Here is a 57,671-nt window from a genome sequence, read left to right as displayed (position 1 = left end):
GGTTGGATTGAGTTATTATGTGTTAATCGATAATGGAGCGTTTAACTCTGCCAATGGCGTGTTTGCAGGAATTACGAATGCAACCGCGTGGACCTTCACAACGGTTGGAGTTGACAGCGCAGCGCCTACGCTAGTCTCTACATTACCGGTTATGGGCTCTTCAGGCGTGTCTACAACAGGAGAACTGAACCTGACATTCAGTGAACCAGTGTGGGCAGCGGCAGGGTATATCCATATCTTCAATAAAGACAAGTCCAACGAAGAACAAACCATTTCCGTCTTGTCTTCGTCCGTAACCGGATCGGGAACTTCGGCCGTGTCTGTCAAATTGCCATCCAGGCTAATATCCAACACAAACTATTACGTAACGATCGATAATGGCGCTTTCGTTGACATCGTGGGTAATAAGTACGCCGGTATTGGCAATGATTCGTCATGGGGTTTCAAAACTCAAGCTTCAGGGATCGCGCAGCCCTCGTTCAGCCCGGCCAGCGGTTCGATCAACGTTGCCTATACAAATCCGATTCTGACGATGCAATTTGCGACTCCGATCAACAAAGGGACAGGGAAAATCTACATCAAACGTTTGTCCGATAACGTAACGGTTCAATCGATTGACGTCGCCGCGGCTTGTGGCAGTATCTTGTGCGTAGATGTAACCGGGAGTAACGCGACTCTGAAATTGTCTTCCCTTGCTTTGAATACGACCTACTACGTTCTCATTGACGCTGGGGTTTTTAAGTCTGGACCGGAAGAATATGACGGCATTCGTGACGTGTCCACCTGGAGTTTTACGACGAGCGGTGCGAGTAAACCCGCGGTTTCTTCCTTCTCTCCGGGCAACGGCGGCGTGCAGGCGTCGGTAAACGGTAATTTGCAAATCAAATTCAATCAGATCGTGTTTCCGGACAGCGGTTCAATTACAATCCGCAATGCCGATGGAAGCTTGTTTTGCACGATTCCGGTCACTTCATCGAATGTAACGGGTGGCGGAACGGACACCATAACCATTTCACCATGCACTTCATTTATCAACAATAACTCGTATTACGTGCAAATTAATAGTACGGCTTTTCGTAATGCGGCGAATGAATACTATGCAGGGATTTCGAGCCCGGGAATCTGGCAATTCAGGGTTACGAAGGATATGTCGCTTCTGGACATCGTTTCTACAAATCCGGTCAGCGGGTCAACGGGAATTCGTACGACGGGGCTTATACTTAGTGCGGAATTCAACAAACCGGTCTTGGTCGATTCATCTGAAGTAGCCATGTTGTATTTGTCGGCTAGCACTACCGATCCGGGAATTCCGCTGAATATGGCGATCGATTCTACGAATGCAAAGAAAGTTCTGTTGACGCCGACAGCGACGCTCAAACCCAGCACCAAATATTCGGTTTGGCTCCCGCCTGATGCGATCACGGATTCTGTCGGCAATTCATTTCAAGGCATTCTTAATGATTACCGCTGGACTTTCACGACCCTAGCCAGCAACAATAATGCGCCTGTGTACGCATCCGGCGTCTTAAATGGCAGCTCGATCGTTCTCAATTACGATCAAGAGCTTGATGGCAATTTCGTGCCTCTTCCGGCGACTTACTATGTGACAGTTAATGGAGTCGCCAGAGCTGTTACAGCTGTAAGCGTATCAGGCAATCAGGTGACGCTCACGCTCGCATCCGCGGTATCCAGCGGACAGGCGGTTAAAGTGTCTTATACCAGCGGAGCCCTTCGCAATCTGGCAGGCAAACTCGCCGCAGATCTCTCGGGCAAAGATATTGCACTTGCTTCGGATACAACGCTGCCGCGGCCTGTAAGCGGCTCTGCTTCCGGAACTGTCGTCACCGTGAATTTCAACAAGACATTAGCCGCTTTATCCAATTCCTCCGTGGCTTCGGCGCAGTTTATTGTGAAGAGAAGCGGTACCGCCATGTATCCGACAACGGTATCGGTGGGCGGGTCATCGGTTACACTGAACCTTCCAGTATCGGTGGCGAGTACGGAGAGCGTAACTGTCTCGTATACGCCTGGCGGATCTCCGCTTCAAGATACCGTTGGAAACAATGTGGCTGCGTTCGCGGATTATAACGTTGGGAATTCCTCAGACACGACGTCTCCGCTGCTTTCCGCAGCCTATGTGTCCGGGAATAAAATCAGTTTGGTTTATAACGAATTACTTAGAACCAGCCCGTTGCCTCTGACATCCAGCTTCGCAATATGGAGTGGAACCTCGTCGTTATCGGTCGTTTCGACATCCGTATCCGGGAATATCGTGGAACTGACGCTTTCTCAGATCGTCTCTTCCGGTTCTCCTATAACGTTGACGTACATTCCCGGTTCGTCTCCGATCGCGGATGTGCAAGGCAATTTGGCCCCGGCGATCAATGCCTACTCCATTACGAATGCCAATTCGAGTTCGGGCCAACTGCAATCCGCATCGGTACAAGGCAGCATGCTTACGTTGACGTTCAATGCAACGTTGAATGCTTCTTCGATTCCGGCTGCTGCGCAATTTTATGTCAAGGTAAACGGAAGTTATGCAGCCATAACGGGAGTATCCGTCTCCGGATCGCAGGTGTTCTTGACGCTGGCATCCACGCCGGGATCGGGGCAAGGGATCACGGTGACTTATTTCGCGACAGGTACGGCGCTAAAGGATGTTAACGGGCAATCCATCTCTGCGTTCAGTGATTACCCTGTCGGTACAGGTTCATCCTGGAGCGGCCCATTGCCGGGTTATCTGGAGACAGACGGCAATAATGCACTCAAACTGAACAGTCAGGGTTATACGAAAGTGCTTGGTCAAAGTATTGGTGGCAAGACCGTAAACCGGTATCTGGTGGATGGAGAAAAGCTGATTGCCAGTTATTCATTTATGAAAACGTACGGCTCCCAACCGGGTTTTACGGAGATTTCGATCGTGGTGCCTTCTACAGAACAAGCCGCTGTCGTCATGGTGCCGGTCACGGCTTTCCTGGATGCGCAGAACCGGATTTCCAACGCCACCTTCAGGATTGATTACGGCAATATGAAATTCATATATCCCTTGTCTGCCGTCAAACTATCGCAAGAAATAGGGCAGATGGGCGCGAGTGCGTCGAGCGCCTTCTTGCAATTCAATATGGAGAAATTGACGACTTCTTCGCCGCTCTCGTCGGCAATTATGAGCCGTAATCTAGCCATGTTGTCCACGCCGGCCGATTTCTCGATCATGTTGGTCAGCGGCAGTCAGACCAAGGAGTTGAAAGACTACGACCTATATGTGAAGCGTGCTTTCGTCATTCCTAGCAATCTGTCGCAAAATCCCGAACAGATGTCGGTTGTCCGGTATGACGAGCAAATGAAGGACATCGCGTACGTTCCGACAGAGGTCGTATCGACTACCGCGGGAGCGACGGTTTATTTTAAACGCAAAGGCAGCAGTGGTTACACCGTCGTGCGTCAATCTCCCACCTCATACAATGACACGGCGACCCACTGGGCCAAGGATGATATTGCGTTGTTAGCCTCTAAATTTATCATTGATGGTTCGACGACAGGGGCGTTCTCTCCCGAGGCGAAAATTACGAGAGCAGACTTTGCCAAATTCATCGTCAGGGGATTGGGGATTACCGGGGATAGCTCCGCCGCTGCGAGATTCGGAGATGTTAAGGTTAGCGACTCCAATGCACCCTATATCGGCGCAGCAAGCAAAGCGGGGATTGTCTCCGGAGGAACGGACGGCAATTTCCGGCCGTATGCTACCATTACAAGGGAAGATATGGCTGCAATGATGCAACGGGCCATGAGTTACGCAGGGACTCAGGGGTCCGGGGCCACAACGTCATTGTCACGTTTCGCTGACCGAGGGAGAATAAGCGCGTATGCCTCAACGGCAATCGCGATGTGTGTCGATGCGGGTATTATCAGCGGGATGACAGAAAACCAATTCAGTCCGAAAGAAAATGCAACTCGTGCCCAAGCAGCGTCGATGATCAAACGTTTCTTGGAGTACGTGGAGTTTTTGCCTTGATGAATCGTCAGATGCTGACGGAGTATGCTTTGCGATTGCCCGGCGTCACTTTGCGATATCCTTTCGATCCGCAATTGCCTGTCCTATTCGTGGGCAGCAAAATGTTCGCCCTGCTGGGGTGGACCGGCGATCGGGAAAGCGTGAACCTGAAGGCCGATCCGGAGGAGGCATGGTTGCTTCGGCAGCAATATCCTCGCTCCGTGTTGCCGGGCTACCATATGAACAAGAAGCATTGGAACACCGTGGTTCTTGACGGTACCGTGCCGGACGGGGAAATTCTGGTGATGCTCGAGCAATCCTATCGGCTGGTGAAGGCGAAGCTGACTCGGAAGGAGCGCGAGGAGATCGCGGGTGGGTAAATCGTTAGGGGATCCCTTGAGTGGGGTCCTTTTTTGTTGCCGTCCGCCATGGGCGATTTAGTAGACATGGTAGGTCATTTCGTCGGCTTCGAAGGGGATACGAGTGAAATCGTGGATGTGGTACGCTATTTCGTTGGGTAGAAGGAGATCTCGACGTTATAGTGGATGTGGTGCGCTAGTTCGTCGGTTCGATGCGGATACGGCGATTTAGTGGACGAATACGCGATTTCGAGCAACAACGAATCTCTAGCCTAGCTTTATCCGTCCGAGATTCCAAACGGAATCTCGGATTTTTTATTAATATTTTCTTATCAATCACAATCTTCTATCGGCTGTAACTTTTTCGTTTTCCAGTAGTCTATTAATCTAGGAATCTTCTGCGAGTGCCTGTTCACTTAAGGCGGCTCGCTCCTAAATTCATATGACTTACAGGAGAATGAAATGCGCCATATTATGAAACCTGCCAAGCGCCGCGTGACTTCGAACACCGCCGCGCCCATTGCTGCAACGTCCCAGCCTTCCCGGAGCAAAATCGCTCCCAAGATCGTCCTTCCCCTCGTCGCGGGAATGCTCGTGTTCTCCGTGCCGATGCAAGCGCCGGCCTACCTGATCCCCGCGGCCCATGCCGCCGAATCCGCCGCCGTGACCTACCAGCTCGTCAAAACCTCCGAGTCCATGGTGACCTCGGGCGTGAAGCAGCTCACCTACAACTGGGTACCCTCCAAATCTACATACAATACCGAAGTCATGCACGTCGTGCAAATCGACCTGAACAACCCATACGTCTCCCTGAACGTCATGGGCGGCAAGAACGGCAGCATCACGCAGCGCCAGTCCGTCACCGCCATGGCGAAGGAAACGAAAGCCGTCGCGGGCATCAACGCCGACATCTTCAACACGACGGGCGACGGCGCGCCGATCGGGGCAGAGGTCTCCAACGGGCAACTGCTCGTAAGCACGTCTCAGATTAACGGTCTCTATGCGTTCGCCATCACGAGCGACCGCAAACCTCTGATCGACAATTTTACCTTCGAAGGCACGGTAACCGCTTCGGACACGGCCGCAACGTTCCCGCTGGCCGGCGTCAACAAATCGCTGTATTGGGCGGACCCGAACAAGACGAACAGCCACGTCGACGCCTTATACATCTACACGAGCGCATGGACGGCTCCGGAACGGCCGGCCGGCACCGGCACGAAGCCGACCGAGGCGCTTGTCGTGGACGGCGTCGTCCAGGAAATCGCCATCGACAAAGAAATCACCACCCCCGTGCCTCCCAATGGCTACGTCCTGAGGGGCCATGGCAAAGCCGCCAAGTTCATCACGGACAACCTGATCGTGGGCAGCCACGTCGCCTCAAACTACCAACTGAAATCTCTCACGACGCAACAGACGTATGATCCCGCCTCCTTCCAGATGCTGGTAGGCGGTCATACGATTCTGCTGGACCAAGGCCAAGCAGCCGCCTTCTCGCGGGATATCTCCGGCGTAAGCGGATCGGCCGACCGCGCCCGTACGGCGGTAGGTTACTCCCAGGACGGGAGCACCGTCTATCTGGTTACCGTCGAAGAGAACGGAGGGCGTGACGGCGTCGACCTGAAGGAACTGCAGCAGATGCTCCTCAAGCTCGGCGCCTGGAAAGCGGTCAACCTCGACGGCGGCGGCTCGACCACCATGGTGACCCGCCCGCTGGGCGACACGAACGTAACGCTGGCGCACCCCACTTTCTACGGCACGACCCAGCGTCTTGTCGCCAACGGGATCGGCGTCTACACGAACGCGCCTCAAGGCGAGCTCCAAGGCATCGTCGCCAGCGGCGCCAATACGTTGTTCATTGGGCAGGAGACCTCCTACGCGCTGAAGGGCTACGATACCTACTACAACCCGGTCGACCCGTCCGGCATGCAGCCGGTATGGAGCATCAGCGCCCCTGTCGGCACGTTCAAGGACGGAACGCTGACCGCGAACAAACCCGGCAAAGCGACGGTCACGGTCAAAGCCGGCAACGCCTCGGATACGCTGAACGTGGAAGTCGTCGGCCAGGACCAGATCGAGCGCCTCGTCGTGAATCCGAACACGACCGTGCTACGGCCGGGAGCTGTCATTTCGGTGCCGGTCAAAGCCCGCTTGAAGGACGGACGAGAGCTGTCCGTGCCGGCCTCCTCGGTCAATTGGGAGTTCAAAGGCTTCAAGGCGACAGCCGATGCGGGCAAGCTGACCGTCGAAAGCGTGGAAGAAGGCGTGCAGGCCGGATTCGCCATCGCGCGGTATGACGGCTTCGGTACGGCGGCGATCCTGGGACCCGGCAGCGAGAAATCGCTCGAGACGTTCGAGAAACCGAGCTACGCGATCACCTTCAGCGGGTTGCCGGCGGAAACGGCGGGCACCGTCGAAATGCTGACCGACGTCCCCGGCAAGGAGGGATCCCAGGTGCTGGGCCTGACCTACGATTTCACGAACGGCACCGGCAGCCGGTTCGCCTACGCGAACCTGAACGCGGCGGGCGGAGGCGTCCCGGTCGGGGGAACGCCCAGCGCAATGACGCTTGATATGCTGGGCGATTCCAGCATGAACTATGCCCGGGCAGAGTTCATTGACAGCGACGGCAAGAAGGTTCTCGTCGACATCGCCAAGAAGATCGACTGGTCGGGCTGGAAGACGATCCGCGTCGACCTGGCGGCCGCCGGCCTCAAAGGCCCGGCCAAGCTGACCAAGCTCTACGTCGTCAACCTGGAACAGGATCAGGATGAGAGAGCGTTGGAAGGCGAAGTCGCCTTCGACAACCTTGCGCTGCAATATCCGCCGAAGCCGTTCGCCGCGGTGAAGCCGACGATCGTGATGAAGGTGGGCAAATCGACCGCCGCCATCGACGGCAAATCTACCAAACTGCCCGCCGCTCCTTTTCTGCTGAACGACGTGAACTATTTGCCGCTCCGGTTCGTGAGCGAAACGCTGGGCGCCGAAATCGCTTGGGACAACAAGGCCAAGCGGGTGACCGTGCTCCGCGGGGATTCGATGCTGGAGCTTTGGGTTGGACGCAGCGAAGTGACGGTGAACGGCGTACGCCAGCCCGTACTCGCCGCGCCGATCCTGAAGAACAACAGCGTCTACGTGCCGGTCCGCGTCGTGACCGAACAATTGGGGCAGAAGGTCGAATGGGACGGCAAGACCAAGACGATTACAATTCGCTAATCTTACATCGAAAGTCCTATCGCCACCTCGACGAATATTAGAAATATGATATGATGGATACAGGCTGTCAGGGGAGTCGTGAACGTGGATTATCGTGTGGACCAAATCGACAAAGTGATCCAAAACGCCATTTCCGTGATGGAAGACAGCAAGGTTCAGGTGTTCGAAATCGCCGAGTCGGCCCGCAGGGAGCTCCTTAACCTTCATAAGGAGCTGGAGAAGGTTCTGGCGGAGACGACCGAGGCGATCGACAAAGTGGACCGGCTGGAGCGGGAATACCGGCAAGCTCGGATCCGCCTCACGGAAGTGAGCCGCGATTTCGTCCGATACACCGAGATGGACATCAAATCCGCGTACGAGAAGGCGACCCAGATTCAGCTGGATCTCATGGTTTACCGGGAGAAGGAAGGTTACTTGCGGGCCAGGCGCAACGAGCTTCAGAGCCGGGTCAAGTCCGTCGAGATGTCCATCGAGCGGGCGGAGACGATCGGCCTGCAGATGAACGTCGTCCTGGATTACCTCTCCGGCGATTTGAACCAGATCACCCGGATTCTCGAGTCCGCGAAGAACCGCCAGCTCATTGGCTTGAAGATCATTCTGGCCCAGGAAGACGAACGCAAGCGGATCGCCAGGGAAATTCACGACGGTCCCGCCCAATCGCTCGCCAACCTGGTGCTGCGGACGGAAATCGCGGAACGGATGCTCGACACGAACGACCTGGAGCTGATCCGAAGCGAGCTGATCGACTTGAGGACGCAGGTCCGCCAAGGGCTCGGGGAAATCCGCAAAATCATCTTCAATCTCAGGCCGATGACCTTGGACGACTTGGGACTCGTGCCGACGCTTCGCAAATTCGTGCAGGATTTCGAGGAGAAAACGAAGATCCGCGCCGTCTTCGAAACGGCGGGCAAGGAGAAGCGGCTGTCGTCCGCCATGGAAGCGGCCATGTACCGCCTTGTGCAGGAAGCGTTCAACAATGCCCTGAAGCATGCCGAACCGAGTTTCGTATCGCTCGATATGACATTCCTGGAAGATACCATAGAGCTGACCATCGGGGATAACGGAAAAGGATTTTCCGTGCAGCAGGCGGAGGAACGGGCGAGGAGCCACGCGCATTTCGGCCTCGTCGGGATGCGGGAACGCGTGGAGCTGCTGCAAGGCAAAATCGAGTTCGAATCGAGCGTGGGACAAGGCACCAAAATCAGAATACAAGTTCCCATAAACGCGGAGCCAGGAAAGGAGTTAGGCGCACATGGAAAGTAAGACGGCGGTTCGCAAGATCAAGGTGCTCCTCGCCGACGATCATCAGCTGTTCCGGGAAGGGCTGAAGCGGATCCTGAACATGGAGACGGATCTCGAGGTGATCGGGGAATGCGGCGACGGCATCCAGGTGCTGGAGTTCTGCAACCGGTTCAAGCCTGACGTCGTGCTGCTCGACATCAATATGCCGATCGAGAACGGGGTCATCGCCACCGAGCGTCTCCGGGACATTTTCCCGGATATCAAAGTCATCATCCTCTCCATTCACGATGATGAGAGCTACGTTTTCGAAACGTTGCGCAAGGGAGCATCGGGTTACCTGCTCAAGGACATGGAAGCGGAATCGCTCATCAACGCGATCCGGACCGTCGCGGAGGGACATGCCTACATCCACCCCAAGGTGACGGGCAAGCTCATCAACCAGCTTCGCCGCATGACGTATTTGGACGAGATCGGGGCGACTTCCGGAGCGGCAGCGAGCCGCGAGACGGTGACGAAGTTCGTTCCGAAGGGCAACAATCCGCTCACCCGCAGGGAAGCGGAAGTCCTGAAGCTCATGGCTGAGGGCAAGAGCAACAAGACGATCGGCGAAAACCTGTTTATCAGCGAGAAAACGGTCAAAAACCACGTCAGCAGCATCCTTCAGAAGATGGAAGTGGACGACCGCACGCAAGCCGTGATCAACTCCATCAAGTACGGCTGGGTGACACTCTAATCTGCAGCATACATAGTGACAACATCTTCATGACGATCGAAACCAGACGGTTCCTCTCCGCGCCCGAGCGGTTAGGGGCCGTTTTTGTTTTACCTGATAGGATTAATAAGTATTCGGGGTGTGTGCGAAGGTTCTTAGGATATGCCGATTCGAAAAATGATGCTTACACGTTTTGCAATGCCTTATTTCGCATCCAAGTCGCGATCCGGTAGAAACAGAATAACGCTGTTAGGCAGCGTTACTGCTTTCGCATCTGCCTGAACGCAGAAGAAAAGCGTTGGCGGGTAGCGTTATTTATCGGCGTACCGGCTGTACGTTAACCGCATAAAGGAAGTATTTAGAAGGGACCGCGAGACGCGGTTTTTTTGACCTGATTTATAAGTTTTCGGTGAGAGTGGTACCGGGGAAGCGAGAGGGAAGCCGTTTACAGTATTGGCGCTCTCGTTCATACTCTGTTCATCTTGCGAAGCGGATCGTTGAATCGTACGCATTCGGCTTTCGCGCAGTCAACGCGATTATAGGGAAAACTGCCCTCTATTTTTGCGTATGGGCCAAACGTGAGCGATTAGAAGGAAAACCTCCCTCTAATTCCGGCTATATCCCCTCAATTGACGTTTATCACCGATATTAATGGGAGGTTTTCCCTGTAAATAGCCATAATTTGCGAAAGGATCGGAATTAGTGGGAGGTTTTCCATCTAAAACTGACCGGCGGGGCGAATCCGGCATACCGTTTCGAGAAACTGCCATATCCGCACGGGATCCCAACAAAAGTCTACTTTATTTTCATAATAACTACGTGATTTTATACATGTAATAAGTAATCGAGAAGACCATCCATCCGATAACCGCGCGTATACCGTCATCAATTCGAAGTATTTGTAAAGGGAATATAAAGAATCTATTAACTTTGATAAACCTCCTTGTTGGCGACACATGAGAAAAATATAATGTAATGGTACATTTTTCATATGGTTTCGACATCATATGATCGATTTCGCAGGAATAATGGACTAGTCACAGAGGAGGAAATCAATTGTCATTGCACCAATCAGCCAAGAAATGGATCAGCCTTATCGTTGTACTGGCTTTATCCCTGTCGATCCTGTCTACGGCATGGGCATCGTCTTCGCCAGCCGCTGCCGACGATCTGAAGGGGCATTGGGCGGAGACGCAAATGCGCGACTGGATCAACAAGGGCTTGCTCAAGGGAGATAACGGTTCGTATTATCCCAACCGTCCGATCACCCGCGCGGAACTCATCACATTGATCAATAACGCTCTTAAGCTCACGGAGAAAACAGAGATTCAATTTCAGGATCTTAAATCGACCCATTGGGCTTATGCGCAAGTAGCCATAGCCGTCAAAGCGGGATATGCAGGCGGCTATTCCGATCATACGATTCGCCCGGACCAAGCCATTACGAGAGAAGAATCGGCCGTGATGGTTGCGAAAGCTCTCCAATTGGCGGCTGGAAGCAGCGATCAATTGGCTCCATTTAAAGACCTCGCATCCGTCGCCGAGTGGAGTAAACCGGCTGTTGCCGCTCTCGTGAGTCATTCCATCATCCGGGGCGACACAAACGGCAACTTGGCTCCGAAAGCCAAGCTGACCAGAGCCGAAGCGGTAACGATGCTGAATCAGGCTACTACCGTTGTCGGTACGGCTACGGTTTACAGCAAAGCAGGCGTATATGGCCCGGAAACGGGTACGGAGACCCTACATGGAGACGTGGTCGTCAGTTCCCCCGACGTCACTTTGCGCAATCTTGTCATCGAAGGAAATCTGACTTTAACGGAAGGTGTCGGAGAAGGGGAAGCGTATTTCAAAAAAGTAACGGTAAAAGGGACAACCAAAATTCAGGGCGGCGGTCAGAATTCCGTCCATTTCGAGGATTCCGTACTCGTAAGGATTATCGTCGATAAAAGAACCGGTACCGTCAGGGTAGTGGCGTTCGGGGATTCCTCGATCGATACCGTTGTCGTGAACACGCCGGTGAAGCTTGAAGAAGCGGGGATCACCGACAGCGGGTTCAAAAACGTTGAATTGTCCAGCGGATTGCCGTCTGGCTCCCAGGTTCAATTGCAGGGCCAGTTCGAAAATGTGGCGGTGTTGTCTTCCGACATCAAGGTCAGCATTCCGAGCGGTTCCGTGAAACAGTTCAATGTAGGGACGGGTGCCGCAGATACGGAGATCGACCTTGGCGGGAATGCTTCCATCGCGAGACTGGTATTGGACGCGGTCGCCAAGCTGCTGGGTCCAGGCACCATTGATAGAGCAACTGTCAACGGCGGTGCGCAGGGGTCGACTTTCGAGACTCGTCCGAAAACCGTTGACGGTCCTGGTAAGGAGCCTGCAATAGAACCGGTTCGCAGCACTCCGAACAGCAATCCGGACAGCGGCAATCCTGGCGGTGGCAGCAATAATAATCAGACGTGCACGGGAACGGCCGAAGCGTGCAGGGACGCTCATCTTGCAGGCTTGTCTTTCAATATGTCCACCCTGAACCAGCTTGACGCGAACTACTATACGACCGGACAAACCGGCTTCGCCCCGGACGTGTTCGCTTACAGCGCGATAACCCCCGGCGATCTGCAAGCTCCGGAGCAAGCATCGGTATCCGTTACGAAATCGGTATACTCCAAGGTATATTTCGTTATCATGGGTAACAACGGGGAATTTATCAGATCTGACAATATGGTCTCCGATCAGGCATTTATCGATCTCACGGTGAAACCGGGAGAAGACAAAATCGTTTACATTAACGTACGGAGCGGGGACGGGCTTTCGACCAAGGAATACCGCATCTATATCCAGCATCCGCGAACGCTGCAGGAAGCGGTGAAAATCGGCAGTACGACGACCTACAGCGTGCAAAATGGAACGACGGTGACATCAAGCGTGTATCATCTGGAAATCGGTACGATCGCAGGTGATCGAATTCGTAGTTCGGATAAGGTAACCGTTACCCAATCGGGGAATCAGACCGTCGTCAATTTTACCGGAGGATATAGCCAGCTGCCGGGCGGATTTTTGGCAGAGAGCGGGACCTTGCATATTAAAATCACGAGAAACGGACAAGATTTGGCGGAGGGAGATTATCCGTACGATCTCTCCGATGTCCCGACGCTAACGCCTGATCTCGGCGTTAACGTTCGCGCTCTGACGAAACAAGAGTTGAAAGACGCATTTCGGAATAGCCCGGGTTCTCCGGAACCTTACAGCTACGCATATCGCGTATACTTGGATGTGAATAAGCTGCAAAGCATTCTGCCTGCTGCCCAGTATTTTGCTTTAAAAACGGAGTTCATGGGCGGTCAACTATCTTCCTTGCCCGGCGGGTTGTCCAGAGAAGGGTGGAAAGTGAAATTGAGCCCGAACGGTTATCCGGGTTATGTGATGACAAACGCAACTTCCATTAATTCGTCTCGCGGCATCGATCAGCCCGTCATGTCCTGGTTTTTCACGACAACCGACAAACAAGTCAATGACGCGTTCGTTCGTGTAGCATTCTATAATGCCAACATGGAAGTGATCGGGCAAACCGTACTCGTGTTACAGTTTGACGACAGTCATGTAGCGGACGGATACATCCCGCAACACAACTGGGTTCCAGCCCAACCATAATCGTATCATGACTCCCGGCAGCTTGTCGGGAGTCTTTCATATGCGTCATACAATAATTTCAGCAAGATTTAACAATGTTTAAAGAAGTCTAAAAGTTTTACAAAAGAATGTTTGAACTTCTTGTTGGAACTTCCAGGTAAAAATATAATGATCGGGAATCGTCCTATCGCCGCCGTCCTCGGCCCGACCTAAGTCTAGTTCGAATCCCGCCGAAGGGTGGTTATGGCATGGGAACTTTTGGCTATATGATGGTTAGCGGGTAGGAGTTACGACAGGCAGTTTATAGATTCATAGGAGAGGAAAATGGCATGATCAAGCTAACCCAGTTTTCGATGAAGAACGTGGCCGCCATTATGATCCTGATGGTGCTGCTGTTCGTGGGGGGCGTCTACTCCGCGGGTACGCTGAAAGTGGAGAGCATGCCCGACATCTCGTTCCCGGTCGTTATGGTCAGCACTTCCTACAAGGCGCCGCCCAAGGACGTGCTGGAGCAGGTCACCAAGCCGCTTGAGAAATCGCTGGCGAACCTGAAAGGGTTAAAGAATCTGACCTCCACCTCCAGCGACAACTTCTCCTCCATCGTCGTCCAGCTTACGCAGGGCAGCGATCCGGAGGACGCCAAGAAAGACATCGAGAGCCAAATCGCCAATGTCAAGCTGCCGGACAGCGCGGATAAGCCCCGCGTCTCGACGTTCGGCTTCGCTTCCCAGCCGGTCTACTATACGGCGGTGTACGGCGAAGACGGCATGAATCAGGCGGAGCTCGACAAAATTTACAAAGACGTCATCGAGCCCGGACTTCAATCCATTAACGGCATCGACCATCTCGATTCGATCGGCAACCAAGAGTCGACGCTTAAAATCCGCCTGGATGCGGGGGCGCTCGTGAATGAAGGGCTGTCGCCGTCGCAGGTCGTGTCCGAAATCCAGGCCGCCCTTACGTCCAGTCCCGCCGGTTCGGTCGAATTCGGCGGCAACGATGAGATGGTTCGGGTCACCGGGGAGATGAACGCCCTCTACGACCTGGATCGAATGCTCATCGGGACGCCGCGCGGCGAATCGGTCGAGCTTAGGCAAATCGCCAAGGTGGAGTCCATCAGCGAATCGGCCTTCTACGCTCGGCTCGACGGAAGACCGGCGATCGCCATCCATCTGTACAAAACGAAGGAAACGAACGCGGTCGAGTTCGGCGACAAGGTGAAGCAAATGCTGGACCAATGGGACCGGACGCTGCCTGGCGTGAGCTTCCACGACGTGTTCACCGACTCGAAGGCGATCAAGCAATCGGTTAACGGGATGGTGAAGGAAGGCGTCATGGGCGCCGCTCTCGCCTCGCTGATGATCCTTCTGTTCCTGCGCAATGTGCGCATGACGCTGATCGTCCTCGTCTCCATCCCGTTGTCCATTTTGCTGACGCTCATGCTCATGGCTCCTCTCGGCATTACGCTGAACATCATGACGCTGGGCGGGCTCGCCATCGCGGTGGGGCGCGTCGTGGACGACAGCATCGTCGTCATCGAGAACGTCTACAGCCAGCTGGCCAGGGCGCAGGAGCGCAAGGAATCGGTCATCGTGCTGGCGACCAAGCAAGTTTCTTCCGCGATCACTTCCTCGACGCTGACGACCGTTGGCGTATTCGGTCCGATCGCCTTCGTCAGCGGCACCATCGGCGAGGTATTCCGGCCGTTCGCCCTGACGCTCGTCTGCGCCCTGATGGCATCGCTTGTCGTCGCTTTGACGGTCATCCCGATGCTGGCGAAGCTGCTCGTGATGCGGAGCCGCAAAATTCCGCATCACGACGAGAATCATATCGGCCCCGTAGCGGCGCGTTATAAGAAAATCCTGACGGCGACGCTGAACCACCGGATCAAGACGCTGCTGCTTGCGGGCTTGCTGTTCGTCGCGTCCATCGTGCTGACCGTCCCTTTCCTCGCGAAGGAATTCATGCCGGCCAGCGAAGCCGACAAGCAGATCTATTACTCCATTGACATGCCGAAGGAAACCTCCAAAGCGACCATGGACGAGAAAATGAAGGAAATCGAAGAGCTGTTCATGAAAGCGAAGGATGCGGGCATGAACGCGCAGTTTACGTACGTGGAATCGCTGGTCGGGTACGATTTTTCCGAGACGCCCGTGCCGTACCGCTCCACGATGTTCACCGAGGTGAACGCCGAGTCCGACGCGAACGCGGTTCTGAAGAAATACAAGGACACGATCCTGACCCTGCTGCCCAAGGGATCCAAGGTCGACGGATCGCTCATTTCCTTCGGCGGCGACGGCAGCTCCGGATCGAATTTCTCGTATGCGCTCAAAGGGGATGACTTGCTTCTGCTTAAGCAAGCCGCCTCCATCGTTCGGGCAGAGATGGAGAAGTTTCCGGAACTCAGCGAAATCAAGGATTCGCTGGGCGAATCGAAGATGGAAGTCGAAGTGTTGGTCGACCAGGTCAAAGCCCGGCAGTACGGCATGAGCACGGGGCAGGTTCTCGGTTCCGTCGCGGCGTGGATCGGCAAACAGGACCTCGGCGATATCAAGTTCGACAACGTCATGTACAAGACGACGGTCGAGATGGACCCGGCCTTCAAGGATTCGATCGGCAAGCTGGAGAACATCCCGCTTTCCACGCCGACGGGGGAGCAAATCCGGTTAGCCGATATCGCGGACGTGCGTCACATCGAATCCCCGGTCTCGATCGCCCGGGAGAAGGAGCAGCAGGTCGTCAACGTAACCGCCAAAATCGAGGGCCGGGACAAAGGCGGGATCAGCGCCAAAGTTTCCGCCGCTCTGGATCAGCTGGATCTGCCGTCCGGCGTCAGCCGGGAGGTCGCGGGCGTATCCGATGACATCGACAGCGGCTTCAGCCAAATGTTCATGGCGATGGGCGCCTCCATCCTGATCGTCTACCTGGTCATGGTGCTGGCATTCGGCAACGCCGGCGCGCCGTTCGCGATCCTGTTCTCGTTGCCGTTGGCCGTCATCGGCGGGCTGTTCGGCCTGCTGATAACCGGGGAGTCGATCAACGTGACCTCCCTGATCGGATTCCTGATGCTGATCGGGATCGTCGTGACGAACGCCATCGTGCTCATCGACCGCGTGCAGCAACTTAGGGAAGAGGGTTACTCCGTTCGCGACGCGCTCGTGGAAGCCGGCATGAGCCGGCTGCGCCCGATCATCATGACGGCGGGGGCCACGATATTCGCCCTCATGCCGCTCGCATTCGGGATGTCGGAGGGCACGTTGATTTCCAAAGGTTTGGCCGTCGTCGTGATCGGCGGGCTCATCACGTCCACGCTGCTTACGCTCGTGGTTGTGCCGATTATTTATGAAACCATCCATGCGTTCAAATCGTGGGTCGGCCGGTTGTTCCGCAGGGAGTGGAAGCAGCAGGCCACCGAGGCGAAACCGATCGTCAGCTAGGCCAGTTCGAAAGGAGAACAACGAATGAGCAACCGGAAACATCCTGTTAAGAAATTATTCGGAGCGGCTCTCGCGCTGTCGCTCGTCGCCGCGCTAATCGCGGGCTGCTCGGCCGGGGCGGCCAAGGATCAGGGGGCGGAGCCGACGGACAGCGCCCAGCCCTCCCCAACGGTGAAAACCGTCAAAGTGGCGGAAATCGGCAAAGTGCAAATCTCCGAGCCGCGCGAGCAAGTCGCGGATGTCCTCGCCTCGGCGCAGGTGTACGTCGTCGCCAAGGCGGGGGCCGACGTGCGCGAGATCGTGAAGCAGCGCGGAGCCAAAGTCGCGAAAGGCGACGTCCTCGTCATCCTCGACGACACGGACGCCCGGCTGCAGCAGGAACAGGCGCGGCTTTCCCGCGAGAGCGCGGCGCAAGCGCTCGAATCGGGCCGCAAGCAGTGGCAGCTGAACGTGAAGAAGCTGGAGCAGTCGCTCACGGAAGCGACCAAAGCTTACAACAAAGCGAAGAACGACTACGACCAGGGGCTGATCGGCAAAACGGAGCTGGATCAAGCGGAGAACGCGTACACGAACGTGAAGAACGAGCTCGCATTGCTGAAGGAAACGTCCGTATCCAATTTGGAGATGCAGCTCAAGTCTTCGGAGCTGTCCGTGGAAATCGCGGATCGCGCGCGGGCGAACCTGGAAATCAAAGCCCCGATCGCGGGCGTGCTTACCGAGCTTTCCGTGCAGCAAGGCATGACGGTCAGCCCGGGAACCGGCATCGGCCAGATTCAGCAGACCGATCCGATCAAGATCAAGGCGCTTCTGACGGCGCAGGCCGCCGAACTGATCAGAGGCAAGAAGCAGCTGCAATTCTACGTGCCGGGCGACAAGAAAATGTTCACGGGAACCGTTGCTTATTTGGCCGATGTAATCGATACGCAGACGAACGCCTACGAATTGAACTTATCCGTAAGCAATCCGGACTTGGCGCTGAAGCCGGGGATGAAGGTGCAGGTACGTCTGACCGACGCGTCGGAGGAGACGGTCGTGGCCGTCCCGACGCTCAGCATCGTGCGGGAGGGGGCCGACAACTTCGTCTATGTGCTGAACGGCGACAAAGCCGAGAAGCGCAGGATCGAGCTGGGCCGGCTGAACGAGCTGAACCAGGAGGTGCTCTCCGGCGTGAAGGCCGGGGAGAAGCTGATCGTATCCGGGCAGCACCAGCTGACGGACGGAGAGAAGGTTAACGTCGCGAAATAAGGTTTGTTGGAACGATGCACCGAAAGATCGGATATCCTTAGCGGCCTTAATAGATCGAGTTACGGAGGTACGACATGCACATGCATACGAAGTGGAGAAAAACGATTCCCGCCTTGCTGCTCGCCGCTTCCCTGACGGTATCGGCGGCGCCTCTCGCGGCGTCCGCCCGGCAGGAGTTGGCTTCCGCGGCCCAGAGTCAGGGCTATTCGGCGAAGCCGATGAAGCTGGCGGGCACCGTGCGGGCGGAGCTGAAGAGCGCGTTCGTCGAGCGGGGGGCGGACGGGTCGACGATCGGCGTCGTGATCTGGCTGCAGAACGACGGCGCCAAGGTAACGAGGGTTCCGGACTATGAGCTCCGGATCGTGACCGGCGACGGGGTTTCGTACACGTTGACGCCGAGCGCCTCCAATCCGCGGGCCATACAGGCCAAAGGAAAAGCGGAGCTGGGCTACATGCTGAACGTGGAGCGGACCGACGGCTTGGAGCCGGAGAAGCTCGCGTGGGTGAGCGTGGACGAATACGTGTACCCGCGCAAGGAAACGACGCTGCTGACCATGAATATCGCGGGCAAGGTGTGGCAGAACGCGGATCCGGACGGCGGTTCGGCCGGGGCGGTGAAATGGGGACAGCCGTTTCGGCTGGACATGTTCTCGCCGAACGTCACCTACACGCCGGTCAGCATGCAGAAGCAGGCGACGGCGCAAGGCGGCATCGTCACCGTCGTGACGGTGAAGGCGACGAACGCGGGGAAGGAGAAAGCGTATCTCCCCGACATCGCGGTCAGCGGCTCGGACGGTTCGAAGCTCTACGCCGGCGAGAGGGCGGGCGGCACAACGGCGACGCTGGCCGCGGGAGAAAGCCGGAACATCCGGTTCGCGATTCCGACCGCGGCGGGCGTCAATCTGCGCGAATTCGTCGTGACGACGCCCGAGCGTTTCGCGGCGGCCGGCGGCAGCGCCCTGGTCTTTCACGTAGGGCACGTGCGGATCGGCTTGCCGGATAACGGCTTTTCCCTGGCCGGATTGAGCGAATATGCTTACGGCACGCCGATCGCGCTCGACCCGCTCAATGAACTGGTCGACAAGGACGTCCGGGTGTCGCTCGTCGAGCTGCACATGCACGATAACCAGGGCGACGGCTACAAAACCGCGATCGCCAAGTTCAAGCTGCAGAATACCGGCAAAGAGCCGGCTCCTCTGCCGGCGTTCCAGGCGGACTTGACCAGCGCGGAAGGTTACACGTATTCCGGCGTCCGGCAGAATACGGTCGCGCAGCAGCTGATGCCCGGCCTTAGCCACATCGTCAGCTACTCGTTTAACGTTCCGAAGACGGAGAACGCGGAGAAATATGCTTTGCGCTTACTGGAAGGCGGCACAACGGAGTCTCCGTACAGCTCGCCGATCGCCGACGCCGTTGCCGTCAAGGTGCAGAGCGAAGCCGCCGATTCCGATGTATGGGACCTGTATCCCTTTCAGGTGAAGATGAAGTATTGGTGGCTCAGCGCCGTCTACGAGACGGTTCCGAACATTTCGTACTCCTATAAGTTGAAATTGAATCTTGATATCCAAGGGACGGACGACGTCGTCGTGGACGCCAACTTCTCCAAGCTGAAATTCGAGATCGTAGACGCCTTCGGCAAGATGCTCGGCTCCGAGACGGTTCCGCTGGCAGGCACAGGCCGGTTGGTCAGCGGTTACCAGACGATCAATTTCACGAACATCCGGACCGAGCAGCAAGAATATCCGTTGTCCATCCAAGTATTCGAAGTCATCGACACGCCGAATGGAGAAGCCAAGCGGTTGATCAAGACGTTCGATCAAATTTGAGGGATGCGAACATTGCGCGGAGAGAACCGTTGGGGGAGACTCCGGCGGTTCTTTGGCTGTACGCCCAGCATGGACGTCATCTTTAGGGTGAAAGTCCCGGACGGAGGCTAGCCGCCTCCTCCTGCTCGATTGGGAAAATCGGGGGCTCCCCACTTTTGGGAGATGATTTCCTTCTTGTCCGTCAAGTGCCGGAACGCCCTTTTCGCTTGCGGCATATGATGCGGTAAGTGCGATCGAAGGAAGCGCGCCGCTGGCGTTTCGGTTCGGTCGTCGCAAGGAGGTGGCCGCCGTGATTCCCGATTTGCTGTGGATTATCGGCTTCTACGTGGCGGCAGCGGCAATGGCGCATGGGGTGATCGGACGCGGGGCCGATGCGCGCAAGCGTCATTATGTATTGGTCGCGGGCAACCACCAGATGGAAATCGAAGGGTACGTGCGGGCGTTGCAGACGTTTTCCCGGCGTACGGGGACGGATATCGGCATAACGGTCGTGCTCGAGAATTCGTCGGATGACACCGGTCCCATTTTGGAGAGATTCGCCAAAGTGAGCGACGCGATCGGGTGGATTCGGAGCGGCCCGGACGAAGCGCAGGAAACGCGGGAACGGATGATGAAGCGGCTGGAAACGCAAGGAGCGGCCGCGGCACCCCAGCAGGTCGTCTGGGTGGAGCTCGGGAAGCGGGAGGATTTGAGCAGGCTGCCGCTGTGACCGTATGATAAGGAACGGGCAACAAGCAGATGTTCTTCGTGCCACACGAATTGGGTTCTGGCTTAAGCTGTTTTGTTCTGAACAGTTTCCGTGGTGTATGACATGGAAGCAGGGCGGAACCGTTCGACGAGAAAAATGAAGATTGAGGAATCGGCCGATAAGTCGTACAATAATCGTAATCTGATTGTTCCGGGTGAAGCACACTCGCAGTCGTCCATGGAGACGAGCGGGTGTGTTTTTTTGTGTTTGATGAGGGGGCGCGGCGGATGAAGGCGACGATCTATTCAACAGATGGGGAGAGCCGTTGGAAGGTGCGGCTGTCGGTCTGCCGGGAGGTGGATCGGCTTTACTGGACAGACTTGGCGTTCCGTCGAGGAGCCGCCGAAGGTTGGGGGGCAGCCGGTATGGAAACCGCTCAACCGTCCGAGCTCTTATGGTTGAAGGAGCTTTTGCCCCTGGGAATCGCGGAGCGGGCAGTTGATCGGTTGAGGTCGGCAGCGGGAAAGCAAGGAGGCGCCATGAAGCGGGAAGATCTGGCGGAGGCGGCGCGATGGGCAGCGTCTCGGGCAGGCGAGAAGGGGATGGGAGCCGGACTGCGGGACGCGGAGCAGGGGTTCGAAAATGGTACCTTGTCTGAAGCGGGTATTGATGCGGGCGTTGAAAACGGCGTTGAAGTTGTCGTGGTCAGCTCCGCATTCTCTTTTGAAAGAGGCCGCGCCTTGGCGATCCGGGCAAGGGAAGCGGAGCGGCGCCTTCGCGGCCGATGCTTCTTGCTGCCCGAAGCGATGGCGGCTCTGGGAAGCGAAGCGGAGGAGCTTCTGCCCGCGTTGCAGCTGGCCTCGTTGCTCGGGGGCGTGGAGCTTGTAGCCACCGTGGCGCCTAGAGCGGCAGCGTCGGCCTCGCTGCGTTGCCGACGCTGCGGAAGCGGCGAGGAGCAGCTGCGACGGACGCCTTGCGCTTCATGCGGGCGGCAGAGATGCGCCTATTGCGAGGCATGCATCGCGATGGGAAGAAGCCGTGAATGCGGGCTTCTCGTCATCGGGAGGGCTGCCCATGCTCCCGATCTTTCCGTGGGCAATGCGGCGGTATCGGCTGAAGCGCTCATCAGCCGGTGGGGACTGAGTCCCGCGCAAAGCGAGGCAGCTTCGCAGGCGATGGAATTCCTGACTCGGACGCCGCAGGAAGCTGGCGATTCGTTAAGACACTCCTCCCGGCTGCTCTTCTCCCTTTCCCGGTTTATCCCGTTTCTAACTCTTCGCAAAGAACGGAACGCCTTTTTGCTATGGGCCGTCACGGGCGCCGGCAAGACCGAGATGATGTTCCCCTTGCTGGAAGCGGTGCTTTCCGCCGGCGGCAGCGCAGCGGTGGCGACTCCGCGACGCGACGTCGTGCTCGAACTGGCTCCCCGTTTGGCGAAAGCTTTCCCGCATGTTCGCCAAGTCGTCCTGTACGGAGGAAGCGCGGACCGGTTCGAGAACGGCGCTCTTACACTGGCGACAACGCACCAGCTGATTCGATTCCGTCACGCATTCGATTTGGTTGTCGTCGATGAGGTAGATGCCTTTCCCTACCACAACGATCCTGCGCTGCATTATGCGGCAGCTCAAGCCAGGTCCCGCGGCGGCGTCACCGTATTGCTCAGCGCTACGCCGCCCGCGGATATGCAGCGGCAGGCACGGCGGGGGCGACTGCCGCACGCGAGGGTTTCCGTCCGCTTCCATCGCCGCCCGCTGCCCGTGCCCAGGCGACTCGCCATTCCGGCTGCGTCGCGATGGATCTGCCGCCGTCGGAAGCTGCCCTCGTCTCTCTATGAAGCGATTCGTACTTCCCTGGAGCGGGGCGCGCAAGTCTTCCTGTTCGTTCCTTTTATCCGGCAAGTGGAACCGCTCGTCGGTTTGCTTCGCGAATATGCCGCCGAGTTCGGGATTGTGCCGGAACGCGTGGAAGGGACTTCCTCGCAGGATCCGGACCGCGGTCCCAAAGTATCCGCCTTTCGCGAACGGACGGTCCGCCTGCTGGTGACGACGACGATCCTGGAACGGGGCGTTACCATCCCGAAGAGCGACGTTTTCGTGCTGGACGCGGACAAGCCGCTTTTCGACGCCGCCTCATTGGTCCAAATGGCGGGAAGGGCGGGCCGCTCCGCCGAGGATCCGAAGGGGCTCGTCTATTTTGCGGCGTCCGCCTGGACATCCTCGCAGCGGGAAGCCTGCCGGCAAATCCGGGAGATGAACACGTATGCCCGAAGGAACGGTTATTTATTAGGTTGAGCCTCGTCTACCCCTCACAGTTGCGGAGGTCGGATATAATGTCCTTTTCCATCAGCCGGTGGCTGAGGCCCTCGCGGCCCGAGTGTCCGATCTGCGGGAAAACACCCGTTTCCTCGTCTCAGCAACAACTACTGCCGGTTCGCCACCCGAAGCCCAGGTCCATTTTGAGCAGGGTATGCCCTCAATGCCTCAAAGGCCTGCCCTGGATCGGATCCCCGGTTTGCCGGATCTGCGGCCGGCCGGAAGTTTGTCCGGATTGTCCCAAGCGCGGGGAACGCCATTTCGTCTTCTGCAGGAGCGCCGTACGATATGACAATCGGATGAAGGACCTTCTGGCTCTCTACAAGTACCGGGGGAGCGAGAAGCTCGAACCGCTGATGGCAGCGATTGTGGCATCGGCCTACGAGAGGATAAACAAGGAGTTGGCCCCCCGCGAAATCCGTCCGTACTTTCATCTGGCGACCTCTGTCCCGCTCGCGCGGGAAAGGCTGGAGGAGCGGGGATTCAACCAAGCGGAACGGATGGCTTGCACGTTAGCGAGTTGGTACGGGCTGACCTATCGGCCGATGCTCCAGAGAAACCGGCATACCGAGAAGCAAAGCCTCAAAAACCGCCGAAGCCGCCTCGCCGACATGAAAGGGAATTTTACCGCCCTCCCTTCCGTGAAGATGAACCTCGACCACCGTTCTCCAAAACCGATTCGAATCCTGCTCATCGACGATATTTATACGACCGGGAGTACCGTGAACGAGTGTGCGGGAGCTTTGCGCGCGGCATTCACGGAATCGAAGGAGACCGATGCTAACGGCGTGGAAATCTATGGACTGCTGTGGGCGAGGTCGTAGACGGAAATTCACGCATGATTTTTTTCACAGAATTTAGTATGATAGTGGTATATTGTATCGAAGCATGTCGTACCTGAGGAGGAAGCCTCATGAGTCTGTCCTACTGCCCGCGCTGTTCCCGGCTTTTCGCGCGCGGAATCCGGGATGTCTGCAACAATTGCGTGCAGGAAATCGAGCAAGAATACCAGCAGGTGGTCGAATATTTGAGAGAGCATAAAGGCTCTACCATACACGAAGTGTCGGAAGCGACGGAAGTTTCGGTGAAACAGATCGCCAAGTTCATCCGCGAAGGCCGGATCTCCACCGCCAACCTGCCCAATTTGACCGTGCCCTGCGAAGTTTGCGGTTTGCCGATTCGAGAGGGAAACATGTGCGACTCCTGCCGCGCCAAGCTGCAGCGGGATATGAGGAATCTCCAATCCGGAAGCCGCAAGGGCTCTAGCGACGGATCTTCCCATGAACACAGATCGAACAGCGCATTCCAAATCCGCGACCGTTCTTGACGTTCCGCTAAACAATTCATACGACTCCGCCGATAATAGGAATAGTGATTATCGGCTTTTTTATTTTTCGGGGTGATCAATCGTGAAAATTAACGATACCAGACGGATCGGCATGGCGAATCCTTACCTTTCGAACAGCAACCAACGCACGGAGGCCAAAGGACACAAATGGAAGAACGACGAGGTCCAATTCTCCGCAGAAGCGATGGAGATGCTGTCCAAGACGCGTACGAACGGCCCGGAGAGGGAGAAACGCGTCCAAGAGTTGAAGGATGCCGTCTCCACCGGCAATTATCATGTGGATACCGATAAGTTGGCAGATAAAATTCTTCCGTTCGTATACCCGGTTACTAACAAATAACGAGGTGAGCTTCCGTGGGTTTCCAGGGGTTGATTGACGCGCTGAACAACTTGTCCGACTTGCATGAAGAATTGCTCCAGCTTGCCCGGGACAAACAGAAGTTCGTCATTGAGAATCGCGTCGACCTGTTGATGACCGTAACCGCCAAGGAAACAAAGGCGATTGCCGTCTTGGAGCGGATGAACGGAGACGTCGAGAGGCTGTCCGGCGCTTGCTGGGCGGAGCTCGGTCTCTCTCCCAAGCCTTCCTCCACGCTGGCTGATTTGATTCAGGCGATCCACCGAGCGGATTTCAAGCGGTCGCTGACTGAGGCAGCCGAACGGCTGCGGAGGCAAATCGGGCAGCTGAAAGAGTGGAACGAGCGCAATCAAATGTTGGTGCGCCAATCGCTCGATTACATCGCGTTGCAAATCGATTTGTTTACCGCTCCCGACGACAATGTAACGTATTCCTCGCCTGTCAAGTCGGCTCCCGCAGGAACGCCTCGCCGAACTTTCGACACCCGAGCGTAACCACTTCCGCCAAAGGGATGTGTTTGAATTGAGATCGACCTTTCACTCTATTGAAACGGCTAAGCGCGCTTTGTTCACGCAGCAAGCCGCCATTCAAACGACAGGCCATAATATCGCGAACGCGAATACTCCGGGTTACTCCCGCCAGATCGTCAACATGCAGGCTACTCGCCCTATAGAAGCGATCGGGATGTCGCATTCCACGGCTCCGGGACAGCTCGGCACCGGCGTGGAATTTACATCCATCACTCGGATCCGCGAGCAATTTCTCGACAGTCAGTACCGAAACCAGAACATGGACCAGGGCAAGTGGTCCATTCAGGCGGATACATTGGACAAACTGGAGTCGATTTTCAACGAGCCGAACGAGACGGGCATCCGAACGCTGTTCGATAACTATTGGAAAGCCTGGTCCGATCTGGCCAAAGACCCTGAGAACGTAACCGGCCGCAAGGTGCTTCGCGAGAATGCGGTGGCGCTTGCCGATTCGATTAACCTGGCGAGCAAGCAGTTGTCTGATCTCAGTGGAGACCTAACCGACAATATTTCGGTAAAAGTCAACCAGATCAACACGCTTATGGGCAATATCGCGAATCTCAACCAAGAAATCGCGCGAATTTCCGCATATGGCGACGACCCCAACGATCTGAAGGATCAACGGGATTTGCTTACGGATCAATTATCGAAGATCGTCAACATTACCGTAACCGATACGCCTCAGGGCTACAATATTAGCATGGGCGGTACATCCCTTGTGACAGGCCAGGATTTTACCGCGGTTGATGCTGCAGGACTCCAAGGCGCTTTCGGAACGGATTTGACAAGCGGCGAAATCTATGGAATGATCCAATCTCGCGATCGGTATGTGAAAGACTATCAGACACAGCTCGACACGTTGGCCAACAGCCTGGCGAACGGGGAATTCCAGGTGACATTACCGGCCGGAACCGTGTTGCCCGACGGAATTACGCTCGATGGCGTTACTTACACCGGGAGCGCTCGAACTCTATCCACGCCACTAACGGTAACCGTTCACGGCGTGAATGAACTGCATCGCATGGGCTACCCGTTGCAGAACCCGCCGGCGCCAGGCGTAGACTTCTTCGTTTCGAGCGACGGCGGTCCGATTACCGCCGCTGCTTTGCGGCTGAATCCGGTCATCGCGAATTCCCCGGATGCGATCGCGACTTCTATGCGCACTGCCGGCACGCCGGAAAAGGTCGTTCCCGGCAACAATACGCTTGCGCTGCTGATGGCCAATCTGAAAGATACGAAGATTAATTTTGTCAGTCCGGATGGTTCTACGCCGCTGATTGCGAGCGGCACGATTGATGATTATTACAGGGCTTTGATCGGTCAATTGGGGGTGCAGTCCGAAGACGCCCACCGCCAAGTCGACAATCAGGACGCGCTGCTCGCGCAAATTGACGAGCGGCGGCAATCCGTCAGCGGGGTATCGCTGGACGAAGAGATGTCCGATTTGATCAAATTCCAACACGCCTATAACGCCGCAGCCCGCTGCATGACGACGTTCGACGAAATGCTCGATCGGATCATCAACAGCATGGGTACCGTCGGAAGGTAAGCCCATTCCATAACGACGAGGTGATCCGCTATGCCGACCCGCGTAACGCAAGGCATGATGCACAGCCAAATGATCCGCAGCCTCAACCGCAATTTCGAACGGATGAGCGGTTTGCAGGAGCAGCTCACGACAGGGAGGAAGATCAACAGGCCTTCCGACGATCCCGTAGGCATTACTTACGCGCTCCGTTACCGGAGCGAGTTGTCCATGAACGAACAATACCAGCGCAACATCACGGAGGCCACGTCTTCCGTCGATCATCTGGACACGGTTCTGGACCAGGTCAACGATTTGTTCAAGCGGGCCAAAGAACTGACCGTTCAGGGCATCAGCGATACGAGCCCTGCGGAAGCTCGCAAGGCCATCAGTCAAGAAATGGACGGAATTTATCGCCAGTTGGTCACACTGGGCAATGATCAGGTCAACGGCAAATTTATATTCAACGGGCAGATGACAACGACGTCACCATACGATCTCGCAACGGCCGGGACCATCGATACGGACGATGCGGGTATCATCCTGCCGCTGGCGCCCGGCGTCGAAATCGCCACGAACGTAACGGGAAATGCCGTATTCGGCACCTCTTCCGATGCCGATAATCTGTTTAAGATCGTCAAACAGATTCGGGACGCCATGGATACCAACGATCCGAACACCGCCCGAACCGCAATGGGGTTGCTGGATCAACGGCTGAATAAATTTCTGGGCGTCAGGGCGGAAGTCGGGGCGCGCGCGAACCGGATCGAGCTGCTCGACAACCGGAACCAAGCCTTAAGCGATACGCTGAACGGTCTCAGCGGCAAGACCGAGGATGCGGATATCGCGGAGACGATCATGAACTTGAAGCGGGACGAGAACGTGTACCAAGCCTCGCTCTCCACGGGAGCCAGAATTATTCAGCCGAGCTTGGTGGACTTCCTCAGATAACGCGATTTCCCGCGTGAGGCGGTGAGAAGCAGTTGGAGTTACTTCGCTTGAACATTCGGACCACATCGGCCCGAATCGGTATCGAGAGCCCGCGCGGCCAGTTCGACATGCAGTCCAAGCCGGGGCAGCTGCAAATCTCGTCGCCGCGGGCGGATATGCAAATCCGGCAGCCTCGCGGAGAGCTGCTGATCGATTCATCCGCAGCCTGGCTGGCGCTGGGGCTCGGAGGACCGTTGGAAACGGGGAATCTTAAGACGGGCCAGGCAAACGAGCGAACGCAGGAAGCGATCGTGCGTATTGTGGAGAAGGGCAACCGGATGGCCCGAATCACGAGCAAGGCAGACGCGGTTGCGGAGTTGGCCGCGGACGCCTTGATTCAGGATTCCGAAGGAATCCGGGTTACCGGTCCTGCTTCCAACATGAACGTGAAGATGCAATATATCGCGCATCCTGCGGAAATCGAGACGACCCCTCATCATCCGGATATTCAATTCCACGTATCGAAGCCGGATATTCAATATACGCCTGGCAAGGTACGCATCTATATGGAGCAAATGAATTCCATCCGGATGTGGGCGAGCAACAAGTACGACCTGTATGCTTGAATTCCTTGTCCACGAACGTTACGCTTAGAGCTATGAACGCACACATGCGGGAGTAGCTTGTTTTTTATTACGGACCCTCCAGGAGGTTTCCCATGTTCGTTTCGCTATACGGAAAAACGATTGCCATGAGAGGTACGATTTTGGGATTTTCCGAGCTTGAATCCTTTGTTTTGATTCCTGTGGATGAGTCGAATCCCGATTCGCCTTTCGCATACTTGCAGAGCGAGGAGGATTCGCAAATCGGATTTCTCGTTGCGGATCCTTTCCGTTTTGACGCATCCTATCAATTCGAATTGTCCGAGCAAGACAAGGAAGAGCTGGAGGCGGCGGACCCCGGGCAATTGGTCGTATTGGCGATCGTCACGATCGCCGATCCGTTCGACCGTTCCACCATGAACCTGCTCGCTCCGCTGCTGATCAATACGCATAAGTTGATCGGAAAACAAATCGTCCTGCCTCCGGAAACCTCCTATTCCACGAAAACCCGGTTTCTCGTCGCTTCTCTCTCTGGGGAAGGAGAAGAAGCGTCATGTTGATCCTGTCTCGGAAAAAAGGCCAATCGATCATCATCGATGAAAATATCGAAATCGTCGTCGTAAGCGTAGAAGGCGAACAGGTGAAAATCGGGATCAACGCTCCTCCGCAAGTCAAGATCTTTCGAAGCGAAGTATTGGAATCGATCCGGGAGAGCAATAAGGCAGCCATCGCGAGCCCGCAACAACTCTCCGCCATCAAGGGTCTCGCCTCCATCGTTGACAAAAAAAATAAACCGATGGAATAAATTTTTAGAAAAAGCTCTAAAATGATGTCGCACCTTGCCGATATATGTATTGAGAGCTCACACGGAAGTGGGCCGTCCTATTCCAAGGAGGAGTATCGCAATGATTATCAACCACAATCTGAACGCGATGAACGCACATCGCAACTTGCTGCTGAACAACATCGCTCAGGGCAAATCCAGCGAGAAGTTGGCTTCCGGTTTCAAAGTAAACCGTGCGGCTGACGACGCGGCAGGTCTCTCGATCTCCGAGAAAATGCGTACGCAAATCCGGTCTTTGAACCAAGCGCAAGCCAACGCGCAAGACGGCATCTCGCTGGTTCAAACGGCGGAAGGCGCGATGAGCGAAATTTCCGACATGCTGTCCCGCATGAAAGAACTTGCGGTTAAAGCATCGAACGGAACGTACAACGCTTCCGACCTGGAAGCCATCGACGCCGAGTTCAAAGCGCTCAGCACGGCTATCGACAGCATCGCGAAGAGCACGACGTTCAACGGCATCACCGTATTGAACGGAACCGGCGCCGTCAGCATCCAAATCGGCGACACGACTTCCGTTCAGAACACCGTTACGGTCACGCTCTCGAACGTAGAGCTGTCCTCGCTGAGCATCAGCGGCCAATCGCTGGGTTCCGCTGCCGGTGCGTCCGCCGCTCTCGGAAGAATCGACACCGACATCGGCAGAATCAACAAAGCCCGTTCCGCATTCGGCGCTGTCCAGAACCAGTTGGAGCACACCTTCAACAACCTGGGTACGACGGCGGAGAACCTGCAAGCTGCGGAGTCCCGTATCCGCGACACCGACATGGCCAAAGAAATGATGAACTACACGAAGCTGTCGATTCTGCAAAACGCTGCAACGTCGATGTTGGCGCAAGCCAACCAAGCGCCGCAAAGCGTACTGCAACTTCTCCGTTAATCAGGCGGGGACAGCTGAGGAACAGAGCCCATTACCGAGTAATGGGCTCTTTTCCATTGAGGAGCTGCATGACATGAAGATAAGCGTATGCATGATCGTGAAAGATGAAGAAATGAATCTCCCCAGAGCTTTGCAGAGCGTTCCCAAGGAATATGAAGTGATTGTTGCCGATACCGGATCGACAGACCGGACGATGGAAGTCGCGGCCCGATTCGGCGCTAAAATCGTTTCGATGGATTGGGAAGACGATTTCGCCATAGCAAGGAATATTGCCGCTTCCCATGCAACAGGCGATTATATTCTGTCTCTCGATGCGGATGAAGAATTGCCCGATGATACGGACGCGCATCTCCGGCGCTTTACCGGACAATTCCCGCGTAAGGCCGGCTGCGTTACCATCCTGAACCGTATGGGCAATGAAGTGAAGAAGCATCGCATGGTCCGTTTTTATCCGAACTTGCCGGATTTCTCCTATCACGGTTTTGTCCATGAACAAGTCTATGAAAACGGTGAACCCGCGGCGTTTGAATCGATACCGCTCCATATTTCCCATTATGGTTATGAGCCCGATGAGTATCTGAACAAACAAAAAGCCGAACGTTATAGACCAATGTATGAGAAGCATCTTGCGGCCCACCCCAACGACGGCTATATGCTGTATCAGTTCGGGAAGTTATATTATGGGTTGAGTGAATACGAAATGGCCGAGCGGTATTTGCGGGCAAGCCTCGTGCAAGGGCAGATCAACCGTCTCTATTTTCCGGTCCTGCTCGTTATGTTGGGATATGTCTTGAAAGAGCAGAATCGGCATGCGGAGGCGGAAGGTTTGCTGAGACCTTATCTGCCGGTATTTTCCGATTTCCCTGATCTTCCTTTTCTACTCGGTCTACTGGCCATGGACAACGGAAATCTTTCAGACGTGGAAACTTATTTTACGGATGCGCTGAAAATAGGGGATACCGAAAAGTACTCCTCCGTGTATGGAGTCGGCACGTTCTTGGCTGCTTATAATCTGGGTGTCTATTACGAGGTAACGGGAAACAGGGATCTTGCCGAGCAATGTTATCGTTTCGCCGGACAATACGACTATGAGCCGGCTTTACGCCGATTAAAATAAAAAAAAACCTTTAAATTTAGTGGAATATTTTCGATAAATAGAGTAGGACGAAACCTTTCGGGAGGGTAACTATGGTCACGAGGATCTCGGGCATCAACTCCGGTCTGGATATCGATAAAATGGTCAGCGATCTGATGAAAGCAGAACGGATGCCGCTCGACAAGCTGAAACAGAAGAAAACGACCTTGACATGGACCACCGATCTATATCGGGAAATCAATACGAAGCTGTCGAGCTTCAAGAACGTATTGGATACGATGCGGCTGTCCGGGGACTGGAAGCAATACAAAGGCACGTCCTCCAACGAAGACGCGGTCACGATTTCCGCCGATTCGACGGCCAGCGCCATTACGCACAGCGTTACGGTAACGGGGCTTGCTTCCGGAGCGAACTTAAGCAGTTCGGCGGGTGTTACCGACAATTCGCTTGTCGGCGGAACGGCTCCGAATACGGCCATCACAGCCGGCGTTAACGATCAATTAAACGTTACTTTAGGCGGTGTCACCAAGAAGATCACGTTGACGGCCAACGCTTCGTACACCAACGCTTCGCTTGTTACGGAACTGCAGACCCAAATCGACAACGCTTTCGGTGCAAATAAGATTCAAGTTTCGCTGAACGGGTCCAATCTGGAATTGAAATCCGTCGGAACCGCCGGAAACGAGCCGCAGGTCATAATGGGCTCCATTGCGGGCAACAACGGCCTGACCGACCTTGGATTTACGGATGGCCAATCGAATAAAATCAATGTTAATGCACAATTGGGAACCATAGCCTCTAAATTCACGGCGGGTACGCTGACCTTCGGCGATTTTAAGATCAATGGGGTAAGCATTTCCTATACCAGCACCGATACGCTTTCCTCGATCATGACCAAAGTCAACAATTCCGCGGCCGGTGTCAACATGTCGTATGACGATGTGACCGACAAGATCGTATTTACGACCAAGGGAACGGGCCAATCCGCTCAAGTCAGCTTGCAGAACGGTTCGGCGGGCAATTTTCTGACCGCCATGAGGCTGTCGACGACGCCTGTCACGGGAACGGACGCCAATGTGACGATCGATGGCGTGCAGTCCTACCGCAGCAGCAATACGTTCACCACCGGAGGCGTGACCTACACGCTTAAGCAGACGACGGCGTCGCCGGTGACTGTTGGGGTTAACGTAGATATCGACAGCACGGTTGATAAGATCAAGAATTTCGTCGCCAAATACAACGAGACGATCGAATTGATGAACAAGAGGGTCAAGGAAACGAAGTTTCGCGATTACGCTCCCCTAACGGACGATCAGAAGAAAGCAATGGAAGAGGACGATATAAAGTTATGGGAGGATAAGGCCAAGAGCGGTCTTCTTCGCAACGACGATATCGTCAAATCCACGATCAACGATTTGCGCACCTTGGTCAGCACGTCCGTCGGTTCGGCGTCGTCCACGTACAATGCCTTGTATAAAATCGGCATCACAACCGTGCCGTACAATTCGAGTGCGCCTCAAGATGCGGGTAAGCTGGTGCTGGACGAAAGCGCGCTTCGGACCGCATTGTCGCAAGATCCTTCCAACGTGACGGCCGTGTTCTCGAGCCAGCCGGACGGGATCTCGCAGAAAATGTACGATCGCGTGACCAAGACGATCACCGATCTGGTCAAGAAAGCTGGTGGCGCAGGAACGGTTGTCGACAGTGTGACAACCGACCTGGGTAATAAAATCCATACGATCGATTCCCAGATTTCCGATTTCGACGTCCGTCTTGCCAAGAAAGAGGACTACTATTACAAAATGTTTGCCGCCATGGACCAGGCCGTCGGCAAGAGCAATGCCCAGCTGTCGTGGATGATGCAACAATTCAAATAAGATGGACAAGAGGTGAAGACAAGTTATGGAACTTAGAAGCGTAACGGGGTTGTCAGCGTTGCAGACGTTGCCGGCAGCACAACCCTCTCCGGTTGATCCTGCGCAACCCGCGGGGGCTCCTGTACAGCATTCTCTCCCTTCAGCAAGCGACTTGCTGCACAAAGAGAAATACGATCTCAGTTTGTCCGAGCAAGCCGTGCGCAAAGCGATCGAAAAAGCCAATAAGGCCATGGAGGGCATTGATCGCCGTTTCGAGTACAGCGTCCATGAGAAGACAGGCGAAGTCGTCGTCAAAGTCATCAACAAGGACACCAACGAAGTCGTTCGAGAAATTCCGAATGAGAAATTTCTCGATCTGATGGCGAAGCTGCAGGAGTTGGTCGGTCTCAATATCGACGAAAAGAGGTAGTTCCCTTGAACCAGCAAGCCCATGAAACTTATCTCAGAATGCAAGTCAACACGGCTGCGCCTTGGGAGCTTACGACTCTACTTTATAACGGCTGCATCAAATTCATGAAGCAGGCGTTGGAAGGCATTCACAACAAAGATTTTGAGATGAAAAATATTAACATTAAGAAAGCAACCAATATTATCAACGAATTGCAGTACACCTTGGACAAGAAGTATGAGGTTTCAAATTCTTTATCCTCCATATACGATTACTTGCTGCAAAAGCTTTTTGTGGCGAACATGAAGCTGGACGCGGCAAGCCTTGCGGAGTGCATCGAACTCATGACCGACTTGAAAGACGCTTGGGTACAGTCGATGAAGCAATTGCCGGCGTCCGCCAAGGTGCGGTCATGAGTTTGTCCGCGGAAGCCCCGTTGCAGGAAGCCCTGCATGAGCTTATCGAAGTGACTCGGAACATCTTGGAGCTGGATTTCGAAGAAGAGGCGAATTTCGAGGTGTTAGGACAGCTGCAGCAGCAGCAAGTTCGAATCAGAGCGAAGATCGAGGGGCTTTGGGGGCTCGCTGATCAGGAAAATCAGGTTATCCGGGAGTTGCTCCAAACCGGATATGATACGGAGCTTGAGGTTAACCGCAAACTGAATTCGCTCCGTCAGGAAGCTTCGACGCAACTGTCCAAATTTCAAGGCGCAAGTCGAATGAAGAACGCTTACTATCAATCGTATACGCAGTCGGAAGGATATTTCGTCGACCGCAAGAAATGAGGGTCAGGCTCATGCCTGACCCTTCAGCAATTGTTCGACCACATTGATCTGAACGTAGGGGTAAAAACGGTCCCGGTATTGCCGGGCGATTTCTTTTTTCTCTTCCGTTGCTGGGCTATGTTTTAAATATCGAATATACCAGTGCGATTCATGCGAGCATAATTCGATGGCCGAACGGAGGAATTGTAAGCCCTCGGCGGTCTCTCCTTGGTACAGGTAGAGCAATGCGAGGTGGTAATATCCCGGCCCGCTTAATTGCTTCTGATCCAACAGCAGGGAATAGTAATCGACCGCCAACTGCAGATGGTTATTCTGGTAGAAGTAATCCCCCAGAATGTTGGCCAGAATGAAATAATATTGCGGATATTGCTGGATCAACCAATCGTAGCTGTCGTAGTACCCCATCTTGAATAAATCGATCAGCAGCGTGGAGATGTAATTAACATCGAATGGCAGATCGACCCCTACCTCTTCCGGATGAAACAGAGTCGCAAACATGCTTTGCAGCAGTTCCAGGGAAGGATCCGACTCGTCTTGCGACGGGGAGAGGTAAGAAGAGAAGTCCTCCCTCTTCCAGACAATGGCGGCAAGGAAGATGAGCTTGTTCAGCGGTCCCGTCGAGCTGCCGCTTCCGGCTTCCGGCAGATGCCGTTCGAAACGGTCGGGCTCGTTAAAAACGAGGGCGTACAGCAATTGCTGCTGAGCCAGCATTTCGATATTTTGTTTTACGCACGCCTGATGGAAATGTTCGCATAATTCCTTGTTGCCCAGAAGCAAACTCACATGAAGCAATTTCACCAGGTGGTCAGCTCGGCCGAAATCGAAGATTTTGCCGAGGAAATTCAGAACCGAGGCGACAGATTCGTTCGGAACCAAAATGTTCAAAAGCTGAAACAGAACCAAATGGTCATTCACATTCATGGTAACGAGTTTGCTCAAATAATAAACCGTTTTTTGAAAATCATGCGCTTTCTGATGGAGCTTCGCCAGATTCATCAGAGGAATATGACTGCCCAAGCTGGGCGTGATCAGCCAGAAGCGTTTGTCTTTGCCTGCCGGAGCGTCCGCCTTGGTTAGCGCGGTCGTATACAGCTCGATCGCCTCTTCCTCGAAGCCTAAATTCACGTAAACCGACGCTTTCATGCTGTAGTAATCGGGATATTGCGGCCATCTCTTCAAGTTATCTTCAATGTATTGCAGCGCTTCCTTATAACGTTTCATCTCGATCAAGACGAGCACGATTTGATAGCGGCAATACGGGAAGATGGTCATCGATTCCGTTTTTTTGGTCAGCGCTCTTTCATAATAGTAAAGCGCTTTTTTGTAGTCCTTGAGAATGGCATGTTCATTGCCGAGCGTGAAGTAGTCATATTCCTCAAGTCCTTTGAGATCCTTGAAGATGTTCAGGTTCCGCGAGGATTTTTCTTTTTCCTTCCTTACTGTGTCCAGGTAGCCTGTGTGAAAGATCGACAACGGATAGGAGCGAAGCGGGAGCTCTCCGTCTCGATATACGACTTGTTCGTGAATGGGTCGGTCGAAATAAACGGTCGGAAGATTGGAAAACAGACGTATCGCCGAGGATTCGATGAATTTGCCGGAAGTGACGGATTCGACGCAGTTGTAAATCGGAACGCTGATCCCCAGCGGCTGCCCGGCGTCCAGGCCTGTCAAAAACGAGCGGAGGTCGTTCTTTTCGGACGGGTCCAAGTATTCATCGGCATCGAGAACCAAAATCCATTTGGAGGTGGCCCTGCGCACGGCTTCGTTCTTGGCGACGGCGAAATCGTTAATCCACGTAAAGTCGTAAACATGGTCCGTATAACGGCCGGCAATCTCTTTGGTGCCGTCCGTAGACCCCGTATCGACGACGATGATCTCGTCTACGAAGCCTTGTACGCTGTCCAAGCAGCGCGCGAGCACCTTTTCCTCGTTTCTCACGATCATGCACAGGGAAAGCAGCTTGTCCATATATCCTCCTTTAGATGGGCAACAACGGGAAATGGCGCAAACCCGGGAATCTCCCCGTAAGTTCCCGGACGAGCCGGGCCGTTTCCGGATTCGGAACTTCGGTGTGCTCAAAGAATAACGTGTATAACTCAATTCGGTCCGGGAGCAGTTCGATCGCGCGTTTTAAGAATTCCCGTCCTTCTTCAATCTCGTTCTGGGCAAAATACAGCCGGGCAAGATTCTCGTAGCCTTTCCCGCTCAGTTCGTCTGTCCGCAGGAGTAAGGAGTAGTAATCCAATGCAAGCTCGAATTGCTGCTCTTCGAAAAAGGCGTCTCCCAAAAGTTGTGCGAGCGTCATGGAATGATGCTCGTTAAGCTGTATCATGCGATCGAATTCCTCGTAGCGTCCGGCTCGGAACATTCGCATGCATATTTCCGATGTTTGACGAGGGTCGTCGTCCGAAGGCACTCCTTCGGCAAGGACGGAATCGATTCCGCCGAAGGTCCGGCCCAGTTCGACTAGACCGGCTTGGAAGCAGGCGGTCGCAATCATCTCGGTTTGATGTGATTCCGGATTCGGGTAAATCGTCCGCAACAAAGATGAGATGCGCTCAATCGGTTCCGAACGGATAAGCTTCAGCAGATGTACCAGTACCGCCTGATGATTGGGATTGGCGAAAGCCAATTTGGTCAGGCAGGCAACGGCTTGTGTAACATCAAAGCGCCGAAGATGCAGTACCGCAAGTTGCTGCAAGGGGAGTGTGCTGCCGTGATTCGGGCTGATCAGCCAGCTTTGGCGGTCAACAGTCTGCCCAGCTACGCGCAGGCAGAGCTGCAGCTCTCGGATGGCCTGCTCGTCGTAGCCCAGCTGGGCGAGAAGATAGCCTTTGAGCCAGTAGTAATCGCAAGCCTGAGGCCAGCGGACAATTGCTTGTGCAATGGTTTCATAGGCTTCGGCATACCGTTTAAGCTTGATCAGGCATTGAACCGCGTTTGCTATGCACAAGGGGAGCCAGCTCTTATCCCGCTGTGAGGGTTGGTTGGCTTCCTCGTAACAACGGATAGCCTCGGCGTAACGGTCCTGGGAGAAGTGTTCGTTTCCCAGCAGGAAAGAGTCGTAGGGAGAGAAGTCACCCCGGGAGCGCAACTGGTTTAATATCGCTTGGTTCCGCTCGTTCTTCCGTTTGGCGTTGATCGTTTCGGTCGTATAACCGGTGTGATAAATCGGCAGCGAATAGTCGAGTTGCTTCAGTTGCCCCGTGGTGGAAATCAGCTGCTCGTGTATCGGCCTTACGAAACGGAGGTCCGGATCACGGGTGAAGATGCGCATCGCTGTGGACTCGGAGATTTTGCCAGACCCCTCCGTTCCTACGAAATTGTAGATCGGAACAATGACGCCGGTGGGAGAGGAATTGTCCTGAGCCCGCAGGAACCGTTTCAACTCCTCCAGATTCTCCACATCGAGATATTCGTCGGCATCGAGCATGAGGATCCAAACAGCGGCGGAACGGGCAATCGCCGCGTTCCGAGCCTCAGCGAAGTCATTCGACCACATATGATCATAGACTTGAGGGGTGAAGCGGGAGGCAACAGCCTTCGTATCGTCCGTAGAACCGGTATCTACGATGACGATTTCGTCCACGAAGGGAGCTACGCTAGACAAGCATCGCTCCAGAATTTCTCCTTCGTTACGGACGATCATGCACAAACCGAGAAAAGGTTGCATATGGTCCCCTTATTCATATATTTCCATGCGAATTAGCTACACTTATGCTCGTTTCGTGTCGATAAATGTTATAAGTAGTATAACAGAATATACCGGACCGGAATATGGGGGAGATCCCGTGTTAACCAGCATCGTGATCGCAACTTTCAATAAATTGGATTATACCCGACAATGCATCGAGAGCATTCGTGAGTATACGGAACCTGGAAGCTACGAAATCATCGTGGTCGACAATAACTCCACGGACGACACCAAAGCGTGGTTGCGGGATCAGCCGGATCTCCGCATCGTATTCAACGATGAAAATCTTGGCTTTCCGAAAGCCTGCAATCAAGGGATCGAAATTTCGACGGGCAACAACATTCTGTTGCTGAATAACGATACGATCGTAACGCGGAATTGGTTGTCGAATTTGATCGCGGCGTTGTACAGCAGCGACGGGGTCGGAGCGGTAGGGTCCATCACCAACAGCTGTTCCTATGGACAAGCGATACCCGTAAGCTACACAAGTTTGGCAGAGATGCACGCTTTTGCCGAACAGCATAACGGCCAGCCCAATCCATCGGCTTGGGAAGAAAGACTGAAGCTGATCGGCTACTGCATGCTCATCAAGAAGCCGATTCTGGATCAGATCGGGCTTCTGGATGAACGCTTCACCCCCGGCAATTACGAAGATGACGATCTGTCGCTCCGGATTCGGCTGGCGGGGTACAAGTTGTTGCTATGCAAGGATACGTTTATCCACCATTACGGCAGCGTGTCGTTTAAAGATGCTCCGCCGCAGTATGTTCAACTGATGAAAGATAATAACCGGAATTTTCAAGACAAGTGGGGATTCGACCCGGATAAAGGGAATCAATTCCGAACGGACCTATGCGGAGCGATTCAAGAACCTTCCGATTCCCGGTTTCGGGTTCTTGAAATCGGCTGCGGGTGCGGTGGAAACTTGTTACAGATACGCAACCGTTATCCGAATGCGGAGTTGTTCGGAATCGAATTGAATGAAGCGGCCGCCAAGGTTGCCGCCATCTTGGGGGAAGTCTACGTCGGCGAAACCGATGAAATCATACAGACGCTTCCGTTGAGTACGTATGATCGGGTGATCGTTTCAGAACCCTATTCGCAATGGAAGCACCCGGAACATCATTTATCATTGCTGAACGGTTTGCTGAAAGAAGGAGGTCAATTGGTCGCAGCCATTCCGAATTCCTTGTATTATGGCCGAGTGAAACCTTTCCTGCTAGGATTGTCGCCGGCACGAGCAAATGATGGATTAACCGTTTCTGAGACGCAGCATATGTTTTCGAACGTTGGATTTACGAAAGTAAGCTTGACTGCATTAACGACTTCCGTGAGTTCCGACGATAGGGATTTTATTCGAAAGCTTGCAGGAGCCGCAGGAGTGCAAACGACATTACAGTATGAGGCCGCGGAATTTTTGGTGGCTGCTGTCAGGGAGGAGAAAGGCTCAGGGATCAAGACCGTGATCAACAATATTTTGTCCCAAAAAGACGTTCAGGCAAGTATCAAAGAATTATCAAATAAGGATCCTGCAGATGTTGTTAATTTAATCGATCAGGCTGGCTATGGCGAACCCGTGGAGTTGCTCAACTATCTTGCCGTCCAGATGCTGGAGCATAACGAATACCCATTAGCTCAACAATACCTTCAGCATCTTTTCGAGAGGGATCCCGATAACCCGCAAACGATGTTCAACCTTGGATTGACGATGTACATGCAGGGATATCTGGAGTTAGCGCTGGAATGGTTCGGGCTGCTTCCCGAAAAAAGCGAACAGGTGCTTGGATGGATGCAAAACATTAGACAGGAGCTTACCGAGAGTAAACAAAGCGATATGCGACTGCGCTTTACTCTAAGGCGAATAGAGCATGATTTATTCAAGGATGAAAGTTTAGAAGAATTGACGGAATTGTTGCGGAACCGTAAATACAGCGTCGAAGATATAAGCAAGCAAGTATTAGCGGGAGTTGTTGAAAAAGCAAGAGTATTAACCATTGTGGCTACGGAATGCTTTCAGAGAGGGATTTATGATCCCGTGATAGAATTGATGGGCGAAGCGCTTAGGATTGAGCCTTCCAACTCCTTTGCTTTATTCCAATTGGCTCTTATTTTGAACGAACTCGGAGAGTACGACAGCGCACGGATGTATCTTGAAAAAATTGCGGGAAGGGATGAAGAGGCTGAGGGATTACTTCAAAAATTAATGGCAGGACAGAACAGGGACAATTTTTACAACTCAGAAATAGCGACGGTTCGTTTATAGAGCGGATATAGAGTGTCTTCCTAGATACAGCTTTCTCCAGGTATGGAAGAGCATCATTAGGCCGCTGTTATAATGAGTACATTCTATGTTATATGATATTATCGCATTGGAAAGTAAGGCAACTGAAACATGTGGGTAAACTTGACTCAGATATAGATGAATTAAAAAGGGATGTCAGAGAGATCGGATAAAAAAGTAAAGGCTTGGGATTGAAGGTGCTGATGTGAATGACCGAAAGATTTGTTTTATAACTTGTGTTAATGACGAATTGCAGTATGAGGAGTGTTTATACTATATAGGTGCTTTAGATATTCCAGAAGGATATCAAATAGACACTATAGCTATAAGAAATGCCGCAAGTATTTTTGAAGGTTACAATAAAGCGATGGCATCTTCTAATGCAAAATACAAAGTATATATCCATCAAGATGTCCTTATCGTTAACAAAATGTTTATTCACGATATTCTGAATATTTTTTCCTGCCCCCAAGTTGGACTTATTGGCGCAGTAGGAGCAAGATATATTCCTGAAAACGGAGTATGGTGGGAAAGTAAGGAGATATTCGGAAGGGTATTTGATTCTCATACTGGATCAATGGGACTCCTAGCATTTAAACAACCGGAAGATTTAATGATTGAAGTAGCAGGTGTAGATGGACTAGTTATGATTACGCAGTATGACGTTAAGTGGAGAGATGATATTCTAAACGGTTGGCATTACTACGATCTTTCTCAATCAATGGAGTTTATTGCTGAAGGATACTTGGTGGTTGTACCAAAGTGCCAATCGCCGTGGTTTGTTCACGATTGTGGTGTAGTGAATATTATGAACGGTTTTGATCAAAATCGAGTATTATTTCTAAAACATTACAAAAAAGCGATTATACAAAATTATAACCGTTTTTTGAATAACCTTCCTCAAAGAATTGACGATACACAGGATGATCGCATATTTCTTGAATACGAATTGGCGTTAATGAGACAAGAATTACTACGTTTTAATTGAAATGGTGAGGGGTTTTGGAATGGTAATTCAAAATAACCATTATAGATTTGAACGGTTTCTTCGACGTTTTCAATTGTATTTAAATGAAAACAAGATAGATACCGCTTTGGAGTGGGCTTGGTTAACAGGAGCTTCGGGATGGCACTGCCATCCCGGTTTTTTTACGAGCATTGAATTGGAGTCATCTCTGGTTTCTATAGGTGCCAATATTCATAAAAGAAAGAATGCATTTCAATGGAATCTAAAGCACAAGAATACCGATGGTGTTCACTGGCTGCATGTATTAACTAGTGCTTATAAAACCGGTGGACATACAAGATTAGCCGAAAGATGGATGTTACATTGCAAAGAAGATGAGAGACATTCAATTGTGCTAATTGATCAGGAAGCAAATCATCTCCCTGATTGGTTAATTCATGCAGCTAGAGGTACGGGAGGGGACTACATTGAGTTTCCAAGCAAAATGAGTAAATTTGAAAAAGCAATTGCACTTAAAGAGATAAGCGACAATTGGGCAGATATTGTTGTTCTTCACGCTCATCCGGATGACCCTGTGCCTTCTGTAGCCTATGGGGAATCTGGCGGGCCTCCTGTAATTTGTTGTAATCATGCGGCTCAGAATTTTTGGATTGGATCTTCGATTACTGATCTAGTTATTGATGGCAGGCTCCCTGAGTATACGGATTCGTTATATAGAAGGCATATTCGAAATGCAGCCATGATCCCTATGCCGCTTCAAGCTAAAACCGTACCAAACAAATTAGAATGTAAAAGAAGACTGGGTTTACCGGAACTATCCACCGTCATGTTAACGATCGGAGATCCTTATAAGTTTACACCCTATAAACATTACCACTTTCCAAATGTTTTAGCTGATGTTCTCAATCGCTATTCGAATACTTATTTAATTGCAGTCGGGCCGGATGTAAACGATGTGCTATGGCGAGAAGCAATAACAAGTTCGAATGGAAAGATGATACTTGTAGGAAGGCAAAACGATCTTACAGATTACTATGGATCGGCTGACTTATACTTAGAAAGTTTTCCTTTCGGTTCATTTACTGCCTCTCTAGATGCTTGTCTTTACGGAATTCCGATAGTACTCGGTCCTAAACCTTTAAACCCCATTCTATCATTGAATCGATATGATGGTATGGAAGATCACCCTGAAACCATTATTCAATATATAGAGATTCTTGAAAAGTTCATAATAAACCCTGTACTGAGACAAGAGCGAGGCGAAATTCAAAAACGGCATGTGAGCGAACAACATGTTGGATTGGACTGGCGTTCGAAAATGGATGAAGCTATCCTGCTCCTTCCCCAAAGACATGAAGTCGGTTTAATGGTTAGAGAGTCTCCTTCGGCCTGTGAAGACTTCGATTCAGCGTGGGCTGAACTTCAAGCAGAACAAAACTATGGTATGCATTTAATGCACAAGATGCATAGTTTTTTGAGGCGATAGGGGTGTTCTATTGATGTATAAGGATAAAAGAATCATGATTGTTGGCGGTGGAGAATGGCAAGTTCCCATTATTAAGAAGGCAAAAGAGATGGGGCTAAGGGTACTAAATACAAACTTGTATCCAGAATCGCCCGGTTTTGAATATGCCGATTTGACCGCGATAGCAGATGTGCTTGATAAAGATAATCAGTTAAGGCTGGCAAAGCAGTACCAACCTCATGCAATAATAACAGATCAAAGTGACATTGCTGTCCCTACTGTAGCTTATCTTTGTGAAGAATTGGGTTTACCCGGTATAGGTGTCGCAGTTGCTAATCAATTTACTGATAAGTATCTCATGAGGGAGTTTATTCGGTCCCAAAATCTACCTTGTCCTTACTATAGACTCTGCTCGAGTGAAGAGGAAGTTCTTGACTTTGCTAACACAATCGGCATGCCGATGATCCTAAAGCCCACTAACAATCAATCTAGTCGTGGTGTTAATAAGATATCGACCTTTAACGAGATACCATACCTTTTTCGCGATACACTTCAATATTCTAAAGAAAAACAAGTATTGGCGGAGTCCTACGTTGATGGATTTGAATTGACAGTTGAAGGGTTTCAAACAAATGAAGGGCACCGCACTCTAGCGGTTTCTAAAAAGAAACATTTAAATGAAAGTAAGACGGTGGCGAGAGAACTGCTGTATACATGGTCAGAACCAGATATAAATTACCCAAAACTAGAAGCCCAACACAATTTAATGGTTGAAATGATGGGTTTACCATTTGGTATCACTCACGCGGAATATAAGGTAGTTAATGATAATTACTACTTAATTGAGATTGCAGCAAGAGGCGGAGGTACAAAAATATCTTCGCATATCGTACCCTTATTATCAGGTGTGGACACTAATGGAATGCTTATCCGAATGGCACTTGGAGAACAGGTTAAAATGAACCACTCTCTATTGCGTAACAAAAATGCTTTGTTGGAGTTTTTTGTATTACCAGAGGGTCGAGTATCCAAAATAGTCGGAGTAAATAAAATCAGGGAGCTACCGTACCTAATTGATATTGGCTTGTCGATTAAAGAAGGGGACGAGATTCGTCACCCTAAAGATGATCGATCAAGGGCAGGCTATTTTATTATTGAAGGCGATGATAAAGAGCAACTGCAGTATCGGGCATCCGTGATAAAAAATAAATTGGTGGTTTATTATGAATGACAACGGAATTCCTCTATTTGATAGTCTTACACATCCAACTATAGATGGAAGTTGGTTAAAACAGTCGAGTGAAACCAACAACCATATTAAAACCGTAATTGATCAAATGCAGATTTATAATGTTCAATGGGCACTTGCTGTAGGGATGGAGGGTATAGGGGGGTATAATTCTGAGCGGTATGCCAGTTTTATTTTTGAACACTCAGATCGTATTTTTCCAATCGCTTATTTCAATGAGTTTAGCAGTGGCATCGGAGATATATCCAGTTCACTTAAAAGGCTTAAAGAAATGGGTTACATTGGGATCAAGATACACCCAAGGTTCTCTAGTTTGAGGTTAGATAAACCAATAATTGTTGATATCATACAGGAGTGTAATCGTCTTCGCCTAGTCGTCATGATATGCACTTACTTCTATGGCCAAAACGAATGGAATGGTATTGAACAGATATCATCAATGCTAAATAAAGTTAAAGAATGCAAGGTTATTATGGTGCATGCGGGTGCTGTAAAACTATTGGAGTATATCGAAATGGCACGTGTATTCACTAATGTTCTTCTGGATCTATCTTTTACCTTATGCAAGTACGAAAGAAGTTCGATTGATATGGATATTGAATATGCATTCCATAAATTCGATCGGAGAATTTGTGTTGGATCAGATAGCCCAGAATTTTCTTTAAGAGACTTAAGAAGGAGATTCGATCATTTTTCCGAAGGGCTTCAAAGGATTAAGGCGGAAAATATAGCATATCGTAATCTAAGGCAATATATAACGGAGTGGTAAAATGGGACTTTCAGAGAATGATGTTAAAGCGACGATTGAAAGATACAAAGAGCGCTTTGGTTTATATGGATATTCCCCAAAAACGTTGGGATGGTTTAAAGGGAAACAGCGTCTTCGATTTCAAATGTTGACCTCCTTTTTTCCTTTGCAAGAACATCAGTCTTATTTGGATGTAGGATGTGGTTTCGGTGACTTAAATCTTATTTTGAAAGAGAAAGGACTTCCTTACTCTTATCTGGGTGTTGATTTAGTTGAGGAACTAATTCACTTCGGGAATCAGATGTTTAATGAACCCAACATCCAATTTATTTTAGGCGATTTTCTGAAAATAGAGTTTCAATCCTCTTATGATTATGTCATTTCCTCGGGCATGTTCAACCATAAATTCGAAAAAACAGATAATTATCAGTTCATTGAAAAATGTATGGAGAAAGCATTTTCGTTATGTAATGTAGCAATCGCTTTTGATTTCTTATCGGATAAAGTTGATTATAAGCATGATCATACGTTTCACAGTAGTCCGGAGAAAATATTATCAATGGCCTATCGTTTATCACGCAATGTCGTTTTGAGGAACGACTACATGCCGTTTGAGTTCACCGTCATTGTGTTCAAGAATGATAGTTTTTCAAAAATAGACACCATATTTAATTCATTTAAGGAGCGGGCGGATGAACGATGAAAAATGAGATCATTGATTACATTAAGAGAAATAGGGTTTCATCTACGGAAATAGCTGACTGCCTTGGGAAAACGGGAGCGATACCGGATGTCACAGCTATTAACAGAGGGCAGTTTAAAGTTGGCAATGTATTTTGGGCGTATGCATACGGAGGAACAAATTGGGATGTGCATGAACAAGTTCAGCATGTCCAAGAAGGAGATGTCGTTTTTATCGAGGTATTTGACTGTGGCGGTCGAGCCATCATCGGGGATTTGGTATCAAAGTACCTCATTCTTTATCGCCAGGCGGCGGCTATTGTCGTAACTGGGAAGGTTCGGGATGTCCCTCATTTAATCAAGGAAGCTTGGCCAATTTGGTGTACAGGCTTTAATCCAATAGGCTGTATTAATGAGCGGCTTGCAGACAGTTTAGATGTGGATTTAATAGCAAGCAGGAGAGCTCTTGTTCATGGATCGATCGCGGTTTGTGATGACACAGGGGTAGTATTAATTCCCAAAGATCTTCATAATGAAGACTTTCTAGGTCGATTGCAAAGTATCGAGGAACAGGAAGATATATGGTTTGATTGTATTGATAGGAGAAAATTCAGTACTTATGAAACGGTATGTTTGAAAAAATATCTATATGAGTAAATGGGAAGGTGCATTTATGATTCCGTTCAATATCCCTGCAATTACCGGAAAAGAGACTGACTATATAAAAGAAGCGATCGCATTAAACCACCTTTCTGGTGATGGGATATTTACAAAAAAATGCAGTGACTGGTTTGAGAGCAGACTACATGTAAAGAGAGCATTAATGACAACATCTTGTACACATTCCCTTGAAATGTGTGCTATATTGGCTGACATAGGTGATGGTGATGAAGTAATCATGCCCTCATTCACGTTTGTTTCGACTGCTAACGCTTTTGTTCTTCGAGGAGCTAAAGTTGTATTTGTGGACATTGATCCCCTCACAATGAATATGGACTTAAAAGAGGTCGTTAGAGCCATTACATCAAAGACCAAAGCGATCATACCTGTTCATTACGCAGGCAATTCTTGCGATATGGACAAGCTAATGAATATAGCAGAACATTATAACTTACTTGTAATTGAAGATGCAGCACAAGCTATAATGAGCGAATACCACAATAAACCTTTAGGGACTATTGGTCACTTGGGGTGTATCAGTTTTCACGAAACGAAGAATTTAAACTGCGGAGAAGGTGGAGCCCTTCTCATTAATGATTCCCGCTTTATTGATCGAGCTGAAATTATTCGAGAAAAGGGGACAAATCGAAGTAAATTCTATAGGGGGGAAGTCGACAAGTATTCATGGGTCGATATCGGTTCATCCTATCTGATGAGTGAATTGAATGCTGCTTTCCTATATGCTCAGTTGATTAACGCTGAGACTATCACATACAATCGCATAAATAACTGGAACTTGTATCATGAGTTGTTTCATGAGTACTCGTTGAATGATTATATTGAGTTACCGATGATACCAACTTACAATAAGCCGAATGGTCATATGTATTACATAAAAACAACTCATCTTGTAGAACGGACTGAGTTGATTCAATACTTAAGAGCAAATGGAGTTTATAGTGTGTTTCACTATGTACCACTTCATAGTTCACCACTTGGTAGAAAATATGGGTTTTTCTCGGGTGAGGATCAGTATACGACAAGAGAAAGCGAACGAATCTTAAGATTACCTCTTTTTTATGGGATGAGTGCAAATGATGTTAAGTATATTTCTGAGATGGTAAATAGATACTACAAGTTTGTTAGAAGTACTTCGTAACACACCATGCTAAAAATCAACTGATACCACTTTTTCTGAGGTTATAGTTATATTCGGGACGGCGATTAGGGAATAAGTGTTAAAATTTTGACCTCAAACCCCTCCCGCATGTCCAAATTCTTCTAACCCTTTGCGGATGAAGAAATTAAAATCTCCGCTCAACCTCGGGTCCAAGCGAAAATTTGTGTTACTGTGCCAGAGGATCGTTTTCATTAATGTTTGAAACCGAGGGATTTATACCGCGAGCTGCTGCTAGATGACACCGCTTACAAAAAAACATTGACACCCAACTTTCCCCAATGATATATTCGGGTTGTGGGGCAGGCCTAACCGCCTATTTCCAAAGTATCTGAACAATGAAGGGAATGTGTGAACGGATGCAAGGTAAAGTGAAATGGTTCAACGCGGAGAAAGGTTACGGCTTCATCGAGACGGAACAAGGCGGCGACGTGTTCGTTCACTTTTCCGCGATCCAAATGGACGGCTATAAATCCCTGGACGAGGGCCAAACGGTAGAGTTTGACATCGTGCAAGGCGCGCGCGGTCCGCAAGCTGCTAACGTAGTTAAGGCGTAATCATCCGGCGCCGAGCGCCGCGGATTTATAGAGAGTGCCGCTTACCCGCATACGATTGCCGGTCGACCGGCCCCGGAGCAATCCGGGGTTTTTTATGTACCCAGACAAATTGTCAAACAATTCAAAATTGTTAACGGAATGTTTTGAAACCTCTCCTTCGTCTGTGTTATGATGGAGTCAGCAAAGGAGGATTGCCTATGAAATACAACATTCGAGGTCAGCGCATGGAAGTGACGGATGCTCTTCGGGATTATGTCGAGAAGAAGCTCGGTCGGCTGGAACGGTATTTTGAAGCAACTCCTCAATCCGATGTGCAGGTGACGCTAGCCGTTACGAAAGGCCAACATGCCATCGAGGTCACCATCCCTTTGCCCGGCGTGCTCCTGCGCGCCGAAGAGAAGCGGGAAGACATGTACGCTTCCGTCGATTTCGTAGTGGACAAACTGGAAAGGCAAATCCGCAAGCACAAAACGAAAGTGAATCGAAAGTTTCGACACACGACGACAGCCAGACTTTTCAAGGAGGAAGCGACAGGCACGAATGGCGTCACGACGCTCGTTCATGACGACGAGGACGAATTGGAGCTTGTAAGGACCAAGCGTTTCGCGATGAAGCCAATGGACGTGGAAGAAGCGATTCTCCAGATGAACATGGTCGGCCACAACTTCTACGTATTTTCCAATTCCGACACGAAGGAAGTGAACGTCGTCTACCGTCGAAGCGACGGTAAGTACGGTTTGATCGAGACTGCTGAATAACCGAAACAACAGTACATTCATGAGCCTCGGCGTTCACGCCGGGGCTTTCTAGCGCTTATAAGGCTGCATTAGGATGCGGTTTCCAGCACCCTTTCCTTGCCCCCCCACAGCCAAACTGTTAAAATGTATAGATACTGCGATACCTGCAAATGAGAGGGGTTCCCCAATGCTCGGACTCGTCAAAAAAATATTCGGAGACGCCAACGAACGCGAAGTGAAGCGTCTGACCCGCACGGTCGAAGAGATCAACGCGCTCGAGCCGACCATCCAAGCGCTCAGCGACGAGCAGATCCGCGGCAAGACGGAGGAGTTCCGTTCGCGCCTGGAGCAGGGCGAGGAGCTGGACGACTTGCTGCCGGAAGCGTTCGCGGTCGTACGCGAAGCGTCGAAGCGGGTGCTGAACAAGCGTCATTATGACGTGCAATTGATCGGCGGCATGGTGCTGCACCAAGGCAAGATCGCCGAGATGAGAACCGGCGAAGGCAAGACGCTCGTCGGAACGCTTCCCGTCTACTTGAACGCCCTGGCCGGCAAAGGCGTGCACGTCGTCACGGTCAACGATTACCTGGCGCAGCGCGACAGCCAGGAGATGGGCCAGATTTATACGTTCCTCGGCCTGACGGTCGGCTGCAACCTGCACGGTCTCTCCCACGAGGAAAAGCAAGCGGCATACGCATGCGACATCACGTACGGCACGAACAACGAATACGGCTTCGACTACCTGCGGGACAACATGGTGCTCTACAAGGAGCAGATGGTCCAGCGGCCTCTTTATTATGCCATCATAGACGAAGTGGACTCGATCCTCGTCGACGAAGCGCGCACGCCGCTTATCATCAGCGGACAAGCGCAAAAATCGACCGAGCTGTATTACGCGGCCGACCGTTTCGTCAGCCGCCTCACGGAGACGGAAGACTATACGATCGATATCAAAATGAAAAGCATCGTGCTGACGGAGCAAGGGGTTGCGAAGACGGAACGGGCTTTCGGCATCGACAACCTCTATTCGCATGAGCACGTTCTGCTGAACCACCATGTCCAGCAAGCCCTTCGCGCCCGTTATATCATGAGACGGGACGTCGACTACGTGGTGCAGGAAGACGAGGTCATCATCGTCGACGAATTCACGGGCCGGCTCATGGCGGGCCGCCGCTACAGCGACGGTCTCCATCAAGCAATCGAAGCCAAAGAACAGCTTAACGTTCAGAACGAGAGCATGACGCTCGCGACGATCACGTTTCAGAACTACTTCCGCATGTACCGCAAGCTGGCCGGCATGACCGGTACGGCGAAGACGGAGGAAGAGGAATTCAAGCGGATTTACGGGCTGGAAGTCGTGCAGGTGCCGACGAACCGCCCGATGATCCGCAATGATATGCCGGACGTCGTGTACAAATCGGAGAACGGCAAGTACAAGGCGGTCGTCGACGAGATCGTGAAACGCCACCAGACAGGCCAGCCGGTGCTGGTCGGCACGGTGTCGATCGAGAATTCCGAGCGCATTTCCGAGATGCTGAAGAAGAAAGGCGTTCAGCACCAGGTGCTGAACGCCAAGTTCCACGCCGTGGAAGCGGAGATCATCTCCAGAGCCGGCCAGCGCGGCGCGGTCACGATCGCGACGAACATGGCGGGACGCGGTACCGACATTCTGCTGGGCGAAGGCGTAGCGGATCTCGGCGGTCTCCATATCATCGGTACGGAGCGGCACGAGTCCCGCCGGATCGACAACCAGCTGCGCGGCCGCGCCGGCCGTCAGGGCGACCCGGGCTCGTCCCAATTCTACCTGTCCATGCAGGACGAACTCATGCGCCGGTTCGGCGCCGACAATATCATGGGCATGATGGAGCGTCTCGGCTTCGACGAGGAAACCCCGATCGAGAGCCGGCTGATCACGCGTTCCATCGAATCCGCCCAGAAGCGGGTGGAGGGCAGCAACTTCGACGCCCGCCGCATCGTTCTGCAGTATGACGACGTCATCAACCTGCAGCGGGAGAAGATTTACGGCGACCGCCGCGAAATCCTGTTCTCCGACAACATCCGCGACGTCGTGCTCGGCATGATCCGCTCGACCGTCACGCGCGCCGTCGACAGCCATTGCTCCGACGAGGACATTCCGGAGGATTGGGATCTCGATGGGGTTGTCACCTACGCCCACTCGCATTTCCTGCCGGAAGACCGGCTAACGAAGGACGACCTGTGGGGCAAGGAAAAAGAAGAAATGATCGACATGCTCATGGAGCGGATCGGTCAATTGTATGACGAACGCGAAGCGATGATCAGTCCCGAACTCATGCGGGAGTTCGAGAAAGTCGTCGTGCTCCGCGCCGTCGACAGCAAATGGATGGACCACATCGACGCCATGGACCAGCTGCGTCAGGGCATCCACCTCCGCGCGTACGGCGGCAACGATCCGCTTCGCGAGTATCAGTTCGAAGGGCACAACATGTTCCTCTCCATGATCGAGCGGATCGAAGAAGAGATCACGCTCTACGTCATGAAGGCCCATGTCGAGAGCAACCTGAAGCGCGAACCGGTCGCGGAAGGCCAGGCCGTCGATACCAAAGCGGAAGAGGGACCGAAGAAGCCGGCCAAACGCGACGACCAGCGGGTCGGCCGCAACGATCCGTGTCCTTGCGGCAGCGGCAAGAAGTACAAACAATGCCACGGAAGCATAGAGTAAAGGTATTCCTGGGGGCCGGTTCCGGTCTCCATCCCTATGCTTTCAGCCATTTCTACATGAGGTGATCACGCCATGTCCGAATTGGACGTATCCGTCAAGCAAGACCTTCGCGAGTGCGCGAAGCGACTCCTACAACTTAGGGGGTCTCTTTGACTTAGATCTCAAGCGCGAGCAGATCGAGAACTACGAAGTCAAAATGAGCGCTCCCGATTTCTGGGACGATAACGAGAAAGCCCAAAGCATCATTTCCGAGATGAACGCGATCAAGTCGGTCGTCGAACAGTTCGAGAAGCTGGATGCCGAACGGCAGGATCTCGAGGACATGATCGAAATCCTCGAAATGGAGGACGACGACGAGCTCGCGGCCGAGTGGACGGAGAACGCGAAGGCGTTCAGCGGCAAGGTCGACTCGTTCGAGCTTCAGCTGCTGCTCAGCGAGCCGTACGACAAGGCGAACGCCATCCTCGAGCTTCACCCGGGGGCGGGCGGCACCGAGTCCCAGGACTGGGCGTCGATGCTGTACCGCATGTATACCCGCTGGGCGGAGAAACGCGGCTTCAAGGTCGAGCTGCTCGACTACCTGCCGGGCGACGAGGCGGGCATCAAGAGCGTCACGATCATGATCAAAGGCCACAACGCTTACGGCTACCTGAAAGCCGAGAAAGGCGTACACCGCCTCGTGCGGATTTCGCCGTTCGACGCATCGGGCCGCCGGCATACCTCGTTCGTCTCTTGCGACGTCGTGCCGGAAATCCCGGACGACGTGCAGATCGAAATCCGAACCGAAGACCTGCGGGTCGACACGTACCGTTCCAGCGGGGCGGGCGGCCAGCATATCAACAAGACGGATTCGGCCGTCCGGCTGACGCACATCCCGACGGGCATCGTCGTGGCGTGCCAGACGGAACGCTCCCAGATTTCCAACCGCGAACGAGCGATGAAAATGCTGCAGTCCAAGCTGTACGAGCTGGAGATCCAGAAGCAGCAGGAGGAGCTGGCCGCCATCCGCGGCGAGCAGAAGGACATCGCCTGGGGCAGCCAAATCCGGTCTTATGTGTTCCATCCCTACAGCATGGTGAAGGATCACCGCACGTCCGTCGAGACCGGCAACGTCGGCGCCGTCATGGACGGGGACCTGGACGCGTTCATCGACGGGTACCTGCGCAGCCAGATCAAGCGGGACGTTCAATAAAGCTTCATAAGCGACAAGCGATCGGTTCCTGCACGCAAGTGTAGGAACCTTTTCCATGCGGCAACCCGTTGGGCGGATTCGCCGCCCATGCGTAACGAGCCGATAAATGCCAGGAGAGAGGACGGGCCTCATCACGTGGAGCCTACGAAAGCGAATCACCCCCCTCGCAAGCCCAAAGGAAGCGAACGCCGCAGGCGCAGCGTCCGAATCTCGCCCCGGATGCGGGAAGCCGGCTCTTATTTGCTATTGCTGATCGGCTCGTTCGTCGTGGCCGTCAGCTTCAACCTGTTCCTGCTTCCGAACCGGATCGCGTCGGGAGGCGTGTCGGGCATCTCGGTATTGATGGACCAGCTGCTCTCGATTCCCCCTGCCTACACGCAATGGGTGCTGAACATTCCGCTCTTTGCAGCGGGGTTGCTCGTGTTCGGCCGGGGGTATGGGTTGAAGACCGCGCTCGGGTCGGTCCTGTTGCCGCTGTTCGTCCTGTTGACCTCGCGGATGGAAACGCCGACGCACGATCCGCTGCTCTCCGCGGTTTACGGCGGCTTGGGCGTCGGCATCGGAATCGGCCTGGTGTTCCGGGGGCGCGGATCCACCGGCGGGCTGAGCATTGCGGCCCATATTCTTCAGCGGTATACCGGAATGCGCCTCGGACTTGCCATCGCGGTCTTCGACGCGCTCGTGATCGTGGCCGCGGGTATCCTGATCTCGCCGGAAAACGCGCTTTATGCCTTAATCGGACTGTTCGTGACGAGCAAAACGATCGACGTCGTGCAGACGGGCTTCCAGACCTCCAAAGCCGCATTCATCATCTCGAACGAGCCGGACAGGGTGTCCCAAGCGATCCTGCACGATTTGGACCGGGGACTCACACGACTGCATGGTGAGGGAGGATATACCGGCCAGACGCGGCCCGTGCTGCTGGCCGTTGTCGGCCAGAACGAGGTCGCGAAGCTCAAAGCGCTCGTCAAGGACGCGGATCCGAACGCGTTCGTCATCATCAGCAACACGGCGGAAGTGCTGGGCGAAGGATTTCAATACGACCCATTGAATAAATAATACATTGAGTGTATAATAATGCATATTCTCGAAGGGGGCGGGCAGCCCCCGATTTTCGCTTTATTTCAAGGCTCGTATTCGGTACAATGAGAATGTTTGTACATCGGTTCCAGAGCGTATGCGGGTACCGCTTTTATACATGGGGGGTTAATCGTGAACGACATCCATATTCGTGCGGCCATCGTCGGCTCGACCGGCTACGGCGGCGTTGAACTCATTCGTCTGCTGCAATCCCATCCGAACGTGACCGTAACCTCCGTCATCTCGTCCTCGAGCGCGGGGGCGCCGATCGCCGAAGGTTATCCTCATTTGACCGAAATCCGGACCGACCTGCTGGACGGCATCGACGCGGAATCGATCCGGAGCAAGGCGGACGTCGTGTTCCTGGCTACGCCCCACGGCGTCAGCATGAAGCTCGCGCCCGAGTTTCTGGCGGCGGGTCTTAAGGTCATCGATTTGTCCGGGGATTTCCGCCTGAAGAACGTGGAATCGTACCGGACCTGGTACAAACACGAGCCGGCTCCCCAAACGGACGTCGACCGGGCGGTGTACGGATTGTGCGAAGTATTCGGCGCGGAAGTCGCGGATCATCCTTTTATTTCCAATCCCGGCTGTTACGCCACGACGGCTTCGCTCGCGTTGTATCCGGCCGTTCAGGCGGGCTGGATCGATCCGGACAGCATCATCATCGACGCCAAATCGGGCGTTTCCGGCGCGGGACGGGGCTTAAGCCTCGGCAACCATTTTTCCGAAATCAACGAGAACTTCAAAGCGTACAAGGTGAACAGCCACCAGCACACGCCGGAAATCGAGCAAACGCTGTCCCGCGCCGCGGGCCGGCCCGTCACCTTGACGTTTACGCCGCATCTCGTCCCGATGACGAGGGGCATCATGTGCACGAGTTACGCCGCCTTGACGGGATCGTTCAGCTCGAACGCCGATTTCGTGAAGCTGTACCGAGAATTTTACGAAGGCCGCCCGTTCGTAAGGATCCGTCCCGAGGGGCAGTTGCCGGCGACGAAGGAAGTTTGGGGTTCGAACTACTGCGACATCGGATTTTCCGCGGATCCCCGGACGAAGCGGATCACGATCGTATCGGTCACCGACAACCTGGTCAAAGGCGCGGCCGGCCAGGCGATCCAGAACCTGAACCTGTCGATGGGCTGGGACGAAACGCTCGGACTGCGCTTCACGCCGGCTTATCCGTAACCATTTTATTTTGAGAGGACCTGACGATCGATATGGGGAAAGAGCCAGCATTCGAAATCGTCCCGGACGGCGGCGTCACGCTTCCCAAGGGCTTTAAGGCCGGCGGCCTTCATTGCGGATTGAAGAAAACGGAGCGTCACGATCTGGGCGCGATTTGGTGCGAGGTCGACGCGGCGGCTGCTGCGGTCTATACGACGAATCTGTTCCAGGCGGCGCCGCTCGGCGTCACCCGGGAGAGCCTCGGAGCCAGCGGCGGGATGCTGCGCGCCGTGCTCGTGAACAGCGGCAACGCCAACGCCTGCACGGGCGAGCAAGGCGAGGCCGACGCCCGGGAGATGCAGGCGAGGGTCGCGGAAGCGCTGGGCATCCGCAAGGACCTCGTCGCGGTCGCGTCCACGGGCGTCATCGGCGAGCTGCTGAAAATGGACCGCGTGAGGACCGGGATCGACAAGCTGCCGGGGCGGCTCCGAAGCGACGCGCAGGGGTCGGACGATTTCTGCCAGGCGATCCTCACGACCGATCTGGTCAAGAAGACCTCCTGCGTGCAGGTGAACGTGGACGGCCGTACGGTGACGATCGCGGGTGCGGCCAAAGGCTCCGGCATGATCCATCCGAACATGGCGACGATGCTGGGCTTCGTGACGACGGACGCCGTCATTTCCTCGTGGCTGCTGCAGGATCTGCTGCGCGAGGTGACGGACGTCACGTTCAACATGATCACGGTCGACGGCGATACGAGCACGAACGACATGCTGGTCGTCATGGCCAGCGGGCTCGCGGAGCATAACGAGATCACGCGCGAGCATCCGGATTTCGAAGCGTTCAAGGCGGGACTGCGGCACGTCTGCGCGGAGCTGGCGAAAGCGATCGCCCGCGACGGGGAAGGCGCCACGAAGCTGATCGAGACGGTCGTCGCCGGCGCGGAGAGCGACGAGGCCGCGCGCGCGATCGCGAAGACGATTATCGGCTCCAGCCTCGTGAAGTCGGCGGTCTTCGGCGCGGACGCGAACTGGGGGCGGATCATTGCCGCCGTCGGACGCGCGGGAGTGCCGGTGAACGTGGCGACGGTGGACATCCGGCTCGGGGACATCCTGACGCTGGAGCAGTCCCGTCCGGTGCCGTTCGACGAAGCGGCTGCGCTCGAATATTTGAAAGGCGATACGGTGGTCATTTCCGTCGAGCTCCATATGGGAGACGGACGGGCGACGGCCTGGGGCTGCGATCTGACGTACGACTACGTGCGGATCAATGCCGCGTATCGGACCTAAGGGGAATATAAGGCGATGACGAACACGTTCGTGATGAAATGCGGGGGGAGCACGCTTGCGGCGCTTCCCGGCGCTTTTTTCCGGGATTTGCGGGAATTGCAGGAGGGCGGCATCCGTCCCGTCATCGTGCACGGCGGCGGACCGGCCATCAATGAGACGCTCGGCAAGCTCGGCATCGAGAGCCGGTTCGTGAACGGGCTCCGCGTAACCGATGAATCGACGCTCAACGTCGTGGAGATGGTGCTGGCGGGCCGAATCAACAAGGAGATCGTCCGCAAGCTGCAGCAGAACGGCGCCCGGTCGCTCGGGCTGTCCGGCACCGACGGCAGGTTGATCGAAGCGAAACCGGTGGCGAACCATGCGGAGGTCGGACTCGTCGGGGACGTGACCGGCGTGAATGCCGCGCTGATCGAAGGCATCATGGCGATCGGTTACATCCCGGTCATTGCGCCGATCGGAATCGACGCGGCCGGCCAGCGCTACAACATCAACGCCGATACCGCGGCGGGCGCCGTGGCTTCGCATCTCGGCGTCGATACGATGATCGTGGTGACGGATGTTCCGGGCATCATGCGGACGGTGAACGGAGAGAAAGCCGTGCTGCCGCAAGTCACGTTCGCGGAGATCGAAGACATGATCGCGAGCGGAGAAATCTACGGCGGCATGATCCCCAAAGTCCGCGCCGCGATGAGCTGCCTGCACGGCAACGTGCGGGAAGTGCTGATCGTGGACGGGGCGGCGGAGCGCGTGCTCAGCCGCGCGGTCCGCGAGGGCGGACTGGGGACGCGGATCGTAAGAGGGTAACGGGAGTGTTCGGCTGACAGCGTGATTAACGTCTTCCGGAGACGCTGCAGCACCGTTGTTACGCGACTTGGCCGGAATAACGTCTTCCGGAGACGCTCAGCACCGTTGTTACGCGACTTGGCCGAAATAACGTCTTCCGGAGACGCAACAGCACCGTTGTTACGCGACTTGGCCGGAATAACGTCTTCCGGAGACGCTGCAGCACCGTTGTTACGCGACTTGGCCGAAATAACGTCTTCCGGAGACGCTACAGCACCGTTGTTACGCGACTTGGCCGAAATAACGTCTTCGGAGACGCTGCAGCACCGTTGTTACGCGACTTGGCCGAAATAACGTCTTCCGGAGACGCTGCAGCACCGTTGTTACGCGACTTGGCCGAAATAACGTCTTCCGGAGATGCTACGGCTGCTTTGAAGTAGAGATCATTCGAAAAAATGCCTTCATGGTGAATGTTATCGCAGATCCGATTACAAAAAGGAGGTTGAATCCGTATGAGCGAAAGCGCGTTATTTAACACTTACGCCCGTTATCCGATCACCTTGGTGAAAGGCAAGGGCAGCCGCCTGTGGGATGACCAAGGCAAGCAGTATCTCGATTTCATGAGCGGCCTCGCCGTGACGAGTCTCGGCCATGTGCCGGAGAGCGTCAAGCAGGCGCTGGTGAAGCAGCTTGACGAGCTTTGGCACGTATCGAACTTATTTTCCACCCCGCACGCGGAACGGGCGGCACGGCTTCTGGTCGACAACAGCTGCGCGGACGCCGTCTTCTTCTGCAACAGCGGCGCCGAAGCGAACGAAGCCGCGATCAAGCTGGCGCGCCGGTACCATCAGAAGGTCCGCGGCGAAAATCGTTATGAAGTCATCACGTTTACCCAGTCGTTCCACGGACGCACGCTCGCGACGCTGACGGCCACGGGACAGGATAAGGTCAAGGAAGGCTTCCTGCCGCTGCCGGAAGGTTTCGTGCACGTGCCGCTTCATGACGTGCCGGCGCTTGAGGCGGCGGTGAACGAGCGGACGGCCGCGATCTTGCTGGAGCTGGTGCAAGCTGAAGGCGGGGTTATCCCCGTCGCTCAGGATTTCCTGCTCAAGGTCCGCGAAATCTGCGATCGCCACGGACTGCTGCTGATCCTCGACGAAGTCCAGACGGGGATGGGACGAACGGGCAAGCTGTTCGCCTATCAGCACTACGACGTGGAGCCGGACATCTTCACGCTGGCGAAAGGGATCGGCAGCGGGTTCCCGGTCGGGGCGATGCTCGCCAAACAACCGTACGTATCCGGTTTCGCCCCGGGCGCCCATGCGACGACTTTCGGCGGAACGCCGATTGCGATGTCCGTTGTCGCCGCGACCATCGAAACGATGCTCCGGGACAAAGTCGCCGACAGAGCGGCCGAAGCGGCGGATTACCT

General features: G+C 53.4%; 45 protein-coding genes (2 of these 45 cut by a window edge). 43 read left to right on the top strand and 2 right to left on the bottom strand.

Annotation, left to right across the window (positions count from 1 at the left end):
• The 26 genes from GE107_RS20990 to GE107_RS20865 all read left to right on the top strand — a co-directional run.
• Window positions 1–4,012 carry the 3' portion of an Ig-like domain-containing protein gene (locus GE107_RS20990; RefSeq protein WP_219642442.1) on the top strand. Its footprint begins 332 nt before the window's first position, so the window shows 4,012 of its 4,344 coding nt (coding positions 333–4,344); its start codon lies off the left edge, out of view; the stop codon is at window positions 4,010–4,012.
• Complete coding sequence (locus tag GE107_RS20985; RefSeq protein ID WP_219642513.1) at window positions 4,012–4,371, top strand: MmcQ/YjbR family DNA-binding protein; 360 nt, start codon at window positions 4,012–4,014, stop codon at window positions 4,369–4,371. The genes GE107_RS20990 and GE107_RS20985 overlap by 1 nt, the downstream gene beginning before the upstream one ends.
• A gap of 441 nt (window positions 4,372–4,812) precedes the next feature.
• Window positions 4,813–7,563, top strand: a complete 2,751-nt coding sequence (locus GE107_RS20980) for a stalk domain-containing protein (RefSeq protein ID WP_255570710.1) — start codon at window positions 4,813–4,815, stop codon at window positions 7,561–7,563.
• A gap of 84 nt (window positions 7,564–7,647) precedes the next feature.
• Window positions 7,648–8,826, top strand: coding sequence for a sensor histidine kinase (locus tag GE107_RS20975; RefSeq protein ID WP_219642439.1), 1,179 nt, complete (start codon window positions 7,648–7,650; stop codon window positions 8,824–8,826).
• A complete protein-coding gene (locus tag GE107_RS20970) occupies window positions 8,816–9,538 on the top strand; it encodes a response regulator (protein WP_219642435.1) in 723 nt (240 codons plus the stop codon). The genes GE107_RS20975 and GE107_RS20970 overlap by 11 nt, the downstream gene beginning before the upstream one ends.
• A 1,035-nt stretch (window positions 9,539–10,573) precedes the next feature.
• Window positions 10,574–13,165: an S-layer homology domain-containing protein gene (locus tag GE107_RS20965; RefSeq protein ID WP_219642432.1), complete on the top strand. Its 2,592-nt coding sequence runs from the start codon at window positions 10,574–10,576 to the stop codon at window positions 13,163–13,165.
• A 308-nt stretch (window positions 13,166–13,473) separates the two neighbouring features.
• Window positions 13,474–16,581 (top strand): efflux RND transporter permease subunit, encoded by a 3,108-nt coding sequence (locus GE107_RS20960; protein WP_219642428.1) that lies wholly within the window; start codon window positions 13,474–13,476, stop codon window positions 16,579–16,581.
• Window positions 16,582–16,605: 24 nt separating this feature from the next.
• Window positions 16,606–17,826: an efflux RND transporter periplasmic adaptor subunit gene (locus tag GE107_RS20955; RefSeq protein ID WP_219642425.1), complete on the top strand. Its 1,221-nt coding sequence runs from the start codon at window positions 16,606–16,608 to the stop codon at window positions 17,824–17,826.
• 74 nt (window positions 17,827–17,900) lie between these two features.
• Window positions 17,901–19,652 (top strand): hypothetical protein, encoded by a 1,752-nt coding sequence (locus GE107_RS20950; RefSeq protein WP_219642424.1) that lies wholly within the window; start codon window positions 17,901–17,903, stop codon window positions 19,650–19,652.
• A gap of 289 nt (window positions 19,653–19,941) precedes the next feature.
• A complete protein-coding gene (locus GE107_RS20945; RefSeq protein ID WP_219642422.1) occupies window positions 19,942–20,361 on the top strand; it encodes a hypothetical protein in 420 nt (139 codons plus the stop codon).
• A gap of 266 nt (window positions 20,362–20,627) precedes the next feature.
• Complete coding sequence (locus GE107_RS20940) at window positions 20,628–22,631, top strand: ATP-dependent helicase ComFA (RefSeq protein WP_219642420.1); 2,004 nt, start codon at window positions 20,628–20,630, stop codon at window positions 22,629–22,631.
• 320 nt (window positions 22,632–22,951) lie between these two features.
• The gene (locus GE107_RS20935) at window positions 22,952–23,476 is read left to right on the top strand and encodes a ComF family protein (protein WP_219642417.1); all 525 of its coding nucleotides are present in this window, start codon (window positions 22,952–22,954) and stop codon (window positions 23,474–23,476) included.
• A gap of 89 nt (window positions 23,477–23,565) precedes the next feature.
• Entirely contained in the window at window positions 23,566–23,979 is a 414-nt protein-coding gene (locus tag GE107_RS20930; RefSeq protein ID WP_219642414.1) for a TIGR03826 family flagellar region protein, read from the top strand.
• Between the two features lie 82 nt (window positions 23,980–24,061).
• Window positions 24,062–24,340, top strand: coding sequence for a flagellar biosynthesis anti-sigma factor FlgM (flgM, locus tag GE107_RS20925; protein WP_219642411.1), 279 nt, complete (start codon window positions 24,062–24,064; stop codon window positions 24,338–24,340).
• 14 nt (window positions 24,341–24,354) lie between these two features.
• A complete protein-coding gene (locus tag GE107_RS20920) occupies window positions 24,355–24,852 on the top strand; it encodes a flagellar protein FlgN (RefSeq protein WP_219642408.1) in 498 nt (165 codons plus the stop codon).
• A 28-nt stretch (window positions 24,853–24,880) separates the two neighbouring features.
• The gene (flgK, locus tag GE107_RS20915) at window positions 24,881–26,437 is read left to right on the top strand and encodes a flagellar hook-associated protein FlgK (protein ID WP_219642405.1); all 1,557 of its coding nucleotides are present in this window, start codon (window positions 24,881–24,883) and stop codon (window positions 26,435–26,437) included.
• A 30-nt stretch (window positions 26,438–26,467) separates the two neighbouring features.
• A complete protein-coding gene (flgL, locus tag GE107_RS20910) occupies window positions 26,468–27,364 on the top strand; it encodes a flagellar hook-associated protein FlgL (RefSeq protein WP_219642403.1) in 897 nt (298 codons plus the stop codon).
• A 47-nt stretch (window positions 27,365–27,411) separates the two neighbouring features.
• Window positions 27,412–27,969, top strand: a complete 558-nt coding sequence (locus tag GE107_RS20905; protein ID WP_219642401.1) for a DUF6470 family protein — start codon at window positions 27,412–27,414, stop codon at window positions 27,967–27,969.
• A 92-nt stretch (window positions 27,970–28,061) separates the two neighbouring features.
• Complete coding sequence (gene fliW / locus GE107_RS20900) at window positions 28,062–28,505, top strand: flagellar assembly protein FliW (RefSeq protein WP_219642398.1); 444 nt, start codon at window positions 28,062–28,064, stop codon at window positions 28,503–28,505.
• Window positions 28,499–28,750, top strand: coding sequence for a carbon storage regulator CsrA (csrA, locus tag GE107_RS20895; RefSeq protein WP_219642390.1), 252 nt, complete (start codon window positions 28,499–28,501; stop codon window positions 28,748–28,750). The genes fliW and csrA overlap by 7 nt, the downstream gene beginning before the upstream one ends.
• A gap of 100 nt (window positions 28,751–28,850) precedes the next feature.
• Window positions 28,851–29,666 carry a flagellin N-terminal helical domain-containing protein gene (locus GE107_RS20890; protein WP_219642387.1) on the top strand — a complete coding sequence of 272 codons (816 nt, stop codon included), beginning with the start codon at window positions 28,851–28,853 and terminating at the stop codon, window positions 29,664–29,666.
• Between the two features lie 73 nt (window positions 29,667–29,739).
• Entirely contained in the window at window positions 29,740–30,783 is a 1,044-nt protein-coding gene (locus GE107_RS20885) for a glycosyltransferase family 2 protein (RefSeq protein ID WP_219642384.1), read from the top strand.
• Between the two features lie 71 nt (window positions 30,784–30,854).
• The gene (gene fliD, locus GE107_RS20880; RefSeq protein WP_219642381.1) at window positions 30,855–32,639 is read left to right on the top strand and encodes a flagellar filament capping protein FliD; all 1,785 of its coding nucleotides are present in this window, start codon (window positions 30,855–30,857) and stop codon (window positions 32,637–32,639) included.
• Between the two features lie 25 nt (window positions 32,640–32,664).
• Window positions 32,665–33,048: a flagellar protein FlaG gene (locus GE107_RS20875; RefSeq protein WP_219642378.1), complete on the top strand. Its 384-nt coding sequence runs from the start codon at window positions 32,665–32,667 to the stop codon at window positions 33,046–33,048.
• Between the two features lie 5 nt (window positions 33,049–33,053).
• Window positions 33,054–33,443: a flagellar export chaperone FliS gene (gene fliS, locus GE107_RS20870; protein ID WP_219642374.1), complete on the top strand. Its 390-nt coding sequence runs from the start codon at window positions 33,054–33,056 to the stop codon at window positions 33,441–33,443.
• Window positions 33,440–33,811: a hypothetical protein gene (locus tag GE107_RS20865; protein WP_219642371.1), complete on the top strand. Its 372-nt coding sequence runs from the start codon at window positions 33,440–33,442 to the stop codon at window positions 33,809–33,811. The genes fliS and GE107_RS20865 overlap by 4 nt, the downstream gene beginning before the upstream one ends.
• A gap of 9 nt (window positions 33,812–33,820) precedes the next feature.
• On the opposite strand, the gene GE107_RS20860 is transcribed toward GE107_RS20865, so the two are convergent.
• Both GE107_RS20860 and GE107_RS20855 read right to left on the bottom strand, forming a co-directional pair.
• On the bottom strand, window positions 33,821–35,779 hold the full coding sequence (locus tag GE107_RS20860; RefSeq protein WP_219642368.1) for a glycosyltransferase: 1,959 nt from the start codon (window positions 35,777–35,779) through the stop codon (window positions 33,821–33,823).
• 10 nt (window positions 35,780–35,789) lie between these two features.
• Window positions 35,790–37,484, bottom strand: coding sequence for a glycosyltransferase (locus GE107_RS20855; protein ID WP_219642365.1), 1,695 nt, complete (start codon window positions 37,482–37,484; stop codon window positions 35,790–35,792).
• 118 nt (window positions 37,485–37,602) lie between these two features.
• On the opposite strand from GE107_RS20855, the gene GE107_RS20850 reads away from it, so the two are divergent.
• From GE107_RS20850 to GE107_RS20770, 17 genes are all read left to right on the top strand, one after another.
• Window positions 37,603–39,768 (top strand): glycosyltransferase, encoded by a 2,166-nt coding sequence (locus tag GE107_RS20850; RefSeq protein ID WP_219642362.1) that lies wholly within the window; start codon window positions 37,603–37,605, stop codon window positions 39,766–39,768.
• Window positions 39,769–39,991: 223 nt separating this feature from the next.
• Window positions 39,992–40,774: a glycosyltransferase family protein gene (locus GE107_RS20845; protein WP_219642359.1), complete on the top strand. Its 783-nt coding sequence runs from the start codon at window positions 39,992–39,994 to the stop codon at window positions 40,772–40,774.
• A gap of 19 nt (window positions 40,775–40,793) precedes the next feature.
• Complete coding sequence (locus tag GE107_RS20840) at window positions 40,794–42,239, top strand: glycosyltransferase family protein (protein ID WP_219642355.1); 1,446 nt, start codon at window positions 40,794–40,796, stop codon at window positions 42,237–42,239.
• 13 nt (window positions 42,240–42,252) lie between these two features.
• Complete coding sequence (locus tag GE107_RS20835; RefSeq protein WP_219642353.1) at window positions 42,253–43,449, top strand: ATP-grasp domain-containing protein; 1,197 nt, start codon at window positions 42,253–42,255, stop codon at window positions 43,447–43,449.
• Window positions 43,442–44,236: an amidohydrolase family protein gene (locus tag GE107_RS20830; RefSeq protein WP_219642350.1), complete on the top strand. Its 795-nt coding sequence runs from the start codon at window positions 43,442–43,444 to the stop codon at window positions 44,234–44,236. The genes GE107_RS20835 and GE107_RS20830 overlap by 8 nt, the downstream gene beginning before the upstream one ends.
• A 1-nt stretch (window position 44,237) precedes the next feature.
• Window positions 44,238–44,918: a class I SAM-dependent methyltransferase gene (locus GE107_RS20825; RefSeq protein ID WP_219642347.1), complete on the top strand. Its 681-nt coding sequence runs from the start codon at window positions 44,238–44,240 to the stop codon at window positions 44,916–44,918.
• Complete coding sequence (locus tag GE107_RS20820; RefSeq protein ID WP_219642344.1) at window positions 44,915–45,553, top strand: RraA family protein; 639 nt, start codon at window positions 44,915–44,917, stop codon at window positions 45,551–45,553. Before GE107_RS20825 ends, GE107_RS20820 begins: the two co-directional genes overlap by 4 nt.
• Window positions 45,554–45,569: 16 nt before the next feature.
• Entirely contained in the window at window positions 45,570–46,715 is a 1,146-nt protein-coding gene (rffA, locus tag GE107_RS20815) for a dTDP-4-amino-4,6-dideoxygalactose transaminase (protein ID WP_219642341.1), read from the top strand.
• Window positions 46,716–47,092: 377 nt separating this feature from the next.
• Window positions 47,093–47,290: a cold shock domain-containing protein gene (locus GE107_RS20810; RefSeq protein WP_219642339.1), complete on the top strand. Its 198-nt coding sequence runs from the start codon at window positions 47,093–47,095 to the stop codon at window positions 47,288–47,290.
• 197 nt (window positions 47,291–47,487) lie between these two features.
• Entirely contained in the window at window positions 47,488–48,048 is a 561-nt protein-coding gene (gene hpf / locus GE107_RS20805) for a ribosome hibernation-promoting factor, HPF/YfiA family (protein ID WP_219642336.1), read from the top strand.
• A 166-nt stretch (window positions 48,049–48,214) separates the two neighbouring features.
• A complete protein-coding gene (gene secA, locus GE107_RS20800) occupies window positions 48,215–50,728 on the top strand; it encodes a preprotein translocase subunit SecA (protein WP_219642333.1) in 2,514 nt (837 codons plus the stop codon).
• Window positions 50,729–50,800: 72 nt separating this feature from the next.
• Window positions 50,801–51,920 (top strand): peptide chain release factor 2 gene (prfB, locus tag GE107_RS20795; protein WP_255570707.1). Its coding sequence is split into 2 segments (ribosomal slippage): window positions 50,801–50,878 and window positions 50,880–51,920, totalling 1,119 coding nucleotides; the frame shifts between segments, so codons are not numbered across the junction.
• Between the two features lie 219 nt (window positions 51,921–52,139).
• A complete protein-coding gene (locus tag GE107_RS20790; protein ID WP_219642505.1) occupies window positions 52,140–52,979 on the top strand; it encodes a YitT family protein in 840 nt (279 codons plus the stop codon).
• A gap of 153 nt (window positions 52,980–53,132) precedes the next feature.
• Complete coding sequence (gene argC, locus GE107_RS20785) at window positions 53,133–54,188, top strand: N-acetyl-gamma-glutamyl-phosphate reductase (protein ID WP_219642330.1); 1,056 nt, start codon at window positions 53,133–53,135, stop codon at window positions 54,186–54,188.
• A 32-nt stretch (window positions 54,189–54,220) separates the two neighbouring features.
• Window positions 54,221–55,456, top strand: coding sequence for a bifunctional ornithine acetyltransferase/N-acetylglutamate synthase (gene argJ, locus GE107_RS20780; protein WP_219642327.1), 1,236 nt, complete (start codon window positions 54,221–54,223; stop codon window positions 55,454–55,456).
• A 15-nt stretch (window positions 55,457–55,471) separates the two neighbouring features.
• Window positions 55,472–56,260 carry an acetylglutamate kinase gene (argB, locus tag GE107_RS20775; RefSeq protein ID WP_219642323.1) on the top strand — a complete coding sequence of 263 codons (789 nt, stop codon included), beginning with the start codon at window positions 55,472–55,474 and terminating at the stop codon, window positions 56,258–56,260.
• A 491-nt stretch (window positions 56,261–56,751) separates the two neighbouring features.
• On the top strand, window positions 56,752–57,671 hold the 5' portion of the coding sequence (locus GE107_RS20770) for an acetylornithine transaminase (protein ID WP_219642320.1). Its footprint extends 265 nt past the window's final position; 920 of the gene's 1,185 nt are visible here — the first part of the coding sequence; the start codon lies at window positions 56,752–56,754; the stop codon falls past the right edge of the window.

The organism is Cohnella sp. CFH 77786 (genome assembly GCF_019400745.1).
Taxonomy (GTDB): domain Bacteria; phylum Bacillota; class Bacilli; order Paenibacillales; family Paenibacillaceae; genus Cohnella.
This window is presented reverse-complemented; position numbering and strand designations above follow the sequence as displayed.

Bases quoted from the DNA above. Each gene is read 5' to 3' on its own strand.
- GE107_RS20985 (WP_219642513.1), top strand. From the start codon at position 4,012: ATGAATCGTCAGATGCTGACGGAGTATGCTTTGCGATTGCCCGGCGTC.
- GE107_RS20980 (WP_255570710.1), top strand. From the start codon at position 4,813: ATGCGCCATATTATGAAACCTGCCAAGCGCCGCGTGACTTCGAACACC.
- GE107_RS20970 (WP_219642435.1), top strand. From the start codon at position 8,816: ATGGAAAGTAAGACGGCGGTTCGCAAGATCAAGGTGCTCCTCGCCGAC.
- GE107_RS20960 (WP_219642428.1), top strand. From the start codon at position 13,474: ATGATCAAGCTAACCCAGTTTTCGATGAAGAACGTGGCCGCCATTATG.
- GE107_RS20955 (WP_219642425.1), top strand. From the start codon at position 16,606: ATGAGCAACCGGAAACATCCTGTTAAGAAATTATTCGGAGCGGCTCTC.
- GE107_RS20950 (WP_219642424.1), top strand. From the start codon at position 17,901: ATGCACATGCATACGAAGTGGAGAAAAACGATTCCCGCCTTGCTGCTC.
- GE107_RS20940 (WP_219642420.1), top strand. From the start codon at position 20,628: ATGAAGGCGACGATCTATTCAACAGATGGGGAGAGCCGTTGGAAGGTG.
- GE107_RS20935 (WP_219642417.1), top strand. From the start codon at position 22,952: ATGAAGGACCTTCTGGCTCTCTACAAGTACCGGGGGAGCGAGAAGCTC.
- GE107_RS20930 (WP_219642414.1), top strand. From the start codon at position 23,566: ATGAGTCTGTCCTACTGCCCGCGCTGTTCCCGGCTTTTCGCGCGCGGA.
- flgL (WP_219642403.1), top strand. From the start codon at position 26,468: ATGCCGACCCGCGTAACGCAAGGCATGATGCACAGCCAAATGATCCGC.
- fliW (WP_219642398.1), top strand. From the start codon at position 28,062: ATGTTCGTTTCGCTATACGGAAAAACGATTGCCATGAGAGGTACGATT.
- csrA (WP_219642390.1), top strand. From the start codon at position 28,499: ATGTTGATCCTGTCTCGGAAAAAAGGCCAATCGATCATCATCGATGAA.
- GE107_RS20890 (WP_219642387.1), top strand. From the start codon at position 28,851: ATGATTATCAACCACAATCTGAACGCGATGAACGCACATCGCAACTTG.
- GE107_RS20885 (WP_219642384.1), top strand. From the start codon at position 29,740: ATGAAGATAAGCGTATGCATGATCGTGAAAGATGAAGAAATGAATCTC.
- fliD (WP_219642381.1), top strand. From the start codon at position 30,855: ATGGTCACGAGGATCTCGGGCATCAACTCCGGTCTGGATATCGATAAA.
- GE107_RS20875 (WP_219642378.1), top strand. From the start codon at position 32,665: ATGGAACTTAGAAGCGTAACGGGGTTGTCAGCGTTGCAGACGTTGCCG.
- GE107_RS20865 (WP_219642371.1), top strand. From the start codon at position 33,440: ATGAGTTTGTCCGCGGAAGCCCCGTTGCAGGAAGCCCTGCATGAGCTT.
- GE107_RS20860 (WP_219642368.1), bottom strand. From the start codon at position 35,779: ATGGACAAGCTGCTTTCCCTGTGCATGATCGTGAGAAACGAGGAAAAG.
- GE107_RS20855 (WP_219642365.1), bottom strand. From the start codon at position 37,484: ATGCAACCTTTTCTCGGTTTGTGCATGATCGTCCGTAACGAAGGAGAA.
- GE107_RS20840 (WP_219642355.1), top strand. From the start codon at position 40,794: ATGGTAATTCAAAATAACCATTATAGATTTGAACGGTTTCTTCGACGT.
- GE107_RS20835 (WP_219642353.1), top strand. From the start codon at position 42,253: ATGTATAAGGATAAAAGAATCATGATTGTTGGCGGTGGAGAATGGCAA.
- GE107_RS20830 (WP_219642350.1), top strand. From the start codon at position 43,442: ATGAATGACAACGGAATTCCTCTATTTGATAGTCTTACACATCCAACT.
- GE107_RS20825 (WP_219642347.1), top strand. From the start codon at position 44,238: ATGGGACTTTCAGAGAATGATGTTAAAGCGACGATTGAAAGATACAAA.
- GE107_RS20820 (WP_219642344.1), top strand. From the start codon at position 44,915: ATGAAAAATGAGATCATTGATTACATTAAGAGAAATAGGGTTTCATCT.
- rffA (WP_219642341.1), top strand. From the start codon at position 45,570: ATGATTCCGTTCAATATCCCTGCAATTACCGGAAAAGAGACTGACTAT.
- GE107_RS20810 (WP_219642339.1), top strand. From the start codon at position 47,093: ATGCAAGGTAAAGTGAAATGGTTCAACGCGGAGAAAGGTTACGGCTTC.
- hpf (WP_219642336.1), top strand. From the start codon at position 47,488: ATGAAATACAACATTCGAGGTCAGCGCATGGAAGTGACGGATGCTCTT.
- secA (WP_219642333.1), top strand. From the start codon at position 48,215: ATGCTCGGACTCGTCAAAAAAATATTCGGAGACGCCAACGAACGCGAA.
- GE107_RS20790 (WP_219642505.1), top strand. From the start codon at position 52,140: ATGCGGGAAGCCGGCTCTTATTTGCTATTGCTGATCGGCTCGTTCGTC.
- argJ (WP_219642327.1), top strand. From the start codon at position 54,221: ATGGGGAAAGAGCCAGCATTCGAAATCGTCCCGGACGGCGGCGTCACG.
- argB (WP_219642323.1), top strand. From the start codon at position 55,472: ATGACGAACACGTTCGTGATGAAATGCGGGGGGAGCACGCTTGCGGCG.